Source organism: Aquisalimonas lutea (genome assembly GCF_030409225.1).
Lineage (GTDB): Bacteria > Pseudomonadota > Gammaproteobacteria > Nitrococcales > Aquisalimonadaceae > Aquisalimonas > Aquisalimonas lutea.
Genome location: NZ_JAUFPK010000001.1, coordinates 2,306,399 through 2,357,471, shown reverse-complemented (window position 1 = coordinate 2,357,471; position 51,073 = coordinate 2,306,399). Strand labels below are relative to the sequence as shown.

The following is a 51,073-nucleotide window of genomic DNA, read 5'->3' as shown; positions in this document are numbered from 1 at the left end:
CGGACGGTTGCTCCCCGCCCAGACATCCATCAGACCGTGAAACTCCACCTCCGTCTGCGCCGTCGCCGTCGCGCACATCAGCAGTGCCGCCAGGACCCCGACGGGGCGAATGACCGTGCTCGTAGGTCTCATTCTGTTTCTCCTCCGGATTTCTTCGCGTTATCGCAGCGGCAGCGCCGTTGCGGACCATTGCGTTGCGCAACGATGACGCCGCTTAATCGTATTCGATCATGTATACAATTTGTTTCGCAAGCTCGACCGCCCCGGCGGGCGGACCCTGGAGGCCAGCCCGGGAAGCCGGAGCGAACCGGGATGCGGTCGAGGATGCGTCACGCCCCCGCGGCGGCGACCGCGGGAGGTGCTAACGGACTCTGGTCGAAGCTACTCGTCCAGTCCCTGGAACCACCGGTGGAACTTCTCCCGTTCCTCGTCGGTGACGCCGGTGGCGTTGCCGGGCGGCATGGTCTCGGTCTCGACCACCATGCGGTGCACCGCATCGGCAAGGCGCTCGACGTCCTCCTTGCCCTCGAAGGCGATGCCGCCCTGCCGGATATCCGCGCTGTGGCATGCCAGGCAGCGGTTCTCGACGATGTTCCATACCACGTCGGTACCGACCTCGGCGGCATCGGCGCTGTCTTCGCTCGCCACCGGTTCGCGGGATTCCGGCATGGTCAGGAAGAACGCCGCCAGCAGGAAGGCGGCACCGGCCGGCAGGATCCAGACTTTCCTCTGCGGCAGATGGCGTACGTTGAAGTAGTGGCGCACCAGCACGCCGCCGGCCATGATCAGCGCCAGCACCACCCAGTTCCACTCATGGGCATACGTCGCCGGATAGTGGTTGCTGAGCATGATGAACAGCACCGGCAGGGTCAGGTAGTTATTGTGCCGCGAGCGGGTCAGTCCCGCCTTGCCCTTGGCGCTGTCGGGCTCGCGCCCTTCCTTCACGGCGTCGACGAGATCCCGCTGGTTGGGGATGATGACGAAGAACACGTTGGCGACCATGATGGTGCCGATGGCGGCGCCGACGTGGATGAACGCGCCACGCCCGCCGTAGAGCTGCGTCAGCCCGAACGACAGCAGCACCAGTAGCACCGCGATGACCAGGGAGAGCAGCCCCGGACGCTCGCCCAGGGGGGAGCGGCACAGCACGTCATAGACCAGCCAGGACGCCACCAGCGTGACGATGCCGATGGCCACTGCCGTGGCGACGCTCAGGTCGGCTACGCGCGGATCGATCAGGTACGACTCCGCGCCGAGGTAGTACACCAGCACCAGCAGCACGAACCCGGTAATCCAGGTGAAGTAGGCCTCCCACTTGAACCAGTGCAGCACCTCCGGAAGCTTGCCCGGCGCCACCTGGTACTTCTCCAGGTAGTAGAAGCCGCCGCCGTGAACCGCCCACAGGTGACCGGCGATGCCGTCGCGGTTCTGCGCCGGGCGACGGTCGAGCTGGTTTTCCAGCCAGTTGAAATAGAACGAGGCACCGATCCAGGCGATGCCGGTAATGAAATGACCCCAGCGGAACAGCAGTTCCACCCAATCCTGTATATGACCTAGCATTTTCGTTCTCCTCCACCAGGCAACGCCCGCGGGCCGCCGTCACCCCAACGGCACCCGTGACCGCGCAGCGACCCGGTTCAGCTGCCCCGGTACGTGCTGTAGCTATAGGGGGATACGAGCAATGGCACGTGGTAGTGCTCGTCGGGGCTGGCAATGCCGAAGCGCACGACCACGTCGTCCAGGAATGCCGGCTCCGGCAGGTTGACACCGCGCCCGCGGAAGTAGTCGCCGACGTGGAAGACCAGCTCGTAGCGCCCGGCGGTGAAGGCCTCGCCCTCGAGAACCGGCCCATCGGCGCGGCCGTCCGCGTTGGTGGTCAGCGTGGACAGGTGCTCGGACGACCCGTCGCGCAGACGGTAGACGTCGATGCGCATGCCCGCACCCGGGGAGCCGTGCGCCGTATCGAGTACATGTGTTGTCAGATAGCCCATGATGAGTCACTCCGGCATCGCTGGGGACTGGAATGTGGCAATATAGCGTCGATTGTATGCAACAACAAACGTCCAAGGTCACGACATGCCCAGCGGCGCAGCCCGATGGCTCCCGGGGAATCCCCGGCAGGACGGGTGTGTAGCTCGCTGGCATACCGTACACATTAATGTATACAATATTTGGAAAGCCTACTGCAACTCGGGAGAAGCCATGAGCGCCGCGACCACGACTTTCGCCACGCCACCGCGCACCCTGGACTACGACACCTTCATGAACCGCTTCAGCGGGGTCTACGAGCACTCGCCGTGGATCGCCCAGGCGCTCTGGCAGCGGGGCCTGGATGACCGCCACGACACCGTCGAGGGGCTGGCCGATGCCCTGGCGGAGATCCTTGCCGAGGCCTCGGACGCCGAGAAGCTGAGGCTCCTGCGGGCCCACCCGGAGCTGGCGGGCAAGGCGGCGGTGCGCAACGAGCTCACCGCCGAGTCCACCGGCGAGCAGGCCGGCGCCGGCCTCGACCAGTGCACCCGGGAAGAGTTCGAGCGCTTCCTTACCCTGAACGAGGAGTACAACGCCCGCTTCGGGTTCCCGTTCATCATGGCGGTCAAGGGGTACCACCGAACCGAGATCCTGCAGGCGTTCGAGGAGCGCGTCCGTAACGATCCCGAAACCGAGTTCCGCACGGCGCTGGCTCAGGTCAACCGCATCGCGCGCCTGCGCCTGCACGCGCTGGCGGATCTGTAGAATGGCAGGCCGCCGCGGGCGGCAGGAGGCAGCATGCGCATCCAGGTCATCAATCCCAACACCAGCGCCGCAATGACCCGGGCCATTGCCGACGCCGCCGGCGCCGCGGCATCCGCCGACACCACCGTCACGGCTACGCAGCCGGAGGCGGGCCCGCCCTCCGTGGAGGGCCACTACGACGAGGCGATGGCTGTCCCGGGGGTGCTGGCACGCGTCCGCGAGGGCGAGGAAGCCGGCGTCGACGGCCACGTGGTCGCCTGCTTCGGCGACCCGGGGCTGCTGGCCGCCCGCGAGCTCGCCTGCGGCCCGGTCGTGGGCATCGCCGAGGCCGCGATGCACATGGCGAGCCTGATCGCGTCCCGCTTCGCCGTGGTCACCACGCTGGCGCGGACCCGCGGCATGGCGGCGCGGCTGGTCGACGAGTACGGCATGACCCGCCGGTGCTGCGCCATCCGCGCCACGGACATCCCCGTGCTGGAACTCGAGGAGCCCGGCGCGGAGGCACACCGCGGGATCGCCGCCGAGTGCCGACGGGCGCTGGCGGATGACGGCGCCCAGGCCATCGTCCTGGGCTGCGCCGGAATGGCCGATCTGCCGTCCCGGCTGTCCCGCGAGCTGGGGGTGCCGGTCATCGACGGGGTCAGCGCCGCCGTGAAGCTGGTGGAGAGCCTGGTCTCGCTGGGCCTGGCCACGGGCAAGACCGGCGAGCTCGCCTACCCGGTCGCCAAGACCTACAGCGGCGCGATGCACAAGCACTCGCCCTGACGGCTCCGCGTCGCCTACCCGGCATGCCCCGCCGCCCGTGCCCGGCGGCGGCGCGCCGGCGACATGCCCCAGTACACCGCGACCGCACCCAGCTGCAGCGCCACCAGCAGCCACCAGATGGCAACGTGGCCGTCGGCGGCGCTGAACCCCGCATCCCGGGCGAGCTCCAGCAACCAGCCGTACATCGTCTGCAGGAGAAACGTGCCGAGGAACACGCCCAGGGTATAGGTGGTGCTCAGCCGTCCCAGAATCGCCCCGGGGAAGGTGCGGGCGAACACGGCATAGAGCACCATGCCGGAACCGCCGGTGACCCCGAACAGCAGCCACACCGCCGGGGAGACGCCCTCCCCCTGGAGCAGGATCCACGCCTGCACCACCGGGAACAGGCTCATGGCCACTCCCGCCGTCACAGCCACCTCGATCCGGAACCGCAGCAGCCAGCTCGCCAGCGCGCCCAGGCCCACGCCGCCGGCAATCAGGGCGACACCCACGGTGGAGACGCTCATGGCCGCCTCGGCACGCGTGTACCCGAGGCTGTCGCGCAGGAACGGCATCAGCCACAGCGTCTGCATGGCCAGGAACATCGCCTGGTTGATGAACCCCAGAGGCAGCAGTGACCAGTACCGCGGGTCCAGGGCGCTGGCCACCAGCGCGGCGCGCTCGCCGCCGCGCCCGCCGGCGGGCGTGCGCGGCATCTCCGGCACCAGCAGCCACAGGAGCACCGTCAGCACCACGGCGGTGGCCCCGAGCAGCCCCATGATCGCGCGCCAGTCGAGGAGTTGCAGCAGCAGGTCCAGCGGTGTCCCCACCACCACCACGCCGAAGCTGCCCACGGATGCCAGCAGGCCGTTGAAAAGGGGCACCTGCCGCCCCGGGAAGACCTCAGCGATGGCCTTGTACCCGGCGGTGAGGCTGGCGGCGAGCCCCACGCCGAGCAGTACCCGGCCGGCAATCAGGGCCGCCATGCCCGCCGCCAGGGCGAACACCAGGGCGCCCGTGGCGGCTGCCAGGAGAAGCAGGCTCTGGGTACGGCGGGGGCCGATGCGGTCCAGCAGGTAACCCACCAGCGGCTGCACCAGCGCAAAGGCGAGGAAGAAGCTGGCCGTGACCGTGCCCAGCGCCGCCGATTCCAGCCCGAACACCGCCGCCAGGCGTTGCTCGAAGGCCACGTTGACGCCGCGGAGGATGTACGACAGGAGAAACCCCGCCGCGAACAGGGAGAAGACCAGGTAACGCCGCGGGTGCCCGGCGGCCGGATCACGGTGTGTTGCCTGTGCACACATATTTGGTACAGTTTCCTTATTAGATTGTATACAGTTTATAACAGTCCAGCCGCAGCACCAACGAGCTGGCGTGCCATCCGCAACGAGGAGGAGAAGACATGGCCGACCATGACGACAACCGGGGCGGAGCCGCCGGCGCCGCGGACCCGTCCGCAGCAACCGTTCGCGATCCCGATGTTACGCCGCCCCTGTCCCGGGCGATTCCTCTCGGCATCCAGCACGTGATGGCCATGTTCGCCGGCAACATCACGCCGCCTATCATCATTGCCGGCGTCATCGGCGCGACCACCGGCGAGCAGACCTTTCTCATCCAGGTCGCGCTCCTGGTCGCCGGCCTTGCCACCCTCCTGCAGACGGTGGGCGCCGGCCCCGTCGGCGCAAGACTGCCCATTGTCCAGGGAACGAGCTTCGGCTTTCTACCCGTCGCCCTGCCGCTGGCCGGGTCCGTGGGGCTGCCCGCGGTGCTCGGGGCCTCGTTCATCGCCGGCCTGTTCCAGGTGGGCCTCGGGGCCATCCTGAAGAAGATCCGCCACTGGTTCTCGCCGGTGGTCACCGGCATCGTGGTGCTGCTCATCGGTATCTCTCTCATGCCGGTGGGCATCAACTATGCGGCCGGCGGGGGTGACGGCAGCGCCCCGGACTACGCCTCCCCGGAGAACCTCGGCCTGGCGCTGTTCGTGCTCTGCGTCACCGTGACGGTACACCAGTTCGCCAAGGGTTTCTGGAAGGCGGCATCGGTCCTGGCGGGCCTGGCCAGCGGCTACCTGGTGGCCATCCTCTTCGGCATGGTGAGCTTCGAGCCGGTGGCGGAGGCCGCCTGGTTCGCCTTCCCCCGGCCGTTCGTCTACGGCATGGAGTTCCAGCCCGGCGCCATCATCGGCATGGTGCTGATCATGTTCGTGGTCGGGCTGGAGACCATCGGCAACATCTCGGCGATCACCGAGGGTGCCTGCCAGCGCCCGGCCAGGGAGCGGGAGCTCTCCGGCGGCGTCATGGCGGACGGCGTCGCCACGTCCTTCGCCGCGGTGTTCAATACCCTGCCCAACACCGCCTTCGCGCAGAACGTCGGCCTGGTGACCCTCACCGGCGTGGTCAGCCGTCACGTGGTCACCTTCGGCGCCCTGCTGCTCATTGCCATGGGTCTGCTGCCGAAGCTGGGCGGCCTGGTCTCCGCCATGCCCGCGCCGGTGCTGGGCGGTGCCGGCGTCGTCATGTTCGGCATGATCGCCTCGGCCGGCCTGAAGATCCTCCACCGGTGCGAGCTGGATCAGCGCGACATGCTCATCATCGCCGTGGCCGTGGCCCTGGGCGTGGGCCTACCGCAGACCGAGGAGATCGCCGATACCCTGCCGGGGCAGGTCGGGTTGCTGATGAAGTCCGGCCTGGTACCGGCCGCGGCCGCGGCCCTGTTCCTGGACGGGATCCTGCCGCGCTCCGCCGCCAAGGCGGCCGCCCCGGAAGTCGCGCAGACGAATGACGAGGCCGCGCAGGCCGGCGACCACGAGGCCGGCAAGGCGCCCGGCGACGCCCGTTGACCGCCCTCCCCTGCGGCGGCGGGCGATGCCCGCCGCCCTTGCCCGGGGCCGCCGGCGCCGGGATGCCGAGACCGCAACCCACTGGACCGCGGCGCGCGCACCCGGCGCGGCCGCCTCTGCTTCCGGAGAGCATTCATGGCTGACGATCTGCGCGCCAACGCCCTCGAGTACCACCGGCACCCGCGGCCGGGGAAACTCGAGGTCGCTCCCACGAAACCGCTGGCCACCCAGCGGGACCTGGCCCTGGCCTACTCGCCCGGCGTCGCCGCCGCCTGCCAGGCCGTGGCGGACGACCCCACGGAGGCGGCGCGGCTGACCGCCCGCGGCAACCTGGTCGGCGTGGTCAGCAACGGCACCGCCGTGCTGGGCCTCGGCAGTATCGGCCCGCTCGCCTCCAAGCCGGTCATGGAGGGCAAGGGAGTGCTGTTCAAGAAGTTCTCCGGCATCGACGTCTTCGACGTGGAGGTCGACGAGAGCGACCCGGAGCGCTTCGTCGACATCGTCGCCAGCCTGGAGCCGACCTTCGGCGGCATCAACCTGGAGGACATCAAGTCGCCGGAGTGCTTCCATGTCGAGGACGCGCTCAAGGAACGCATGAACATCCCCGTGTTCCACGACGACCAGCACGGCACCGCCATCATCACCGCCGCCGCCGTGCGCAACGGCCTGCGCCTGGTGGGCAAGGCCCCGGCGGACGTGCGGCTGGTCTGCTCCGGCGCCGGGGCGGCGGCGGTGGCCTGCCTGGAGCTGCTCCTCGGCCTCGGCATTCCCCGGGAGAACATGACCATGCTCGACTCCCGCGGCGTGGTCCACTCCGGCCGCGACAACCTGCACCCGCGCCAGCGCACCTTCGCCCGGGATACGGCGGCCCGCGGCCTGGGCGAGGTCATCGAGGACGCGGACATCTTCCTGGGCCTGTCCGCCCCCGGCGTGCTCTCCCGCGCCATGGTCGCGACCATGGCGCGGGATCCGCTCATCCTCGCCATGTCCAATCCGGTCCCTGAAATCCTCCCCGAGGAGGCCCGGGAGGAACGCCCGGACTGCATCATGGCCACCGGGCGCTCGGACTACCCCAACCAGGTCAACAACGTCCTGTGCTTCCCGTTCATCTTCCGCGGCGCCCTGGACGTGGGCGCGACCACCATCAACGACTCCATGAAGCTCGCCTGCGTCGAGGCCATCGCCGACCTGGCCATGGAGGAGTCCTCGGACATCGTCGCCCACGCCTATGGCGACCAGGACCTGCACTTCGGCCCGGACTACCTGATCCCGAAACCCTTCGATCCGCGCCTCATCGTCCGGGTCGCCCCGGCGGTGGCCCGGGCCGCCATGGACAGCGGCGCGGCCGAGCGGCCCATCGACGACTTCGACGCCTACCGGCGCGAGCTCAACACATTCGTCTTCCGCACCGGGCTGGCCATGAAACCGGTCCTGGAGCAGGCGCGGCGGCAGCCGCGGCGGGTGGTCTACGCCGAGGGCGAGCAGGACCGGGTGCTGCGCGCCGTGCAGGTGGCCGTGGACGACGGCCTCGCGGTGCCGATCCTCGTCGGCCGGCGCCGGGTCGTGGAGATGCGCATCAGGCGGCTGGGACTGCGCCTGCGCCCGGAGGAGGACTACCGGCTCGTCGACCCGGAGGACGATCCGCGGTACCGCGAGTACTGGACGCTGTATCACGCGATCATGGAGCGCCGCGGCGTCACGCCGGACCAGGCCCGTACCGTGGTGCGCACCCGCAACACGGTGATCGCCGCGCTCATGCTGCGCCGGGGCGAGGCCGACGCGATGATCAGCGGCGTGGTCGGTCGCTACCACCATCACCTGTACCACATCGACTGCGTCCTGGGCCGGCGGCCGGACTGCCGGAACCTCGCCGCCATGAATGCGCTGATCCTGGACAAGGGCACGTACTTCCTCTGCGACACGTACGTGAACCACGACCCAGATCCGACGCAGATCGCCGAGATGACCAGCCTGGCGGCAGCAGAGGTGCGGCGGTTCGGCATCACGCCCAAGGTCGCGCTGCTGTCGCATTCCAGCTTCGGCTCGTCGGACGCCGCCCCGGCGGCGAAGATGCGCGAGGCGCTGACGCTCATCCGTCAGCGCGACCCGGAACTGGAGGTGGAAGGCGAGATGCACGGCGACGCGGCGCTGTCCGAGGAGATCCGGGGTCGCATCTTCCCCCGCTCCGAGCTCGGCGGCTCGGCCAACCTCCTGATCCTGCCCACACTCGACGCCGCCAATATCGCCTTCAACCTGCTCAAGGCGGCCAGCGACGGCGTCTCCGTCGGCCCCATCCTGCTGGGAGCCAGCCGCCCGGCACACATTGTCACTCCGTCCGTCACCGTGCGCGGGGTGATCAACATGACCGCCCTGGCCACCGTGGAGGCGGAAATGGAGATGGAGGCCTCCCCCGCGCCGGCCTGACCGCTCCGCCCCGCGGCAGTGCAGCGCGCACCGCCGCGGGGCACGGTTCATCGCCGCTGCCGCCATCCACCGCCCGGCCGCGCCCGTGGCGCCGCACCACCCTCGCGTCGTCTTGCGGTGGTGTGAATTGTGCACAAAAATCGGGGTGTCACGTTTACAACGTGATGGGGTACGCTCGTCCCGACGATGGACAACGCATAAAGACCAACAGGGGGATGCAATGGACAAGTGGTTCGGTTTCACGGCGCGGGGCACGACCTTGCAGCGCGAGATCATGGCCGGGGTGACGACCTTCCTGGCCATGGCCTACATCCTTTTCGTCAACGGCTTCATCCTCTCCGAGACCGGCATGGACTCCGACGCCATCTTCGTCGCCACGGCCCTGGCGTCGGCGCTGGCCTGCCTCATCATGGGCCTGTGGGCCAACTACCCCATCGCCCTGGCACCCGGCATGGGGCTGAACGCGTTCTTCGCCTACACGGTGGTGCTCGGCATGGGCATCGCCTGGGAGACGGCACTGGCCGCGGTGCTGGTCTCGGGCGTGCTGTTCCTGCTGCTCACGGTGAGCGGCATCCGCGAGCGCATCATCAACGGCATCCCGCTGCAGCTGAAGATGGCGGCCGCCTCGGGCATCGGCCTGTTCATCGCCTTCATCGGCCTGCAGAACGCCGAGATCGTGGTGGCCAGCGACGCCACCCTGGTGACGCTGGGCTCCCTGGGCGCCTCGGCGCCGCTGCTGGCCATCGTCGGCGTCATCCTGACGGCGTTCTTCCTGGTGCGCGGATTCCACGGGGCCGTGTTCTACGGCATGGTGATCACCACCGTGCTGGGCATGCTGGTGGGCGTGGTCGCGGTCCCCGAGCAGGTGGTCTCCGGCGTGCCCAGCCTGGCGCCCACCTTCGGCAAGGCCGTGATCCACCTGCCGGACGTACTGACATCGCCGTCGCTGTGGGTGGTCGTGTTCACGTTCCTGTTCGTGGACTTCTTCGATACCGCCGGCACGCTCATGGCCGTCGCCAACCAGGCCGGCCTGCTGCGCGACAACAAGCTGCCGCGGGCGAGCCGCGCCATGGGTGCGGACTCCACGGCGACCATCGTCGGCGCCGTGCTGGGCACGTCCACCACGACGTCCTACATCGAATCGGCAGCGGGGGTCTCCGCCGGCGGGCGTACCGGCTTCACGGCGGTGGTGGTGGCCATTCTCTTCCTGGCCAGCCTGTTCTTCTCGCCGCTGCTGACGATCTTCCTGGATCACCCGGAGCTCACGTCCCCGGCACTGATCATCGTCGGCGTGCTCATGGCCTCGTCGCTGGGACACATCCAGTGGACGGAGCCGGAGTACGCCATCCCGGCGTTCATCACCATCATTGCCATGCCGCTGACCTACAGCATCGCCACGGGCATCGCCCTGGGCTTCGTGCTGTATCCGCTGACCATGGTCTGCCGCGGGCAGTGGCGCGAGGTGAACCCGCTCATGTACGTGCTGCTCGTGGTCTTCATCGCCTACTTCATCTGGGGCGTCTGACCGGCTCCAGGCCGCCGATGGCGTCGGTGACGTCATCGGCGGCCTGGCGCACCAGCGGGCCCAGGTCCGCGAGCACCTCGTCCGCCATCCGGGCCGCCAGGCCGGAGATAGAGATCCCCGCCACCGCCTCGCCGTACTCGTTGAACACCGGCGCCGCCAGGCAGCGCATGCCCGTGGTGCTCTCCTCGTCGTCCACCGCCCAGCCCCGCTCCCGGGTGCGGCGCAAGTCCTCGAACAGGGCCTCGGCGCGGGTCAGCGTCGTCGGCGTGAAGCCGGGCAGGCCCTTGTCCTCGATGATGGCGCGCACGTCCGCCTCCGGGCGCTCCGCCAGCAGGGCCTTGCCGATGCCCGAGGCGTGCATGTGCCCCCGGGTACCCGGGCGAAAGAACGCGCGGATGGGCTTGTGCGTCTCCACCTGGGAGACGAACACGACATCGCCGCCCTCCTGCACCGCCATGTTCGAGGTCTCGCCGCTGGCCTCCATGAGCCGCCGCATCACCGGGCGGCCCGCCTCCAGGTAGTTGGTGCGCCGCAGGAAGGCGCTGCCCACCCGGAACGCCTCCACGCCGATGGACCACGTCTGGGCGTCGTCGTCGAAGGTCACCATGCCGCGCTGCTGCAGGGTCACCAGAAGCCGGTAGGCGGTGGTCGGTGCCATCCCCGCCTCCAGGCCGATCTCCGTGAGCGTGAGCTCGTCCTGCTCCGCCAGCAGCGTCAGCAGCGCCAGGCCGCGGTCCAGGGCCTGCACCGTGCCCGTGGCCTCCTGGGGGCTGGCGCTGCGCGGGCGACCCCGCTTGCGCCGCCGTTCCGCCTCGTTCGCCATGCCGTTCTCCTCGTCATCTTCGCGACACCCTCGCGGTGACGGAATTTTTCATCACGACCGCCTTGCGGACCTGATGAAAAACCCTTCAACCCCCGGCGTGCCGTGCTTTCCCGATTTCCGCGGTTCAACGAAATATTTTTTCGAAAAAATTGGAAATATTTTTCATTCTACTACCATGGACGGCAGTACGTATACGGAGGAGCCGTCATGGAAAACCAGAATCCGGTGTTCATACCGGGCCCCACCAACATCCCGGAGCGCCTGCGCAAGGCCATGAGCGTGCCCACCTGGGACCACCGCTCCCCGGAATTCGGGCGCATGTTCGTCCCCTTGCTGGCGGATCTCAAGCGGGTCTTCGGCACGCGCCACGGCGAAGTCGCCGTGTTCACCGCCAGCGGCACCGGCGGCTGGGAGACGGCCATCACCAATACGCTCTCCCCCGGGGACAAGGTGCTGGCCGGGCGCTACGGCATGTTCTCCCAGCGCTGGATCGATCTGTGCCAGCGCCACGGCATCGAGGTGGAGGTCATCGACTGCGAGTGGGGCGAAGGCGCCCCGGTGGAAGGCTATCGCCGCGCCCTCGCCGCCGACACGGACCACCGCATCAAGGCGGTGCTGGCGGTGCACAACGAGACCGCCACCGGCGTGCGCAGCGACATCCGCGCGGTCCGCGCGGCCATGGACGCCGAGAGCCACCCCGCCATGCTGTTCGTCGACGGCGTGAGCTCCATCGGCTCCATGGACTTCCGCATGGACGACTGGGGCGTGGACGTCGCCGTGTCGGGCTCCCAGAAAGGCTTCATGCTGGCCACGGGGCTGGCCATCGTGGCGGTGAGCCCCCGTGCCGTGGACGCCATGGACGAAGCGCGCCTGCCGCGCTGCTATTTCGACCTGCGCGACATGATCGCGGCGGGCAACAAGGGCTCGTATCCGTACACCCCGGCCATCGGGCTCATCGAGGGCCTGCGGGAGAGCGTCACCATGCTCCTGGAGGAGGGCCTGGAGAACGTCCACGCCCGCCATCACCGCATCGCCGAGGGCGTGAGGCGCGCCGTGGCGGCGTGGGGCCTGGAGCCGTGCGCCCGGCGGCCGGAGCTCCACTCCGATACCGTTACCGCCATCATGGTGCCGCAGGGCTACGACAGCACCGAGCTGGTGAACTACGCCAACGAGACCTACGGCGTGGCCTTCGGCATCGGCCTCGGGCAGGTGGCGGGGCGGCTGTTCCGCATCGGGCACCTGGGCATCATGAGCGACGTCACGGCGCTGTCGGGCATCGCCACCGCCGAGATGGCCATGAAGGACCTGGGCTACCCCATCACCCTCGGCAGCGGGGTTGCGGCGGCGCAAGAGTTCTACCGCCACGAGCGACCCGCAGCGCAGCGCAAGAGCGCGTAGACCAGGAGCCGCAGCGATGTACATTCCCACGTACGACGACGTCCTGACCGCCCACGAGCGCATCCGTCCGTGGATCCACCGCACGCCGGTGCTGACCAGCGAGACCCTCGACCGCATGAGCGGCGCGGAGCTGCTGTTCAAGTGCGAGAACCTGCAGAAGGCGGGCGCGTTCAAGGTGCGCGGCGCCACCAACGCGGTGTTCAGCCTCACCGAGGAACAGGCCCGGCGCGGCGTGGCCACCCACTCCTCGGGCAACCACGCCCTGTCGCTGAGCCGCGCCGCCGGCTGCCGCGGCATCCCGGGCACGGTGATCATGCCGGAGACGGCCAGCAAGGCGAAGATGCGCGCCGTGGAAGGCTACGGCGGCGAGATCATCACCTGCAGGCCGAGCCTGGAGGACCGGGAGCGCACGCTCAACGCGCTGGTCGAGCGCACGGGGGCGAACTTCGTCCACCCGTACAACGACCACCGCGTCATTGCCGGCCAGGCCACCTGCTCCCTTGAACTCCACGAGGACGCCGGCCCGCTGGACGCGGTGGTCGCCCCCATCGGCGGCGGCGGCATGATCAGCGGCACGTCGCTGACGATCTCGTCCATCGCGCCGCACACGCGCATCTACGCGGCGGAGCCGGCCAACGCCGACGACGCCTACCGCTCCTTCCACGCCGGCCGCATCATCGAGGACGACGCCCCGGACACCGTGGCCGACGGCCTGCGCGTGTCCCTGCGGGATCTCACCTGGCACTTCGTGTCCAGCTACGTCACCGGGATTCTCCTGGCCACCGAGGAGGAGATCATCGACGCCATGCGGCTGGTCTGGGAGCGGATGAAGCTGGTCATCGAGCCGTCCAGCGCGGTGGCCGTCGCCGCGATCCTCAAGAACCCGGAGCTGTTCCGCGGCCAGCGGGTGGGGGTCATCGTCACCGGCGGCAACGTGGACCTGTACAAGCTGCCCTGGCTGCAGCAGTAGAAATCCCCAGAGAGGAGTATCACCATGAGCACCAATGTTCCCGCACAGGTGGGCACGCCGGTGGAAGACGTCCTGACCCCGTGCCTGCTGGTGGACCTGGACGCCTACGAGCGCAACCTGGACCGCATGGCCCGCTACATCGACAGCCAGGGCCTGCGCCACCGCGCCCACGCCAAGACCCACAAGTCGCCGAACATCGCCCTGCAGCAGATGGACCGCGGCGCCGTCGGCGTGTGCTGCCAGAAGGTCAGCGAGGCCGAGGCAATGGTCAACGGCGGCGTGCGCGACGTGCTGGTCTCCAACCAGGTGGTCAACCCGCACATGATCGACCGCCTGGCCGCCCTGGCGCACCAGGCGCGCGTGCTGGTCTGCGTTGACGACCTGGGCAATGTCGACCAGATCAACGCCGCCGCCCAGGCCTACGGCGTCACCATCGAGGTCCTGGTGGAGATCGACGTCGGCGCCGGCCGCTGCGGCGTCGAGCCCGGCCAGCCCGCCATCCCCCTGGCGCAGCGCATCACTGAGGCCCCGGCCCTGCGCTTCGCGGGCCTGCAGGCCTACCAGGGCAAGGCCCAGCACGTCCACGACTTCGAGGAGCGCAAGGCGAAGATCGACGCCGCCGTGGCGGGGGTGCGGGAGACCGTGGACCTGCTCCGCCAGGAAGGCCTGGAGTGCGACATCGTCGCCGGCGCCGGCACCGGCACGTACACCTTCGAGGGCGAGAGCGGCGTCTACAACGAGCTCCAGTGCGGCTCCTACATCTTCATGGACGCCGACTACCAGCGCATCCGCATGGCCGACGGCCGGCTCATCGACGACTTCGAGAACAGCCTGTTCATCTACTCCACCGTCATGAGCAAGACCAAGGCGGAGAAGGCCATCTGCGACGCCGGCCTCAAGGCCCAGAGCGTGGACTCCGGGGTGGCCGTGGTCTTCGGCCGCGACGACGTCGAGTACATCGGCGCCTCGGACGAGCACGGCGTGATCAAGGACCCGGACAACCGGCTGCGCCTGGGCGAGAAGCTCAAGCTCATCCCCGGCCACTGCGATCCCACGGTGAACATCTACGACTGGTACGTGGGCGTTCGCAACGGCCGCGTGGAGTGCCTGTGGCCCATTACCGGCCGCGGCATGTGCCTGTAGACGGAGGCCGCTCATGCTGATCATTTCGGAACAGGCAGTGCGCGACAGCGTGGGCCGGGCCGACGCGGCCGCGGCGGTGGAGTCCGTCTTCGCCGCCATGGCCGCGGGCGACGCCCGGAACTTCCCGGTGGTGCGCGAGGCCATCGGCCATGCCGATGCCCTCTACGGCTTCAAGTCCGGCTTCGACCGGGGCGAGCTCACCCTGGGCGTGAAGTCCGGCGGCTACTGGCCCGGCAACGCCGCGCGGGGGCTGACCAACCACCAGTCCACGGTGCTGCTGTTCGACCCGGACACCGGCCAGCCCCGGGCCCTGGTGGGCGGCAACTACCTCACGGCCCTGCGCACGGCCGCGGCTAGCGCCGTGTCCATCCGTCACCTGGCGCGCCCCGATGCCGCCACCCTGGGCATCGTGGGTGCCGGCCACCAGGCGCCGTTCCAGCTGCGGGCAGCCCTGGAGGAACGGCGGTTCCAGCGCGTTGTCGCCTGGAACCGCAGCCCGGAGCGGCTGAACGACCTGGCCGCGGCCGCTGCGGAGGCGGGCGTCGCCTTCGAGACGGTGGACCGGGACACCCTCTGCCGGCAGGCGGACGTGATCATCACCATCACGTCCTGCTTCGAGCCGCTGCTGTCGGCGCGCCAGATCCGTCCCGGCACCCATATCGCGTGCATGGGCACGGACACGGCCGGCAAGCAGGAGATCGATCCCGCCATCCTGGCGGCGGCCGAGGTGTTCACCGACGAGGTCGCCCAGGCGGCGGGCATCGGCGAATGCCAGCACGCGGTGGCGCAGGGCCTGATCGCCGCGGAGGCGATCCGGCCCGTCGGCGACGTCATCCGCAATGCCGACACGTTCGCCCGCGCCGCCGGGACCGTCACCGTGTTCGACGGCACCGGCGTGGGCCTCCAGGACCTGGCGGTCGCCCGGGTCGCCGTGGAACGGGCCGTGGCAGCGGGGTCGGCCGTCGAAGCGAGCCTGTAACGACCTCCCCTTGAGGAAACGCTGAACCATTCGCGCGCGCTTCTGACCGAGCAGTACGCGGGAACGATCATTCAGCGATTCCTAATGCGCACAGGGACGTGCCGTTCTTTTTCGCCCACGGGACGGCCCTCCGGGACCCGCGTGGACAGGCGGCCGCGGCCGCCTTACCGTGGTAGCGAGCAACCGGTTTCCGCGGGCAGGTACCATGGCACGCGCGGTGTTCCGCTTCTACGAGGAGCTGAACGACTTCCTGGCGCCCGAGCGGCGCAAGGTGGCCTTCGAGCACGTGTTCAGCCGGCGCGCCTCGGTCAAGGACATGATCGAGGCCCTGGGCGTCCCGCATCCGGAAGTCGAGCTGATCCTGGTCAACGGTGAGTCCGCCGGCTTCGGCCACATCGTCCGGGACGGCGACCGCATCGCGGTCTACCCCGTGTTCGAGTCCTTCGATATCAGCGAGCACCTGCGGGTGCGCGAGCAGCCCCTGCGCGCGGTGCGCTTCGTCCTGGATACCCACCTCGGCACGCTCGCCCGCTATCTGCGACTGTGCGGCTTCGACACGCTCTATCGCAACGACTACCGCGACGACGAGCTGGCCCGGATCTCGGCCGGCCAGCACCGGACGCTGCTGACCCGCGACCGCCTGCTGCTCAAGCGGCGCATCGTCACCCACGGCTACTGCGTCCGCTGCGACCACCCGCCGCACCAGCTCGCGGAGATCGTTCACCGCTTCCAGCTGCGCGGCACGATCCGTCCGTTCACCCGCTGTGCCCGCTGCAACGGCACGCTGCGCGACGTGGCCAAGGACGCCATCGCCCACCGCCTGGAGCCGTTGACCCACCGCTACTACGAGACCTTCCGCATGTGCAGCGACTGCGGGCGCATCTACTGGCGGGGCAGCCACGTCCGGCGCATCGAGGCGCTGATCGACGACCTGCCGCCGTCCGCGCTGCCCGGCAACCCGGCTTCCTGACTCCGGCATCCGGCCGCACTCGTGACAGACATCCGCAACCCTTTCCCCTGAATCAAAGGATGCGCAGGACTCGTGCCGATTCGTCCCCGCCAAGGGGTTGCTTTCGAAATTGTATACATGGTTTTATTCATTTTCGTACACAATAAATGCAGTGTCCCTGACAAAAGGGACCGGAGGAGAAACCATGAATTCCCGACAGGATACGGTGGCCGGCGCCGCCGATGCGCCCGCGCGCACCGGGACACCATCGCGCGCCGCCAGGGCGCTGGATCACTTCTTCGGCCTCACGGCCAGCGGCACCACCGTGCGCACCGAGGTCATGGCCGGCCTGGCCACGTTCCTCGCCGGCATGTACATCATCGTGGTCAATCCCGGCATTCTCAGCGACGCCGGCATCCCCTTCTCCGCCGGCCTCACGGCCACGGTGCTCATCAGCTTCCTGGGCAGCCTGGCCATGGGCCTGTACGCCCGCAACCCCATCCTGGTGGCCCCCGGGATGGGCATGAACGCGCTGTTCACCTACACCCTGGTGGAAGGCGCCGGCGTGCCGCTGGAGACCGCCCTGGGCTGCGTGTTCTGGTCCGGTGTGATCTTCGTGATCCTGGCGGTGTTCAACGTACGCCAGGTCATCGTCGACGCCATACCGGCGAACATGCGCTACGCCATCACCTGCGGCATCGGCCTGTTCATCACCTTCATCGGGCTCAAGAACGCCGGCTTCATCGTCAGCAACCCGGCGACCCTGGTGAGCATGGCGGATCTCGGCCCCGCCGTGCTCACGTTCCTGGCGGGCCTGGCCCTGACGTCGGCGTTCGTCTCGCGTAAGCTCCCCGGCGCACTGGTCCTCGGCGTCGTGGCCACCACCCTGCTGGCGCTGCCGCTGGGCCGCCTCTGGGGCGGCGACGCGCCGGTGGTCGCCTGGGACGGCCTGGTCGCCGCGCCGGACTTCAGCTTCATGTTCCAGGTGGACGTCATCGGCGCCCTGAGCGTCGCCTACTGGCCGTTCATCTTCGTGATGCTGTTCACCAACTTCTTCGACGCGCTGTCGTGCTTCATGGGGCTGTCCGAGGCCGCGGACCTCAAGGACGAGGACGGCAACCCGCGCAACCTGAAGCAGTCCATGACCGTGGACGCGTTCGCCTCGATCATCGCCGCCCCGCTGGGCACCAGCGCGGCGCAGACGTTCATCGAGTCGGGCGCCGGCGTCGCCCAGGGCGGGCGCACGGGCCTGGTGGCGGTGACGGTGGCGGTGCTGTTCCTGCCGTTCCTGTTCCTGTCGCCGCTGCTGGAGCTGGTACCGGCCATCGCCACGTCCACGGTGCTGGTGCTGGTGGGCCTGTTCATGCTGGCGCCGGTGAGCAAGGTGGAGTGGCAGCGCTACGACGAGGCCATCCCGGCCTTTCTGGCGGTAATCCTGATGCCGCTGACCTACTCCATCACCATGGGCATCGCCTACGGCTTTCTCAGCTACGTGGTGATCAAGGCCCTGATGGGGCGCATCCGGGACGTCAAGCCGGCCATGCTGGTCGTGGCCGGGCTGTGCATCCTGATGCTGGCCACGGTCTGAGCCGGGCTCGCAGGAACCGGAGCTGTATACGACAATGACACGAGATGCCGGCGGCCCCGTGGCCGCCGGCGCGGAACACAACGAGGAAGCCATGACCAGCGACACGCCAACGGCCTTTGCACTGCGGGGCACCATCGTCGACTGCGGGCCGGCCGCCGGCCCCCGGGTCGGCGACGAGGCGCTGCGGGTAACCGAGGACGGCGCCCTGATCATCGACAACGGGCGGATCGTCGCACGCGGCCCCGCCGGCGAGATCCTGCGGGAGGACAGCGCGCACCTGCCGGTACACGACTATCGTGACTGCCTGCTCATTCCCGGGCTCATCGACAGCCACATCCACTATCCGCAGACGGATATCATCGCCAGCTACGGCGAGCACCTGCTGGCGTGGCTGGAGCGCTACACCTTTCCCGCGGAGGCAGCCTTCGCCGACGCGGACCTGGCCCGCGAGACGGCGGATTTCTTCCTGGCCGAGCTGTTCCGCAACGGCACCACCACCGCCATGGTCATGGGCACCAGTCACGCCCGCTCGGCGGACATCATCTTCGAGGCCGCCCGCCGGGAGGGCATGCGGCTGGTCGCCGGCAAGGTCATGATGGACCGCAACTGCCCCGAGGCGATCCAGGATACCGCCGAGTCCGGGTACCGGGAGTCGCGGGAGCTGCTGGAACGCTGGCACGGCGTGGACCGGCTCGCCTACGCCATTACGCCGCGCTTCGCCCCGACCTCCAGCGAGGCGCAGCTGGAGGCGACGGCGCGGCTGGCGCGGGAGTTCCCCGATGCCTACGTGCACACCCACCTGGCCGAGAATCGCAAGGAGGTCGCCTGGGTGGGCGAGCTGTTCCCGGAGGCGCGCAGCTACCTGGATGTCTACGACCGCTATGGCCTGGTGCGCGAGCGCTCCATGTACGCGCACTGCATCTACCTGGACGACACCGATCGCCGCCGCATGGCCGAGGCCGGCGCGGCGGTGGCGTTCTCGCCCACGTCCAACACGTTCCTGGGCAGCGGGCTGCTGGACTACCGCGCCACCCGCGAGGCCGGAATCCGCACGGGCCTGGCCACGGATGTCGGCGGCGGCTGCAGCTTCAGCATGCTGCGCACCGCCAGCGAGGCCTACAAGGTCTCCTGCCTCAACGACACGCCCCTGTCCGCCACCAGCCTGCTCCACCTGGCCACCCGCGGCAGCGCCGAGGCCATGGACATCGGCGATCGCGTGGGCCACCTGGACCCGGGCATGGAGGCGGACGTGGTGGTGCTGGACCCGGCGGCGACACCGCTGACGGCGCGGCGAAGCGCCCGGGCCACCCTGGAGGAGACCCTGTTCGCGCTGTTCTTCCTGGGGGACGACCGCCACGTGGCGGCAACGTTCGTGGGCGGCCGCAACGCCCACCCGGAGCGGGGTCCGGCGCCCTGACCGTATACTTCAAAAGTGGATATTCGTATACTATTTTTTCAGTAATACTGGCAACTTCCGGGCGCCCGCCGAGGCGGGCCGCCGGAACGGGACGCGAGGCAACCATGTCCGAACCAGTCCGTTTTCTCCTGGGCTTCGAGGAACGTGAAGTCCACGATGCCGATCCCAACATGACGGTGCTGCAGTGGCTGCGCACCCGGGCGCACCAGCCCGGCACCAAGGAAGGCTGCGCCGAGGGCGACTGCGGCGCGTGCACCGTGGTGCTCGCCGAGCCCGACGATGACGGCCGGCTCCGGTACCGCGCGGTGAACGCGTGCATCCTCTTCCTGCCGGCGGTGCACGGCAAGCAGCTCATCGCCGTGGAGCACCTGCGCGAGGACGACGGCACCCTGCATCCGGCCCAGCAGGCCATGGTGGATTGCCACGGCTCCCAGTGCGGCTTCTGCACGCCGGGGTTCGTGATGTCGCTGTTCGCCCTGTTCCACAACGAGGACCGGCCCGACCGGCAGCGCATCCAGGACGTCCTGGCGGGCAACCTGTGCCGCTGCACCGGCTACCGGCCCATCATCGACGCCGCGCAGCGCATGTACGAGCTGGGCCGGGGCGACCGTTTCGCGAGCGCCGAGACGGACACGGCCCGGCGCCTGGACGCGCTGCGCGGCGACGGCACGCTTGCCGTCAGCGGCAGCGGCCGGGCGTACTATGCGCCCCGCACGGTGGATGCCCTGGCGGATCTGCTGGCGGATCTGCCGGATGCCACCATCGTGGCCGGCGGAACCGACGTGGGCCTGTGGGTGACCAAGCAGCACCGCAGGCTGGAGACGCTGGTGGCCACCGGCGAGGTGGCGGAGATGAAGACCATCGTCGAAGGGCCGGAGGTCATCGACATCGGCGGCGCGGCCACCCACAGCGACGCCATGGACGTGCTCGGCCGCCATTATCCCGATTTCGGCGAGCTGCTGCGCCGGTTCGCCTCGGTGCAGATCCGCAACTCCGGAACGCTCGGCGGCAACATCGCCAACGCCTCGCCCATCGGCGACTCCATGCCGGTGCTGATCACGCTGGACACGGAGCTGGTCCTGCGCCGGGGCCGGGAGCAGCGCACCCTGCCCATGGACCAGTTCTTCCTGGACTACCGCCGCACGGCGCTGCAGCCCGGGGAGTTCGTGGAGCGCATCCGGGTGCCGGTGGCCAGCGGCGACTGGCAGCTGCGCTGCTACAAGCTGTCGAAGCGGTTCGACCAGGACATCTCCGCGGTGTGCGCGGCGTTCAATCTGCGCCTTGCCGATGGCGTGGTGCAGGACATCCGCATCGGCTTCGGCGGCATGGCCGCGGTACCGGTGCGCGCCCGGCAGACCGAGGAAGTGCTGCGGGGCCAGCCGTGGTCGGATGACACGGTGGCGGCCGCGGAACGGGCGCTGGAGGCGGAGTTCTCGCCGCTCACCGACATGCGCGCCAGCGCCGGCTACCGCATGCTCAGCGCGCGTAACCTGCTGCGCAAGTGCTACCTGGAGACGACGAATTCATCGGCGCCCACGCGGGTGCTGGAACACGAGGAGGCCCTGGTATGAGCGGCCGCGATCTCCCCTCTTTCGACAACGACAGCCGCGCGGTGCACCAGCCGCTGCCCCATGACAGTGCCCACAAGCACGTCACCGGCGAGGCGGTGTACACCGACGACATTCCCGAGCCGCGCAACCTGCTGCACGCCTACGTGCGCCTGAGCGACGTGGCCCACGCGCGCATCACCCGGATGGACGTCTCGGCGAGCCGCCGGGCCCCGGGTGTCGCCGCGGTGATGACCGCCGCCGACCTGCCGGCGTCCAACGATGTCGGGCCGGTGTTCGCCGGGGACCAGGTCTTCGCCGACGACACCATCAACTACTGGGGCCAGGCGCTGTTCGCGGTGGCCGCCGAGAGCCCGGATGCCGCGTGGGAGGCGGCGTCCCTGGCCGAGGTGGACTACCAGGAGCTGGAGCCGGTGCTCACCATCGACCAGGCCCTGGAGACCGAGTCCATGGTGCTCGCCTCGCGCACCCTGGACCGCGGCGACCCCGATGCCGCGCTGACGGCAGCATCTCACCGCCTGGACGGCGAGTTCGCCATCGGCGGCCAGGATCACTTCTACCTGGAAGGCCAGGTGGCCATGGCCGTCCCCCAGGAGGACGGCGACATGCTGGTCTACAGCTCCACCCAGCACCCGTCGGAAGTGCAGCACCTGGTCGCCGGCGTGCTCGGCATCGCCGATCACGGCGTGGTCGTCGAGACCCGGCGCATGGGCGGCGGCTTCGGCGGCAAGGAGACCCAGCCGGCCCACATCGCCGCCGTCGCGGCGGTTCTCGCCCAGCGCACGGGCCGGCCCGTGAAGCTGCGCCTGGACCGCGACGACGACATGGTCATGACCGGCAAGCGGCACGATTTCAAGGTCCGCTACGACGTGGGCTTCGACGACGACGGCCGCATCCAGGGCGTGGACTTCATGCTCGCCTCCCGCTGCGGCATCTCGGCGGATCTCTCCGGGGCGGTGAACGACCGCGCCATGTACCACGCCGACAACGCCTACTACCTGCCCAACGTGCGCATCGTCTCGCACCGGTGCTACACGAACACGGTGTCCAACACGGCGTTCCGCGGCTTCGGCGGCCCCCAGGGCATGATGGCCATCGAGTACGTCATGGACGAGATCGCCCGGCACCTGGGGCTGGACGCCCACGAGGTGCGCCGGCGCAACCTCTACGGCACCGATGACCGCAACGAAACGCCCTACGGGCAGGTGGTGGAGGACAATATCCTCCCCCAGCTCTACGACGAGCTCGACGCCAGCAGCGACTACGCCGCCCGGCGGCGCGCCGTGGACGCCTTCAACCGCGAGGGCGGCACGCTGCGCAAGGGCCTGGCGGTGACGCCGGTGAAGTTCGGCATCTCCTTCACCACCACGCACCTGAACCAGGCCGGCGCGCTGGTGCTCGTCTATACCGACGGCAGCATCCAGCTCAACCACGGCGGCACGGAGATGGGCCAGGGCCTGTACGTGAAGGTCGCGCAGATCGTCGCCGAGGAGTTCGGCGTGGATCTGGAGCGGGTGCGGATCACCGCCACCACCACCGGCAAGGTGCCGAACACCTCGGCCACGGCGGCGTCGTCCGGCAGCGATCTCAACGGCGCCGCCGCGCAGAACGCCGCCCGCACCATCAAGGCACGGCTGACCCGCTTCGTGCACGAGCACTGGAACGTGCCCGAGGACTCCGTGCACTTCCGCGACGGCCAGGTGCTGGCCGACGACCTGACCCTGTGCTCGTTCCCGGAGCTGTGCAAGCAGGCGCACCTGGCCCGCATCCAGCTCTCCGAGGCCGGCTTCTACGCCACGCCCAAGATCCACGTGGACAAGGACACCCTCAAGGGCCGGCCGTTCTACTACTTCGCCTACGGCATCGCCTGCGCCGAGGTGCTGGTGGACTCCCTCACGGGCGAGTATCGCGTGCTGCGCACGGACATCCTGCACGACTGCGGCCGCTCCCTGAACCCGGCCGTGGACATGGGCCAGGTGGAAGGCGGCTTCGTCCAGGGCATGGGCTGGCTCACCACCGAGGAGCTGAGCTGGACGGACAAGGGCCGGCTGACCACCCACGCGCCGTCCACCTACAAGATTCCGGCGGCCAGCGACATGCCGGTGGACTTCCGGGTGCGGCTGCTGGAGTCGGGCTACAACCAGGAGAAGGCCGTGCGCCGGTCCAAGGCCGTGGGCGAGCCGCCGCTGATGCTGGCCATGTGCGTCTACCACGCGCTCAAGGACGCGGTGAACAGCGTTGCGCCGCCGCGTACCCGGGTGCGCCTGGATGCGCCGGCGACCCCGGAGCGGGTGCTGCTCGCCATGGAGGCCGCGCGCCGCCTGCACACGGGCGCGGCCGCCGCGGAGGCCCTGGAAGAGGTGGATGAATGAGACCGTGGCTGGACGCGCTCAACCGGTGCGTGGAGGCGGACACGCCCTGCGTGCTGGTCACCCTGGTGGGGACCGAGGGTTCCTCGCCGCGGGAGACCGGCGCCAAGATGCTGGTCACCCCGGACAGTGCCCACGGCACCCTGGGCGGCGGCACCGTTGAGCTCGTCGCCCAGGAGCGCGGCCGCGAGCTGCTGGCCGCCGGCGAGACGGCGGCCTCGGAGCAGGAATTCACCCTGAGCGACGAGACGGACCAGGCCTGCGGCGGGCGCATGCGGCTCCTCTTCGAGCCGTTCCAGCCGCCGGCGCTGAACATCGCCGTCTTCGGCGCCGGTCACGTGGGCCGCGCCCTGGTGGAGGTGCTCGCGCAGATCCCCTGCCGCATCCACTGGCTCGACAGCCGCCCGGAGCAGTTCCCGGAGGCGCTGCCCGCCCAGGTGCGCCGGCACGTCCCCGACGACCCGGCGTCCATGGTCCGGGAGCTCCCGGCGGGCACGCTGCTGGTGGCCATGACCCACAGCCACGACACCGATCTCGCCATCATCACCGCCGCCCTGCAGCGCGATGATCTGCCCTTCATCGGCACCATCGGCTCCGGCACCAAGCGCGGGCGCTTCATGCACCGGCTGCGCGACGCCGGCCTCGGCCGGGCGGCCGAGGAGCGCCTGGTCTGTCCCGTAGGCCTGGAGGGCATCGGCGGCAAGGCACCCGGGCACATCGCCATCAGCCTGGCGGCCCAGCTGCTGCAGTATGCCGAGGCGGCCGCCGGCGACTGAGCGCTACCGCCCAGTCTCCTGAAATCCTAGCGGGAAGCCTGCGCCAGCATGCGATCCAGGTGGTTGGCGAAGTTCTGCCGGTCGCGCTTGCTCAGCGGCGGTGCACCGCCGGTGTCGACGCCGCTGGCGCGCATGGTGTCCATGAAGTCGCGCATGTTCAGCCGGGCGCGGATATTGCCCGCGGAGTAGAGCTCGCCGCGGGGGCTGAGCGCCTCGGCGCCCTTGTCGATGACTTCCGCCGCCAGGGGAATGTCGCTGGTGACCACCAGGTCGCCGGGCCCGGCCCGGCGCACGATCTCCGCGTCGGCGACGTCGAAGCCGGACGGCACCTGCAGGGAGTCGATCCACCGGGAGGCCGGGGCGCGCACCGGCTGGTTGGCCACCAGGGTCATCGGCGTCCGTGTGCGCTCGGCCGCCTTGAAGAGGATCTCCCGGATCACCACCGGGCAGGCGTCGGCATCCACCCAGATCTTCATGCCCGCCGCCCCGGCACCGTGCGCACCGTCATTGCTGCACGTCCTCGCGGCCCAGCACCGTGGTCATGGTGGCGGTCATGGAGGCCATCAGGCGGCCGCCGGTGGTGTCGCCGATGTAGGCCCGGCCCTCGCACACGGTAATGGTGCGGCCGGGCTTGATCACGGTGCCCTCGAAGGTGAAGCGCTCGCCGCGCCCGGGCAGGAACAGGTTGGTCTTGAACTCGATGGTGAGAATGCCGGCATCCGCCGGCATGAGCGAATAGCCGGCATAGCCGCAGGCGCTGTCCAGGGCCGTAGTGACGATGCCCGCGTGCACGAAGCCGTGCTGCTGGGTGAGCCGCTCGGAAAACGGCATGGACAGCATCACCCGCCCCGGCGCGATCTCGATCAGCTCCACGCCGAGCAGGTGCATGACCTGCTGGCGGGCGAAACTCTCCCGGATGCGGTCCGCGTAACCCGGGTCCTTCGCCTCGAACGTTGTCATCGGCCGGCTCTCTCCCGTATCAGCCCATGGCGACGGCGGGTACGCCGGTCACCCAGATATGCAGGTACGCCGCGAACACGTACGCGACGACGATGCCGATCACCACGGTGGCGACGGTCGAGGCGGTGCTGGCCGGCGCCGCCGCGACCCCGGCGGCGCGGTCCCGCTGGCGGGCGGCACGGAACGCGATCACCGCCCAGGCCAGGAACGCGCCGAAGAACACGATATCGCCCAGGCGGCCGTTGACCAGCAGGTGCGAGAGCGCCCACACCTTCACCGCCAGCAGCATGGGATGCCCCATCCGGGCCCGCAAGTGGTTGCGGGGCATGTAGGCGGCAACCAGCAGCACGAACGCCAGCACCATGAGCAGCGCCACCAGGTGGCGCAGTGCCGCCGGCGGCGTCCACAGCAACACCGGGTCCAGGCGCATTTGCCCGTAGCCCCAGATGGCCAGCGCCAGGCCCAGGATCGAGACCACGGAGTACAGCCCCTTCCAGGCCGGCTCGCCCAGGCGCGCGATCTGCCGTCGGCGCCAGCCATCGGCGAACACCCGCACGGAGTGCGCCCCCAGGAAGACCAGCAGGCCGATGATCATCAGGTACACGGCTCTAGTGTCCTATAACCTAAGTTCGTTGGATTTTGAGCGTCTGCGCGGCAGAGTTCCGTGAATGTACCCGCCCGGCACGAAGGTCGGCAAGCCCGCGGTGGCCCGCGCACGGCTGCACTATACTCGATGCAGGGACACCTGGAACGGGAGGCAGGGATCGGCCGCGGATTCAGGACGGAGGTTGTCATGAGCCAGACGGTGACTGCCGCGTACGATCGCGTCGACAAGGCGACCAACGCGTTCCACGAGCTCGTTGCGGACGGCTATGCCCGCGAGGAGATCTTCCTCGACAACGACACGGCCCAGATCAAGGTCATCGCCCCGGACTCGCTCCAGGGCGCCGTGGAAGAGATCCTCAAGCGGCACGAGCCGGACAGCGTCTGGGCCCGGCCGTTCCCCGAGCAGTAGCCGGCCCGGGCCATGGCCCGGGCCGACGCCCGGGGGCGGACTGCTGTAACCGGCTATTACCCCTCGTCCCGCGGAGGCTGCCAGACTCGGCAGTCCATACCGGAGGAGAACGAGAGGGTTCCGTCATGCCTGCCAAGAAGATTCTCATGCTCTGCGGCGACTTCGCCGAGGACTACGAAACCATGGTGCCCTTCCAGGCGCTCCAGGCCGTCGGCCACCACGTGGACGCGGTGTGCCCGGACAAGAGCGCCGGCGACACCATCGCCACCGCCATTCACGACTTCGAGGGCGACCAGACCTACACGGAGAAGCGCGGCCACAATTTCACCCTCAACGCCACATTCGCGGAGATCGATCCGGCGGCCTATGACGCCCTGCTGATTCCGGGCGGACGGGCACCCGAGTACCTGCGGCTGGACGAGCGCGTGCTGGCGATCGTGCGCAGCTTCGCCGCGGAGCGCAAGCCGGTGGCGGCCATCTGCCACGCGGCGCAGCTGCTGGCGGCCGCGGGCGTGCTCGAGGGCATGCAGTGCTCGGCCTACCCGGCCTGCCGGCCGGACGTGGAGCTCGCCCACGGCCGCTACGCGGAGATCGCCATCGACGCCGCGCACACCGACCAGTGGCTGGTCACCGGGCCGGCGTGGCCCGCGCACCCGGCCTGGATCAGCCAGTTCCTGAAGGTCCTGGGCACACGGATCGAGCTGTAGCGCCGAAACGCCCGGGCACCACTGGCCGACGCCGCGGGCCCGGGCTATTCTCGGGGAGTCAGCCGGGAGGATAGCCCCATGTGTCAGATCTTCGTGTCCGCCGATCCGGAACTCTACAGTCACCGGTCCCGCTCGCTGCGCCTGCACGGCGCCGTCACCTGCATCCGCCTCGAGAACCTGTTCTGGCAGGTCCTCGAGGAGATCGCCGCGCGCGACGAGCTGTCGCTGAGCCAGCTGATCACCCGGCTCTACGACGAGATCATCGAGACGCGGGGCGATGTCGAGAACTTCTCGTCATTCCTGCGGGTGAGCTGTCTCCGCTACCTGGCCCTGCAGGCGGACGGCGGTATTCCCGGTGACGCGAGCATCCCCATCCGCTCGCTGGATGCCGGTGAGGTGCTGTCCCGGGACCGGTTCATGCGGCACGGCCAGCACGGGACAGGCCCCGAGGCGGCGAGCCCGCCGCTGCGCCACCATCAGGCAGGACGCGCGTAGCGTCCGTGACGCCCGCCAGGCCGCGGCACCGTGCCAAGCAGGTCACGGACTTCCGCGGCCGGGTCTGCCATGCTTGCCGGAAGTCGACGGCATTCCGGAGTGAGCGTCCTTGGGCGTACAACCGCAGATTCGAATCCTTATGCCCTGGCTCCTGGTCGCGCTTGTGGTGTTGGGCGGATGTGCCACGGCACCCCCCGAGGCCGGCCGGGGCGATGCGCCGGTCCGGGAGACCGCCGCGGGCCGCGATGCGGTCGGTGAGAACGGCGGCATCGTCCACGCGCTCTATGACCAGCACGAGGAATGGGCCGGTACGCCCTACCGCTACGGCGGCTCCAGCCGTGCCGGGGTGGACTGCTCCGGCTTCGTCCAGACCACGTACGCGTCCCGGCTGGGCCGCGCGCTTCCGCGTACCACCCGCCAACAGGCGCGGGTGGGTACGCGCGTGGGGCGCGAGGCCGTGCAGCCGGGAGACCTGGTCTTCTTCCGGCCCGCGGACAAGCAGCGGCACGTGGGCATCTACGTCGAGAACGGACGGTTCCTCCACGCCTCCACCAGCCGGGGCGTCACCCTCTCGGACCTGGACAACCCCTACTGGCGCAACGCCTACTGGATGGCGCGACGCCCGTAATCACCCCGCTCCGGGCAACCCTATGCCAGCGCCAGGAGAATCTGCAGGCACATGCCCAGGGTGATCAGCGCGCCGATGCCGTAGGCGACCGTTCGCCAGGGCTGCAGCCTGCGGAGGTAGCACACGGTATGGGCCACCCGGGCGATGGCGAAGCCCGTGAACAGCCACGGTGCGGCGGCCGGGCCGGCGTCCACCCACACATAGGCCACGCCCAGCGCCAGGAAAACCGGAATGTTCTCCACGTCGTTGCGCCACGCCCGGGCCGCCCGCTCGACTTCCGGAAGCTCGGCCTGCGCCGGCGCGGTCCCCGCCAGCCGGGCATCCTCCGGCACCACGAACGTGCGCTTGCCGATCCGGTACCGGCCCTGGTACAGGGCCAGCGCGAACATCTTCAGGAACAGAACCACCGCCGTCAGCGCGTACCACTCCGCCGCATTGTCCATCCGCTTCTCCCGCTATGCCGGTCCGACCCCGTTGCATCATGAATGCCCGCCCCCGAGCGGGGGACCGGCGTTGCAGAATGCCACGAACGGCCCGCGGTTGCCGCCCCGGATCGCGCACTCCCCCCGCCCGGCGGCGGGGGGCTGCGGCGTGGCGATGCGGCGGACGCCGGCTACTCGCCGCCGGGCTGCTCGCGGGTGCCCGACGGCGCCAGGCCGTACCCGGTCACCGCATAGAAGGTGAACAGGGCGCCCATGATCAGGTAGCCGATGGTGAAATCGGGGGCGGCGTTCCATGCCATCTCCCCGGCGTGGGTAATGCCGATGAACGAGAACACCGCCGCGATGCCGGCGAACAGCGTCGCCCGCCAGAAATCCCGGTCGATGATGAACACCGTGATGGCGGCCAGGAGAATGCCCGTGAACATCGCACCCTCGGCCAGGGGCACGATGCCGGCGGAAACGCCCTCGAGCACCTCGGCGGCGTCGTTGCCGAAGTTCGTCGACAGGTAGTTGCCGAAGTACGGCAGCATGCCGATGACCACCGCCGGGAAGTACCGCTGCTCGTTGCCGCGGAAGGCCGTCGAGATCATGGACACGCCCACGAACACCAGCAGCGGCGCGACCACCGCCACCGGGACGATCTCCGCCAGGGCGGCGACAAGGCCGAACATGGCGGCGAACAGGTACACCACGCCGTTGAGAATGCTGTAGCCGCGGCCGGCGCCCATCCACTTGGCGCCCACGGAGGCGATGTAGACCGTGGTCGGGAACACGCCGCCGAACAACGCACCCAGCATGGTGCCGACGCCGTCCACCGCCTGGCACTCGCGGACGTCGTAGCGATCGCCCTCGGCGTCCATGGCCTCGACGTTGTTCATGGTCTCGATGGCGTTGTAGATGGTGATGGGCAGAACCACCGTGAGAATGCCGGCCATGGCGCCGAACAGGTAGACGAAGCCGTCGAACCAGTCGAACGTGGGCAGCAGCGGATAGAAGCCGAAATGCTCCAGCCCCTCGGTGATCGAGGCCACCTCCGCCTGGCCCAGAAGGTACGCCAGGCCGGTCCCCAGGACGATGGCGAACAGCGACGCCGGAATGCGGAACGGCATGTGCACCTGCCCGATGATGCCGACGATGATCACGCCCAGGACGATGAGGCCGACCACCGGCATCTCGTAGGTGGTGAACAGCATCTGCCCGGCGATGAAGGTCAGCGCCACCCCCGCCAGGGCACCGAGCATGGCGGCCCGGGGCAGGTTGCGCTGCACCCAGTTGCCGATGACGCTGACGCAGACCTCCACCAGGCCGCTCAGGAAGCAGGCCGCCACGGCGATCCGCCAGGCCATCTGCGGGTCGTCGGTGAACTCCTTGGCGGGCAGCAGCACGCCGAACAGGAACACGAACATCACCGGCGTGCTGATGCCGTAGGACAGCGCCGTGACGTCCGTGCGCCCCTCCCGCCTCGCCACCCGCGCCGCGTACCAGGCGTAATAGAGGTTGCCCACCAGCACCGCCACCGCGGCGCCGGGGATCACCTGGCCGAAGACAATGCTCTCCGGGAAGCCGAAGCCGAGCATGGTGATGGCGATGATCACGAAGTTGGCGATGTTGTTCTGGAACAGGGCGAAGAAGGCGTTGGTATCCTCCTTCTTGAACCACGGGTAGTGAACCGGCACGGACGCCATGGACGCTTCTCCTCTCGCTTGATGGTCGTGCTGCGCGAGCAACGGGGCACCTAGGCATCCCCGCAGCTCCATGCCCTGCACGATTTCGATTATTTGTATACAAAAACAATGAATATCGTTGTTATTTTTGCATACGATAAGAAACCTGCACCGTATGCGCAATCATGGACGGCAGGTAGTACCCCACCGCAAACGGCTCGACGGCAGACAGGGGAGCGGGGATCGTGCGCAGGGACGAGCGGCAAGTGAAAGGCCGGAACGGGCCCGTGCCGGGTGCACGGGCCCGCCGATGAGGTCAGCGCACCATGGCGCGCTGGATGATGGCGTCCGTGTCGATGCCGTCGGGAACCGTGCCGAAGGCGCGCCCGCCGAGGCCGTCCAGGCGGCTGGCCACGAAGGCATCGGCCACCGGCGCCGGGGCATGCCTCCGCAGCAGGCTCGCCTGGAGCGCGTACGCCATCATCTCGACGGTCTGCCGCGCTTCTCCCTCGCGCTCCGGCAGACGGCGCAGCCGGGGCTCGAGGTCACGGGTATAGCGCTCCAGGCGGGCATCCTCCCCGGCCCCCCGGCGGATCTCGGCGATCACGGCGTCCACGGCCTCCGGCTCCCGCTCAATGGCACGCTTGACGTCCAGGCAGATGACGTTGCCGACCCCTTCCCAGATGCCGTTCAGCGGCGCCTCCCGGTAGAGCCGGGCCATGAGGTGGTCCTCGATGAAGCCGTTGCCGCCGTGGCACTCCAGCGCCTCGACCACGAACATGGGCGCCTGCTTGCAGGCCCAGTACTTGGCCATGGGCGTGGCGATGCGCGACAGCAGCCGCTCGCTCTCGTCGCTGTCCTGCAGGTCCAGCGTCCGCGCCAGGCGCATGCTCAGCCACAGGAACGCCTCCGACTCCACCGCCAGGTCCGCGGCCACGTTGGCCATCATGGGCTGATCCACGATGCGCCGGCCGAAGCTGGTGCGGTTGCTGGTATGGTGCAGCGCCTGGCTGAGCGCCTGGCGCATGAGTCCCGAGGAGCCCACGGCGAAGTCCAGCCGCGTGAGATGGGCCATCTCGATGCTGTTGCGGATGCCCCGCCCCTCCTCGCCCACCATGACGGCGTAGAGCTGGTCGAACTCCACTTCCGAGGAGGCGTTGGAGCGGTTGCCGCACTTGTCCTTGAGCCGCTGGATGCGCAGGTTGTTGCGCCGGCCGTCCGGAAGCCAGCCGGGCACCAGGAAGCTGGAGACGCCGTTTTCCGTCTGCGCCAGGGTGAGAAAGATATCGCTCATGGGCACCGAGAAGAACCACTTGTGGCCGGTGATCAGGTACTCGGCACCGGAGCCGGTCCGCCCGCCCATGGGCCGCGCCGTGGTCTGCGTCTGGCGCAGGTCCGAGCCGCCCTGCTTCTCGGTCATGGCCATGCCCACGGTGACGAACGACTTCTCCTGCGGCGGCAGCACCCGGGAATCGTAGCCGGCGCGCATGATCCGCGGCTCCCACTCCGCGGCGATGGCCGGGTCGTGGCGCAGCGCCGCCACGGAGGCGAACGTCATGCCCATGGGACAGCAGATGCCGTTCTCGCCCTGGTTCCAGAGGTAGCTCAACGCCCCGCGGGCAACATGGGCGCCGGGCCGGCTCTCCGTCCATGCCAGCGAGTGGGCCTCGCTGGAGAAGATCAGCTCCATGAGCTCGTGGTAGGCCGGGTGGAACTCCACCTCGTCGATGCGCCGCCCGAAGCGGTCGTGGGTGCGCAGCTCCGGCTCGTTGCGGTTGGCCGCCCGGGCGAGCCGCTGCACCCGCTCGGAGCCCACCAGGGCGCCGGTCGCCTCCAGGCGCGGGGCCGCCCACTCGGCGCCAAAGGCGCGCACGGCCTCGGTGAGCGCCGTGTCGCCGGTATAGGCGTTGTAGTTGACCAGGTCCCCGGGCTGATTGCGGACCTCGTGGGTGGCCGTGTCCGGCACCGGCGGCACGGCCGGGGTGACATCCTCGGGCTGACTACTCATCTCGGGCACCTCGCTGGCTCATGTCGGGAACAATCGCTTCGATGCTGCTGCCCGGCGCCACCGCCGCCAGGCAGAACGCGGTAATCGACTCGACGTAGGACTCGCGCCCGTCGTCGGCCGGCTGCTCGGGGGACAGGGGGCCGATCAGGGCCTCCATGAAGGCGCCGACGATGCAGGAAGCGGCGACATCGGGCTGCGTGCTGCGGAGGCTGCCGTCGGCCATGCCGTCGGCGATGATCCCGGCGAACACGCGGCTGATGCGCCCGCGCCAGGCGAGCCGCTCGGCGTCCACGGCCTCGTCCACGGGCTCGGCGATCATGGCGTAGGCCAGCCGCCGGTCCAGCAGCGCCCGCCGCAGGAAGGTGCGCACGCAGTCGGCCAGGCGCTGCGGCGCCGGGGCGCCGCTGGCCGCCACCGCTTCCAGCACCTCGGTTTCACGCGAGGAGACCCGCGCCACCAGGGCGGCACACAGCTTCGCCTTGGAGGCGTAATAGCGATAGATGGCGCCCACCGACAGCCCGGCGCTGGCCGCCACGGTGAGCATCTGCAGCTCGCGGAAGCCGCCGTCGCTGACCACCTGCCGGGCGGCCTCCAGGATGTGGTCTCCGCGGGTCGAGAAGCGGGTCACGGCGCCTCCATGTGAATCCGAATTCATGTTCACCATTGAAGCACATCAATGTGCCGATGCAATAGCGATCACCAGCACGAAGAACCGGGCAAGCAGCAACGATCCGGGCCACCAGTGGCACCTGACCATCAGGTGGAGACGGCCGTCGACGACGGTCATCATTCCCGGTCCATCCCGCTCACGCTCCGTCGTACGCCTGCTGCAGCCTGTCGAGGTCGATCTTCTTCATCTGCAACATGGCCGTCATTACCCGTGCGGCCTTGTCGGGATCGGGATCCGTCAGGAGCTTCGGCAGCAGCTCGGGAAAGACCTGCCAGGAAACACCGAAGCGGTCCTTGAGCCAGCCGCATTGCTGGGCCGATTCGTCGCCGCCGGAGGACAGGTGCTCCCAGTAGTGATCCACTTCCTCCTGGCTGTCGCACCGAACCTGGAACGAGATTGCCTCGTTGAAGCGAAACAGGGGCCCGCCGTTGAGAGCAGTGAACCTGTGGCCCTCGAGCTCGAACTCCACCATCATCACCGTCCCCGGCGCCTGGCCGTGCACCTCCTGCCCCGCCTCGCCATAGCGGGAAACATCCCGGATAGCGGCGTTCGCGAAGATACCGACGTAGAATTGCGCGGCCTCTTCGGCCTGGTTGTCGAACCACAGGCAAGGACTGATCTTGCGGACACTCGTCACGACACACCTCCCATGCAAGCCCGAACATGGCGAGAACGGGCACGTCCATGATCCTCTCGAACCTGCCCGGAACGGACGCATTACCTTACTGCCGTACCTCGTCGCGATGGGCAGGGGCTTGTCGACGTTGTGGAAACGTCCTCACTGGATAGTCGCCCGGAGGGATGCGCACTCGACAGGCCGGTTCCGCGGGCTTGCAGGTCGGCGTCGTTGCCGCACGGAGTAGCCATCGTCGTGACCGTGGCCGTAATTGATCGCAGCCCAGGGCAATTTTGTGCAATACCACCGCAGCACAGGTGGCCAGACTCGGGCCGCTCTGCTTGCCTTTCCAGGAGGATGACGATGAGCCTTGCCGTGATCCTGCCGATGTCGGCCTTCGCCCTGGCAGCCTCCATTTCACCGGGCCCGGTGAACCTGGTGTGCCTGAGCAGCGGCACGCGCTACCCCCTCACTCGGGGCCTGGTCTTCGTGACCGGGGCCACGCTGGGCTTCGTTGCCCTGTTTATCGCCGTGGGCCTGGGGCTCCATTCCATGCTGACGCTGGTGCCCGGGCTGGAAGCCGCGCTGCGCTGGGCCGGGGTGGCCTTCCTGCTCTATCTGAGCCTGCGCCTGTTCCGCGACGACGGACACCTGCCGGAGGGTGAGAACCGGCGGGCACCGGGCTTCATGACCGGAGCACTGATGCAGTGGCTCAATCCCAAGGCCTGGCTGGCCTCGGCATCGGGCATCGGCGCCTACACCGGTGGCGATATCGGCCTGGTGTGGCTGTTCGCCTCCCTCTATCTGCCCATCTGCTGGCTATCTCTGGGCAGCTGGGTTTATGCCGGGGCCTTCCTGCGGCGCCATGTGCAGCGGCCCGATGTACTGGTTGCCATCAACCGGGGGCTGGCGGTGCTGCTCGCCGCCAGCTGCGTCTATCTACTGCTTGGGTAGCGGGCGCCGGTACTGGTTCGGCGTGGCGGCCACCAGCCGCTTGAAGGTGCGCTGGAAGTGAGGCTGGTCGCTGAAGCCGGCAGTCAGCGCTGCCTCGGCGATGGACTTGCCCCGCTTGAGCTCCCGCTGACCCAGCTGAATGCGGCGATTGATCAGGTAGGCATGAGGTGTAAGGCCGAAGTGATGCTTGAAGGCACGGATGAGATGGCCGGGGCTGTAGCCGGAGCGCTGGCACAGGGCGTCCAGCGAAACCTCTTCGGCTGCGTGCTCGTCCAGGTAGGCGGCCAGCTCGCGGAGGGTGGCCGGGGGCAAAGGTCGCGACCTGGCCGGCTGGCCCGACCGGCCCGACAGGTGCCACATCAGCGCCGAGAGGTATTCGACCACCTGGCTCTGCTTGTCCAGCAGGTCGCGGTGCGGATCCAGCAAGGCGTCCGTCATGCGGTAATAGCCGGCGTACCACTCGGGCTCGGCGATCACCGCCGTGGGAATGTCCTGCCAGCGCGGCGCTTCGATCAGCCCCGCCGAATGGCGCAGCCGGGTCAGCCAGTCGGCATCCACATAGAGCATGCGGTAGGCCCAGGGCTTGTTATCGACGGGGTTGCAGGCGTGAACCCATTCCGGGTTCATCAGCACCAGGTTGCCAGCGTGGATGCGGTAGCGCGACTCCTGGTAGTGGAAGGTGCTCTCCCCGGCTGTCACGGCACCCAGCGACCACTGGACGTGGCTGTGGGGTGCGTAGCACACCTTGCGGCCGTCCTCGACCAGGCGCAGCTCCAGATGGGGCAGATGAGGGTCGCGCCAGAAGCGGGGTAGGCTGGTGTCGTTCATGGGCAGCTTCTCCGATCAAATACATTGACGCTATGCTACGGCAAAATGGGCAGCCCGGACGCCCGGCGGGCGTCCGGCTGAGCTCCCCGGGCGGCTCAGGCGCCAATCCTTGCCTTTACGGCTTGCGCCGTAAACTCCATGAGGGCCCGGACTCTCGCGACGCGTCGCAAATCGGGATGCGTCAGCAACCACAGCTCCCTTGCCAGCTCGGCGACGGGTTCGGTGAGCCGCACCAGCAGAGGGTCTGCATCACCCAGGTAGCTGAGCAGTACGGCGACACCCGCGCCTGTCCGCGCTGCCGCAAGCAGACCCATCAGCGTAAGGCGTTTCACTCCGGTGGTGCGAAGACATCGAGCACCAGCCGGACCGGCTGACTGCCAGGACCCGACTGGCCGAGGAATGGCCCGGCATGGCAGCTGGATTGCGGTCAAGGTGACCGCCGGATTCGCGCAAGCTGTGGGCGATGCACGGTTTGGCGGCACCACGACGTGGTTCAATCCGTACCTGCGGTGTCTCCGGAGACACCGGCAACGGGCAGACAGCATCATCCCCCTGTGCCTGGCCGCGTGACCAGGGATGGCGGATCCGATGTAATCAACGGAAAGGAGTCGTGCAATGAGCAAAAAGCTCTGGATCGGACTGGCAGCCGGTGCGGTGATTGCCATTCCCGCCGCCTATGCGGGCGGGACCCTCTATGTCGGTCACGAGATCGAGCAGAGAGTCAGCGAATACCGGGAGGCGCTCGTGGCCAATCCGGATATCCAGGTCTCCACCCTTCGCTACGAATCGACGGCGTTCGGCGAAGGACTGGTGCACTATGACATCGCCATCCACCCGGCAGCGATCTCTGAGCAGTACGCCACGATCAGCCGCGAGCGGTCCGGCGAGGTAGACCCGCTCGAGCTCCAGGGCTCCATGCCCGTCGAGGAGGGACCGCTGATCGACGGCCGCCCGTTGATCGCGAGAACCGAGCATACCTGGGCGCTGCCCGAGCAGATCGCCGGCTCGCTGTCCAGCTGGGACGGCAGTGACGCCGTTGAAGTCATCGCGACCGTCGGATTGACGGGCACGACCACCATTGACGCGCGTATCGCCGGTTACCAGGGGATGGTCGAGCATGCGTCCAAGGCGTCGCCGGCGCGAGCCGATTTCCAGGGGGCGGAGCTCACGATGACGTTGGGCCGCGGGCTGGACTCGGCCACCTACAATGGGCGCATGCCGCGCTTCCTCTTCGAAGGCGACGAAGGGGCAGCCCTGGTGGAGAATGTCACCTTCGACGCCGCCTTCGAGCAGCACGAGTCCGGGCTATGGCTCGGCCGTGCGGACTTCTCCGCAGGCACAACGAGCCTGGAGACGCCCGACGGCGCGGGTCGGATCGATGCCATGACGTTCGAGACCACTTCGGGCCTCGACGACGGCGACGTAACCGCGACCAGCAAGGCGCAGTTCGACGCGATGCGGATCCACGAGGTGGACTACGGCTCGTTGTCCATGGATATGTCCATGCAGGGGGTTAGCCCGACTACCTGGAAGACGTTCTCGGAAGCGAGCCAACAGGCCCGGGACAACCCCCAGGCGATGCAGAAGGCATTCATGACCATGCTCGCCGAAGGCCCCAGGGTAGCCATCAACGAGGTCGTCTTGCGCAAGGGCGATACCGACGTGTTCACGCTGAGCGCGGACGTGGCCATCCCGGAGGTCTCCGGCGCGGGTAGCGGCTCCATTCAGCAAATCATCAACACCGTCGAAGGCAACCTGTCCGCCGAGCTCACGAGCGCAGGGGCCCTGGCCCTAGCGCGTGCCAACGCCCAGGCGCAGGCCATACAAGGCGGTCGGCAGCTGTCGCAGGAAGCGCTCGACCGACAGGCCGAGCAATTGCACTCGCAGTGGCTGCAGTCCGCGCAGTATATCCCGCTCGTCCACGAGCGCGACGGCGGACTCTACGTGGATGCATCAGTGCGCGACGGCATGATCCGTGACGGGGACCAGCAGGCGTTCCCCATCGGGCAGTTGTTCTAATGTCCTGTAACCCGAGTTCGTTGGATTAGAGCGTCCAGGCGGCTGAGGCGGCGTTATCGGCCCTCGCTGTAGGGGGAGCTGCGCATTCGGACCAATAGCCTTGCCTTAGCCGTCCAGTGGCTGGGCAAAAGCCAACGGGCTCGGGTTAGCAGGACACTGGCTGTGGCGGGCAACGGCCGCTCAGGGTCGGTCAGCGTCCTTGGGCGGCAAGAGCAGCGAGGTTGGAGCACGACTGCGAGCTGGCGCGGTCGGCTGTGACGACAAGTCCATTGGGCGACGAGCGCCTCTTACTGTCAGTCATCGCTACGGTGAACCGGCGCGCCGGCTCGGCCGGACGTGTCAGCCAGGCCATGATCGGTCACGAAAAGGGCCTCGAGCATCGAGCAATCCGGCGTGTCGGCACCGCTACACTGGCCGACCAGATCGGCCAGGGCGTGCTCCACACGGCGCAGGTCAGCGATCTTGTCCCGTACGGCGGCCAGGTGCTCCCGGCCGAGCGCCTGTACCTCCGCGCACGTGTAGGTCCCGCCGTCGATCATTCGCAACAGGGCACGGACCTCATCCAGCGAGAAACCCAGATCACGCATCCGCCGGATGAACAGCAGGCGGCGGCGGTGGCCGTCGTCGTAGACGCGGTAGTTGTTTGACTCCCGGGCCGCCGGGGGCAGGACACCAATACGCTCGTAGTAGCGAATGGTCTCCACCTGGCAGCCCGACTCGCCCGCGAGCTGGCCGATGCGCATCTTCATGAGCACTTCCCTTGTTGACCCTGTAGCGAATACAGGGTCTAGCCTCCTGTCCGTCCAGTCAATCAGCAGGCAGGAATCCATGGACAGGCGCACCATTGCGAGCGCAACCGCTACGCAGCAACGAGCTCCGTCGGGCCGCACGCACGTTGCGGTCGTTGGCAGCGGTAGCGGCGCATTCGCCGCAGCCATCCGTGCTGCCGAGGAAGGCGCACGGGTCACCATGATCGAGGGGGACACCATCGGCGGCACGTGCGTGAACGTCGGCTGCGTCCCCTCGAAGATCACGCTGCGGGCGGCGGAGCTCCACCACCGCCGGGCCCACCATGCGTTCGACGGCATTGCCCGCGACGCCGGTCCGATGGATCGCGACGCCCTGCTGGCCCAGCTCCGCGGCCGGGTCGAGGAGCTACGCCGGTCCAAGTACGAGAGCATTCTGGATGATGAGCCGGCCATCGACTTTCTCGCTGGCTGGGCCCGCTTCGAGGGCGCAGGCACGCTGGCCGTGGAAGAGCCCTCGGGCGCGATGCAGCGCCTGCAACCGGACCGCATCCTGATCGCCACGGGCGCTTCGCCGGCCGTGCCCCCCATCGACGGTCTCGCCGCAACGCCCTACTGGACGTCCACCGAGGCGCTGTTCACCGACGAGATCCCTGAGCACCTGCTGGTTCTCGGCGGCTCGTTCGTGGCGCTGGAGACCGCCCAGGCCTACCGGCGGCTCGGCAGCGAGGTCACCATCCTTGCCCGGAGCACGCTGCTCAGCCGCGGCGACCCGGAGGTGGGCGCCGCGCTGCAGGCGGCGCTGGAGGATGAGGGGATTCGCGTGCTCACGCATACCACCCCGCACCGGGTCGACCATGACGGTGCGGGGTTCCGGGTCTCTCTCGACGGGGACACCCTCGCGGGCGAACGGCTGCTGATCGCCGCCGGCCGGCAACCGAACACGCAGACCCTGCATCTGGACGCAGCCGGAATCGAGACCACGGGAGACGGAGCGATCCCGGTGGACCGCCACCTGCGCACCTCCGCCCCGGGCGTTTTCGCCGTGGGCGACTGCACGACGATGCCGCAGCTGGTCTACGTAGCGGCAGCAGCCGGAACGCGGGCCGCCATCAACATGACCGGCGGCGATGCGGAGCTGGATCTGTCGGTGGTGCCCGCGGTGGCGTTCACCGATCCCCAGGTGGCGACCGTCGGGCTGACGGAACGCGAGGCCGGGCGCCACGGCATCACGCCGGATGCCCGACGCATCGACCTGGAAAACGTGCCCCGCGCCTTGGTCAACTTTGATACCCGCGGGTTCATCAAGCTGGTCGCGGACACCGATACGGGGCGCCTCATCGGTGCGCAGGTGGTCACCCACAACGGCGGCGAGATCATCCAGTCGGCGGCGCTGGCCATCCGCAACCGCATGACCGTGGAAAGCCTGGCCGGCGAGCTGTTCCCGTACCTGACCATGAGTGAGGGGATCAAGCTCTGCGCCCAGGCATTCTCGAAGGACTTGGCCAGGCTGTCTTGCTGTGCCGGTTAAACCACGCTACGCAGGAGGATGTCCCCATGTTGAGGACTTTGTGCGACGCAGTCGTACGGTTTGGTGACAGGGTTGGCTTCGGGACCGTCCTGCTCGCCGGCGCCGGGTGCGCGCTTTGTTTCCCGGCCCTGGCAGGAATCGGCTCGGCGGTAGGCCTGAGTGTTCTAGGTCAGTGGGAAGGGATGCTGGTGGCTGTTGTGATCCCGACAGTCGCAGTCCTGCTCATCGTGATCAACCTCGTCGGCTACATGAGGCATCGCCGGTGGCGCAGGACGGCACTCGGCCTGATCGGGCCGGTTCTCATCCTCCTCGGTGCGCTAGCCATGCGCGAGCTCTACTTCTATACCGGCCTTGCGATTCTGTTGGGCGTCTCCGTCTGGGATCTGATTTCAAGCCGAAACAAGCGGTGCGAAGGGTAGGACGTCGTCGCAGCCGGCACACCCGGCCAATCGTTCTGTAGCGTTATGCCGTCCCCCCGACACCTTCATCATCAATGGCCGCACACGGTCATTACCGAGCGACCGCCGACATGCTTGCGCTCACTGCGCAGGTGAACCTCTGGAGAGCACCTATACTTCATGCAGGTTTCGCACGCCGGCGAGCCGCCGCAGGAGCTTCCTGCAGAGGATCCCCACCATGACGACCCGAACGGCCTTGGTCCGCACGATCATGCCGGTCGCCCCCCACCGGTACGTTCACTGCGGCAGCTCGCCGCTCTTTCCGGCACCGCATGGGCGCCGCTTGATGCGCCTTATCGCTCGTTGGCAACGGAAAACAACACCATGAAAAAGCTCTCAAGAGCCGCAATCGAGGCACTCAAGGCCGAATTCGAGGGCCAGCTGCTCCTGCCCGGCGATCCGGGTTACGAGGAAGGGCGCCAGGTCTGGAACGCCATGATCGACCGCAAGCCGGCACTGATCGCCCGCTGCATGTCCGCTGACGACGTGGTCCGGTCCATGTGCTTTGCCCAGAAGCACGATCTGCTCATCTCAACCCGCGGCGGCGGCCATAATATCGCCGGCAGCGCCGTGTGCGACGACGGCCTGATGATCGACCTGTCGTTGATGCGGGGCGTTCATGTCGATCCGGAGACCCGCCGGGCCACGGTGGAGCCCGGCTGCACGCTGGCCGTCTTCGACGCCGCCGCGCAGGTCCACGGCCTCGCCACTCCGCTCGGCGTCAACTCGACCACCGGTGTCGCCGGACTGACGCTCGGGGGCGGTTTCGGCTGGCTGAGCCGCAAGCACGGCATGACCATCGACAATCTGCTCGCGGCAGAGGTCGTCACCACGGACGGCCGGCGCGTGCATGCCAGCGACACGGACAATGCCGACCTCTTCTGGGGCCTGCGGGGAGGTGGCGGCAACTTCGGTATCGTCACGAGCTTCACGTTCCAGCTCCATCCGCTCGGGCCGGACGTGCTGAGCGGTCTGATCGTGTTCCCCTTCGACCAGGCGAAGTCGGTCATCACGCAATTCGCCCGCTTCACCGAGACGATGCCGGACGAGCTCAGCGTCTGGCTGTTCACCCGCAAGGCGCCGCCTCTACCGTTTCTCCCCGAGGCGGCACATGGCAAGGAGATCGTCGCCCTGGCGCTTTGCTATGCGGGAGACCCCGCCGAAGGCGAGAAGCTGATCGAGCCGCTGCGAGGGTTCGGTACGGCCCATGGCGAGCATGTCGGCATACAGCCATACACCGCCTGGCAGCAGGCCTTCGACGGGCTGCTCACGCCGGGCGCACGCAACTACTGGAAATCGCACAACTTCTCCCGGCTCAGCGAGGCGGCCATCGACACGGTGGTCGACTACGCCGCCGCATTGCCGTCGGCGCAGTGCGAGATCTTCATCGGCACCATCGGCGGCCAGGCCGCCCGGCTCGCCCCCGAGGCGACAGCCTACTCGAGCCGCGACGCCAACTACGTCATCAATGTGCACGCCCGCTGGGACTCGGCCGAGGAGGACGAACGCTGCATCGCCTGGGCACGCGATTTCTTCGCCGAATCGCGACCGTTCGCCAGCGGCGGCGCCTACATCAACTTCCTCACCCAGGACGAGGCGGATCGCATCGAGTTCGCCTACGGCCCGACGTATGGCCGGCTGGTGGAGCTCAAGCAGAAGTATGACCCGACCAATCTCCTGCGGATGAACCAGAACATCCGACCGGGGCCGACAAGTGGGCCGCCGCCCGACGCGGGCGTTTCCCCGACTGCCATGGAGACGTAACCGGATCCATCAGGATCGTGCGCCGTCGCGGGCGGGTCCCGCACGGCGCACCGACCATTTCCGAGTCATCCTTTCGTGACCCAGCAAGGCTGATCGGAACCGATAGCGGCAATGCCCGTGAGCGAGCATGCCCCCGAACCCGCGCCAGGTGTGAGGATCCATTCATGACGATCAAGATCGGCGTAATTCAGATCCCCCCGGTGCTGCTCCAGCGAGAAGCAACCATCGAGCAGATGCTCGCATCCATCGACGAGGCCGCCGGTGCCGGCGCCGAGCTGCTGGTGTTCCCGGAAGCCTACATCCCGGGCTATCCAACCTGGATCTGGCGTCTCAGGCCCGGAGGCGACATGGCGCTGTCCAGTGAAATCCACGCCAGGCTGCGCGCAAATGCCGTCGACCTGCACGGGGACGCCCTGATCCCGCTCCAGGACGCCGCCGCCCGCCATGGAGTGACCGTCGTGACAGGGATCCACGAGATCGACAGCTGCTACAGCGGAACCACGCTATTCAACACGGTCGTGACCATCGGTCCTGACGGCCGGATCCTCAACCGGCATCGCAAGCTGATGCCGACCAATCCCGAGCGCATGGTCTGGGGTATGGGCGACGGCAGCGGCCTGGTCGTCGTTGCGACGCCCGCTGGCCGGTTGGGCAGCCTCATCTGCTGGGAGTGCTACATGCCTCTGGCGCGCTATGCGCTTTACGCCCAGGGGATGGAGGTCTTCATCAATCCAACCTGGGACTCCAGCGACACCGGCCTCGCTACACAGCGCCACATCGCCAAGGAAGGTGGCTGCTGGGTGATCAGCACCGCCACCGCCATGCAGGGGAGCGATATCCCCGGGGACTTCCCGGAACGCGACGAGCTCTACGCCGCGGACGAGTGGATCAACGTCGGCAATGCTGTCGTCATCAGCCCCTCGGGGGAGATCACGGCTGGCCCACTCAACCGCGACAAGGGCATTCTCTACGCCGAAATCGATGTCGAGCAGGCACGGCGAGCGCGACGCTCCCTGGACGTCTGCGGACACTACGCACGGCCGGACCTCTTCTCGTTGTCGGTCAACCGCATACCTCAGTCGCCGGTCACATTCTCGGATGCCTGAATGCGGAGGGATGGGATCAACGGGCGTCGTATCAGGAAGCAGGCCCGTCCCGCGTTGCCATCGGAAGTTGAGCGACGGGGCGTGACGCACGACCAGCCGCCCCCGGAGAAACCGGGGCGATTTACCACGTGACAGGCAATTTTGTGATCCCCCTAAAGACCCATCCAGCAACTCCAGTCTCGCGTCGGTCATCCACACGCAAACCCGGCAAGCGCTGGTAGAGACGCGGCACACCCACATCGCCGACAGCAGACTTTGCAGCCCAACGCCCTGCGCACATGTGCGCACCGCTACCGAATCCCAGGTGCGGCACCGCCTCCCGTGCAACATTGAACACATCAGGGTCCTTGAACTTCTGCTCATCCCGATTAGCAGATGCCACAACAACTCCTACCGGTGCGCCTGCAGGCAGGCGAACTCCGTCAATCTCAGTCGATTCAACGGTTTCTCGCGGAAACATCCCAATGGGCGATTGCCAGCGCACCGCCTCATCAAAGACGGACGGCCACAGGCCGCCATCACCCAGAACCCGCGCCTTGGTCTCGTCGTGTCGGTCCAATAACCAAACAATATTCGTTATCGCGTGCTGCGGCTCGTTCATGCCCCCGGATATGGTTAGCTTCACATTGCTTCGAATCTGATCTTCTGACAGACCAGCAGAAATCATGAGCGATATCATCGAATCATCGGGGTGACGTTTTAAGTATGGGATGCGTTCGTCAAGGACCGCCTCGACCTCGGCCTGCGCGACGTCACATCGCCGCCATATCTCCTCATCATCCAGGACATTTCCTATGCCAGCTATAAAAGCGTGTGACCAAGCGCGCAAATCACCTACATCGACGCCGCCAAGCCCCAATACGTCGATCAGGTTTTTTGAAGCGTACGGGGCGGCAAAGTCTCGATCGAGATCGGCCTCATCAGGTCCTACACTAATCAGCTGCTCCAAGTAGCTCTCAGCATTCCGTTCAAAGATGTCCGCCCAAACCTCCTTCATTCGTTTCGGGCGAAGCGTCGGGTTTACCGCTTGGCGCTCGACAGCGTGCTCTGGATCGTCCTTACGCAGCATCGGCTGCCCCCCCAACGCCCGCACCATCGTGCCGCCACTCACATTGGACGTAAAAACCTCTGGATGTTGTTCTACGGTCAAACAACCAGAATACGAGGTGACCAAATACCGCTTAAATGCCGGCGCCCATGCTATCGGGCTTTCAGAACGCAGACGCTCGTAACTCGGATAGGGGTCAGAGCTCATTACTGCAGGATCGAGCCAGTCAGCGACAGGTGCATTCTCGCTCCCCTGATTTGACCCTTCGAAGCACTCGGACGAAAGATTCCTTATGGAGTCTTCATCACTTACGGGCCTTTTTGAATAAGTAGCCATTCCTCTCTCCTCTAAAGAATTCCTAAATCCCTTCGCGAGCTGACGTCGTTACGTTCCCGAATCATTTTCCGTCTGTCTCTTCTTTTTTTCATTAAACGAGAATTCCTTGAGAGGAAAGTTCGGATCAGCCGCCTTCCCTGGTGTCAGCGACAGGCCCATCGTCATGATGCGGCGCGCTGCCATATGGTGTGCCGGAAAGTTGATAGACTCGACGCTCGTCAAAATGTCATTTTTAAAACCGAAAACCGAGAATCTGCGTTCCTCAATTTCGCCTCGGACAATGAATTTCGAAGCAAATTGAACGTGGCCAACGATTTGAATCTTCAACCGCCCCTGATACGACCAGAACCAAGGTATTTCCTCGTATCTTTTTTCAGCCTTCCGGGCGGCTATATTGGCTGCCACGCACTTGGCTTGGTCAGTCGCGTTCTGAACAGACTCGATACGGATGGGATCACCAGAGAGTGGATTAGGAAAGCGACTACAGTCGCCTACAGCCCAGATATTTGGCTCGCTTGCCTCAAGATACTCATTAACGATGATCCCATCATCTACCGCGACCCCGGAATCGGCGGCAACCTCGGTATTCGGTACAACACCGATTCCGACCAAGACAAGATCAGCCGGGTATTCCTTTCCGTCAGTCGAGGAAACGGAGGAAACGCCTCCATTTTCTCCATGAATACAGGCCACGCCCTCACGGAAACGCAGCTTTACTCCGGCATGTTCGTGAGCCGTGACGATATATTCGGAAACAATCGCGCTCGTCGCACGGGCCATAGGACGGTCCCCCATCTCAAGCACGGTAACGTCCAGACCGCGTTGCCGGGCGACGGCGGCAAACTCCAGGCCGATAAAGCCCGCGCCTATAACAACCGCTCGCCGGGCATCTGCCAGCGCCGACCTAAGCGAAAGCGCGTCATCCAGGTCTCTCAGGTAATAGACCCCTTGAAGCTCGGCACCATCGACATCCAGTCGCCGATTGCGCGCTCCGGTCGCAAACACCAGATCCGTATAGCTGAAAACGCCACCGTCGGCCGTCCTAATCTGTCTACTCGAAGTGCTGACCTCCGTCACATGAGTCGAAAACTTCGAATTGATTCCCCGCTCCGAATAAAACGTCTGTCCACGCAACGGCAATGGCGGCTCATGGGACTCGCCGCTTAGAAACTCCTTGGAAAGCGGTGGACGTTGATAGGGAATATGCGGCTCCGCAGAGAGAACTGTTATCTTGCCTTCCCCAGAGATTGTACGGAGTGCATCCGCGACCTGGATACCACCGTGACCTGCGCCGATGATCACCGTATGGCTCATGGATGTTGCTCCCGCGGCACCAAGTGGAGTGGCACGCGATTAAAGCTGAGTTTCAGGTACGTCGACTTCGATCCTTTCGAGATCCTCACCGACTACGATCTGACAGCCTAATCGGCTTCGGCGCTCATCGAATTCCGCAGCCGTTGCCTCCAGCATTTCCTTCTCATCTTCACTCTTTTCCGGAAGAGAACGAAGGTACTCCTCGCGCACGTAAACGTGGCAAGTGGCGCACATAGCTTGCCCGCCACATTCGCCCACGATTCCAGGAATCCCGTTGCGAATTGCTGCCTGCATAATCGGCAGAGGGCGCTCGAGCTGCACTGCCTGGCTGCTGCCGTCGGTTTGATGAAATACGATTTCGTACATTGGCGTCGATCTCCTACTCACTGCATGCACTTCGAGGCGTTTCCCTGTGGCTCAGATGCCGAGGTACGCACTCTGGACGTTCTCGTCATTGAGCAGGGCCTGACCGTGGCCCTCCATGACCACGTGCCCGGTCTCGAGCACATAGCCGTAATCCGCCGCACCTAGCGCCAGGGAGGCGTTCTGCTCGACCAGGAAGACGGTGATGCCGTCCTCGCGCAGTTGGTTGATAGTGGCGAAAATCTCCTCGACGAGCAGCGGGGCCAGGCCCATGCTGGGCTCATCGAGCAGCAGCAACCGCGGCTTTGCCATCAGCGCCCGACCGATCACCAGCATCTGTTGCTGCCCCCCGGAGAGCGTCCCGGCCGGCAGCTTTCGCTTCTCCTTGAGGATCGGGAACATCGTGTAGACGCTCTCCAGATCCGCGCCCAGGGGTTCCCGGCGCGAGCGGGTGTAGGCGCCCAGCATCAGGTTGTCCTCCACCGAGAGCGGACCGAACACCTGTCGCCCTTCCGGGACCTGTGCAATTCCGGCCTGCACCCGCCGGACGGGCGGCCGCTGGGTGATGTCCTCGCCGCAGTACCGGATCGACCCACTGCGCGGGCTTTCCAGCCCGGAGATAGTCCGCAGCAAGGTGCTCTTGCCTGCGCCGTTCGCCCCCACCAGGGCCACCAGGTGCCCTTCCGGCACCCGCAGGCTGATATTGTCGAGCGCCTGCACCGGGCCGTAGAAGGTGCTGATTCCGGCGATCTCCAGCACCGGATCAGCCGCAACCACCTCGTTCGCCCGCTCGCTGTCCCGGGACGTCTCTGTGCCAATCACCACTGCGCTCGCACTCATCGTCGTCATGACCCTGTTCGTTACGCTTCAGGCGGCCGCACCCAGATAGGCAGCGATGACCTCGGGGTGATTACGGATCTCCTGCGCCGTACCTTCGGCGAGCTTCTGCCCGTAGTTGAGAGCCACGATATGGGCGGAGATGTTCATGACCAGTTTCATGTCGTGCTCGACCAGAATCACCGTGACGCCTTCCTGACAAAGGCCGCGGATCAGATGCTCAATGGCGGCGGTTTCGTTCGCGTTGAGCCCGGCGGCGGGCTCGTCGAGCAGCAGCAGCTTCGGGTTTGCCGCCAAGGCGCGGGCTATTTCCAGGCGCTTCAGCGCCCCGTACGGCATTGCCGTCGTATCGCGGTCGACGTAGTCGCCAAGGCCGACATAGTCCATGAGCTCCGCCGCGCGCGCCCGACACCGGCGATCCGCCCGGGTGAGATGAGGCAGCCGCAGCAGCGACGAGAAAAGGCTCCCGGGTAGCCCCAGGTGCCCCCCGAGCATGACGTTCTCTCGGGCGGTCATGTTCAGGCACAGCTGCAAGTTCTGGAAGGTCCGGCTCATACCCAGAGCCGAGCGCTGGTGTACCGCCTTGCCGGACAGATCCTGCCCGTCGAGGAGCACACGCCCGGAGGTCGGTTGATAGACACCGGTGATGAGGTTGAACAGTGTCGTCTTGCCCGCACCGTTGGGTCCGATCACCGAGTGCACCTCCCCTTCCCGGACATCGAACGAGAGATCCTCGATGGCCCGCAGCCCCCCAAACTGTTTGGTCAGGGACTCGATTCGCAGCATGCTCATCCCGTTACCCTCCGGATCAGTCCGTGCAGCGTGGGCACCAGCCCCCGGGGCATGAAGATCATCACCAACATCAGGACCAGGCCGTACACCAGCCACTCGTACTCGGAGAGCACCACTAGGTACTGCGGCAGCAGCGTCATCAATACCGCCCCGACCACCGAGCCCACCAGCGACGCCATGCCGCCGAGCACGACCATGACCACCAGTTCGATGGAGTGCATGAACCCGGCGGTACTCGGGGCGATGAACCCGGAGTAGAAGGCGTACAGCCCGCCCATCAGCGCGGCCACGCCGGCGGAGAGCACGAAGACCACGGTCTTGTAGTGGTTGACGTCGATCCCGGAGTTGTCCGCCGCGATTTCAGAACCGTGCAGCGCCCGCAGGGCACGCCCCACAGGAGAGTCGATGATGTTCAGCGCCAGCCAGTACATGACCACCACCAACGCGGCCAGGAGCCAGTACCAGACGATCTCGTCGTAGACCGCGTACCCATACACCTCCAGAGGGGCGACACTCGTGCCGTCCGGCCCCCCGGTCAGCCACGACTCCTGGGTGATGATCAGGTAGATGATCATGCCCAGCCCCAAGGTGGCCATGGCCAAGTAGTAGCCCTTCAGGCGCAGGATGGGCCGCGCGATGACTGCGGCGATGGCAACCACCAGCACGACGCCTGCGCCGAGCGCCAGCAGGGACGGCCACTCGTAGCGCGTGGTCAAAATCGCGGTAGCATAGCCCCCGAGACCGAAAAACGCCGCGTGCCCGAGGCTCACTTGGCCGGCATAGCCCACCAGCAGGTTCAGCGCGATGACGACAGCGGCGTTGATCATCACCAGGATGGCCATATCGAACTGGTACACCCCGTCGATGAACAACGGGGTTGCAAGCACAACCAGCAACAATGCGGCCAGTCCCCCGTAGCGGGGCGAGAACACCACGTCCTTCCAGCTCGTTCTCTCCCCACCCGCGACAATTGCCGTCGCGGCGGCCGTACTTGTGGATGTCTCCATGGTATTAGCGCTCATCAACGGCCACTCCCGGGCAATCTAGACACGCTCCACGCCCCGCCGGCCAAACAGGCCGCTGGGCATGAAGAACAGGATCAACAGGATCAGCACGAACGCCACGGCATCCTTGTAGTCCGAGGAGATGTAGCCCGCCATCATCGCCTCGGTGATGCCGAGAATCAGGGCCCCGGCCACAGCACCAACAAAGCTGCCCAAGCCGCCGAGCACGGCGGCGACAAAGCCCTTGAGACCGAACATGATGCCCATCTCGTAATGGGCGAACGTGATAGGCGCCACGATCACCCCCGCCACGGCGCCCAGCGCACCCGCCAGCCCGAAGCTCAGCAGCAGCACCATGCTGGTATCAATCCCCATGAGCGTCGCTGCATCCCGGTTGTACGAGGTCGCCAGCACCGCCTTGCCGAGCCTCGTACGGGTGAAGAACAACCCGAGCGCGGCCACGATGGCCACCGTCACGCCGATAACCCAGAAGCTTTGCGGGACCATGACAACCCCCAGGAACCGGATCGGCTCATCCCCCGTGAACGTCGGCAGGGAGAAGTAGCCTGTCCCCCACACGACCTGAGCCACCCCGCGCAGAAACAGCGCCGCACCGACGGTGATGATGATCAGCTGGATGGGCTCGGCGTTCGTGGCCGGCTGGATCCCGCCCTTGTACAGGAGCACGCCCGCGAGCCCGCCAACCACAACCGCGAGAAACAGCGCCAGCCCCATGGGCACCCCAGAGGCCATGATGAACACGGCCGACATGCCGCCCACCATCACGAAATCCCCTTGGGCGAAGTTGATGATGCCGCTGGCGTTGTAGACCAGGCAGAAGCCTAGCGCCACCAGCGCGAACGTGGATCCGATGGTGATCCCGGTGACCAGATACTGGAGAAACTCACCCATGCTCTGCGTTCCCCTGATAACGGTGACAGGCTGCCCCTCCCCATCCAGGGATCGAAGCCGCCGACTTCATTGCTCAATCAGCGCCCACGTTCCGTCCTGAATCTCCACCATGCGGAGCTGGTGTCGATCACCGGGATGCAGCCGATTCGTAATGAGTGCTACTCGACTAGCTGAAACGATTGCTCTCTGACTTGAAGAATTTTCAGGGAATCGAAGGAGATACCGTTATGATCTTCGGGTGACATATTAAATGTACCATTCGTAGCCACCAGACCGCTTATTCTCTCAATTGCATCTCTGAGAGAATCACTTTGTGTTCCCGCTTCTTGAACGGCTTCTTCTAGCAACATAGTGGCATCCCATGCGTTACCACCGAACGCGGATGCCGACTCATCCCAGCGTTCACGATAAAGTCTCTCGAACTCCGTCAAGACGTCTTTCTGCGGATCATCGTCTGCCAGTTGATCGGCTACTAGAATCGCCGCAGATGCAACGTATACCTCCTCCGCAGCATCACCCGCGAGGCGAATGAATTCCTCACTCGCCGCTCCATGCGATTGGTAGATGGGAAGGTTTAGTCCAATCTGATCAGCATTTCGCGCGACAATGGCAGGCCCTCTTCCAGCCCCAAAGATCATTAGGGCATCCACATCATCCTGACTACGAATCCGGGTCAGCTGTGCCGTCACATCTGAATCGTCATCAGCAAATGTTTCTTCAATGACGATATCCATGCCCAACTCTTCGGCTTTGAGTCGCATTTCATCACGCCCGGATTGACCAAAACCGCTTGTTGCCGACATAAGGGCAATGCGCTCCGCTCCATTAGCCTGCATATGCCGGAGAACACGTTCCGCCACCATCCGGTCAGTGTGGGGCACCTTGAAGGTCCATTTTCTTACCGGCTCGATGATGCCGACACCACTCCCAAGGGCAATGAAGGGCACCTGGAAACGTTCGACCTGGGGCAGTATGGCCATCGACGTTCCTGTCGTGCTGCCACCGATAATGACATCCACCTGATCCCTCGATAGCAGACGGTTCGCGTATGTCCGCGCATCGGATGCAGAACCACCACTATCATAGTGCGTCAATTCCACTGGACGGCCTTCGATACCTCCTTCCTCATTCCAGCGCTCGACAGCCATCTGCAACGTCTTTAACGCAGGATCGCCAAGAAATGATGCGGGTCCAGTCACCGCCAGCACCGCACCAATCCGAATGGGCTCCCCACTTTCCTCGGCCGCTTGGATCGAGGTAGATGCAGCCAGCAAACTGACAATAAAAGGAAAGACTTTTAGTCCGTTATATTTTTTCATGACGCCCTCCTCCTAAATTCAAAATTTTAATTATTATCAATAAATTAGAATTTTATCTAAACCCGGATCCTCTCACCCGGACAACAGTCACTAGCCCGGGACGCGAGCTGTTGACCGTTTGAGCAGCATGGCGTACACCAGCAACATCCGTCTACTTCATGGAGTTAATTTCCAGCATGCACATGATTCATGACACGAAGCTAGACCTGAACCTCCTCCTCGCCTTCGATGCGTTGATCCGTGAGCGTAGCGTGACTCGTGCTGCTGCTCAGCTCGGGCTGACACAAA

At 66.9% G+C, this 51,073-nt stretch carries 48 protein-coding genes (1 of these 48 only partly in view); 26 read left to right on the top strand and 22 right to left on the bottom strand.

All coding sequences use genetic code 11. The annotated features are described in order from the left end of the window. Positions 1-381: 381 nt before the first annotated feature. Positions 382-1,560: a urate hydroxylase PuuD gene (locus QWY84_RS11065; protein WP_290202650.1), complete on the bottom strand. Its 1,179-nt coding sequence runs from the start codon at positions 1,558-1,560 to the stop codon at positions 382-384. 77 nt (positions 1,561-1,637) lie between these two features. Further along, positions 1,638-1,991, bottom strand: coding sequence for a hydroxyisourate hydrolase (gene uraH / locus QWY84_RS11060; RefSeq protein WP_290202649.1), 354 nt, complete (start codon positions 1,989-1,991; stop codon positions 1,638-1,640). A gap of 211 nt (positions 1,992-2,202) precedes the next feature. Between uraH and uraD the strand changes: the two genes are divergently transcribed. Then, the gene (gene uraD / locus QWY84_RS11055; RefSeq protein WP_290202648.1) at positions 2,203-2,736 is read left to right on the top strand and encodes a 2-oxo-4-hydroxy-4-carboxy-5-ureidoimidazoline decarboxylase; all 534 of its coding nucleotides are present in this window, start codon (positions 2,203-2,205) and stop codon (positions 2,734-2,736) included. Between the two features lie 33 nt (positions 2,737-2,769). Then, a complete protein-coding gene (locus tag QWY84_RS11050) occupies positions 2,770-3,501 on the top strand; it encodes an aspartate/glutamate racemase family protein (RefSeq protein WP_290202647.1) in 732 nt (243 codons plus the stop codon). A 14-nt stretch (positions 3,502-3,515) separates the two neighbouring features. On the opposite strand, the gene QWY84_RS11045 is transcribed toward QWY84_RS11050, so the two are convergent. Beyond that, positions 3,516-4,784 carry an MFS transporter gene (locus tag QWY84_RS11045; protein ID WP_290202646.1) on the bottom strand — a complete coding sequence of 423 codons (1,269 nt, stop codon included), beginning with the start codon at positions 4,782-4,784 and terminating at the stop codon, positions 3,516-3,518. 98 nt (positions 4,785-4,882) lie between these two features. Between QWY84_RS11045 and QWY84_RS11040 the strand changes: the two genes are divergently transcribed. From QWY84_RS11040 to QWY84_RS11030, 3 genes are all read left to right on the top strand, one after another. Next, positions 4,883-6,319 carry a uracil-xanthine permease family protein gene (locus tag QWY84_RS11040; protein ID WP_290202645.1) on the top strand — a complete coding sequence of 479 codons (1,437 nt, stop codon included), beginning with the start codon at positions 4,883-4,885 and terminating at the stop codon, positions 6,317-6,319. Between the two features lie 135 nt (positions 6,320-6,454). Then, the gene (locus QWY84_RS11035; RefSeq protein WP_290202644.1) at positions 6,455-8,743 is read left to right on the top strand and encodes an NADP-dependent malic enzyme; all 2,289 of its coding nucleotides are present in this window, start codon (positions 6,455-6,457) and stop codon (positions 8,741-8,743) included. A gap of 220 nt (positions 8,744-8,963) precedes the next feature. Then, positions 8,964-10,268 carry an NCS2 family permease gene (locus QWY84_RS11030; RefSeq protein ID WP_290202643.1) on the top strand — a complete coding sequence of 435 codons (1,305 nt, stop codon included), beginning with the start codon at positions 8,964-8,966 and terminating at the stop codon, positions 10,266-10,268. Here QWY84_RS11030 and bhcR read toward each other — a convergent pair. Next, entirely contained in the window at positions 10,252-11,091 is an 840-nt protein-coding gene (gene bhcR, locus QWY84_RS11025) for an HTH-type transcriptional regulator BhcR (RefSeq protein WP_290202642.1), read from the bottom strand. The genes QWY84_RS11030 and bhcR overlap by 17 nt on opposite strands. A 207-nt stretch (positions 11,092-11,298) precedes the next feature. On the opposite strand from bhcR, the gene bhcA reads away from it, so the two are divergent. The 10 genes from bhcA to xdhC all read left to right on the top strand — a co-directional run bounded on the left by bhcA (position 11,299) and on the right by xdhC (position 24,248). Then, positions 11,299-12,489: an L-aspartate--glyoxylate aminotransferase BhcA gene (bhcA, locus tag QWY84_RS11020; RefSeq protein ID WP_290202640.1), complete on the top strand. Its 1,191-nt coding sequence runs from the start codon at positions 11,299-11,301 to the stop codon at positions 12,487-12,489. Between the two features lie 16 nt (positions 12,490-12,505). Next, positions 12,506-13,459 (top strand): beta-hydroxyaspartate dehydratase BhcB, encoded by a 954-nt coding sequence (gene bhcB / locus QWY84_RS11015; protein WP_290202639.1) that lies wholly within the window; start codon positions 12,506-12,508, stop codon positions 13,457-13,459. A 24-nt stretch (positions 13,460-13,483) separates the two neighbouring features. Continuing rightward, positions 13,484-14,602, top strand: a complete 1,119-nt coding sequence (locus QWY84_RS11010; protein WP_290202637.1) for a DSD1 family PLP-dependent enzyme — start codon at positions 13,484-13,486, stop codon at positions 14,600-14,602. Between the two features lie 13 nt (positions 14,603-14,615). Further along, positions 14,616-15,581: an iminosuccinate reductase BhcD gene (gene bhcD, locus QWY84_RS11005; protein WP_290202635.1), complete on the top strand. Its 966-nt coding sequence runs from the start codon at positions 14,616-14,618 to the stop codon at positions 15,579-15,581. 205 nt (positions 15,582-15,786) lie between these two features. Continuing rightward, positions 15,787-16,551 carry a Mut7-C RNAse domain-containing protein gene (locus QWY84_RS11000; RefSeq protein ID WP_290202634.1) on the top strand — a complete coding sequence of 255 codons (765 nt, stop codon included), beginning with the start codon at positions 15,787-15,789 and terminating at the stop codon, positions 16,549-16,551. Between the two features lie 184 nt (positions 16,552-16,735). Next, positions 16,736-18,118 carry an NCS2 family permease gene (locus QWY84_RS10995; protein ID WP_290202633.1) on the top strand — a complete coding sequence of 461 codons (1,383 nt, stop codon included), beginning with the start codon at positions 16,736-16,738 and terminating at the stop codon, positions 18,116-18,118. A 34-nt stretch (positions 18,119-18,152) separates the two neighbouring features. Further along, positions 18,153-19,535 carry a guanine deaminase gene (gene guaD, locus QWY84_RS10990; protein WP_290202632.1) on the top strand — a complete coding sequence of 461 codons (1,383 nt, stop codon included), beginning with the start codon at positions 18,153-18,155 and terminating at the stop codon, positions 19,533-19,535. Between the two features lie 104 nt (positions 19,536-19,639). Further along, on the top strand, positions 19,640-21,106 hold the full coding sequence (gene xdhA, locus QWY84_RS10985) for a xanthine dehydrogenase small subunit (protein WP_290202631.1): 1,467 nt from the start codon (positions 19,640-19,642) through the stop codon (positions 21,104-21,106). After that, positions 21,103-23,475 (top strand): xanthine dehydrogenase molybdopterin binding subunit, encoded by a 2,373-nt coding sequence (xdhB, locus tag QWY84_RS10980; RefSeq protein ID WP_290202630.1) that lies wholly within the window; start codon positions 21,103-21,105, stop codon positions 23,473-23,475. Before xdhA ends, xdhB begins: the two co-directional genes overlap by 4 nt. Beyond that, the gene (gene xdhC, locus QWY84_RS10975; protein WP_290202629.1) at positions 23,472-24,248 is read left to right on the top strand and encodes a xanthine dehydrogenase accessory protein XdhC; all 777 of its coding nucleotides are present in this window, start codon (positions 23,472-23,474) and stop codon (positions 24,246-24,248) included. Before xdhB ends, xdhC begins: the two co-directional genes overlap by 4 nt. Before the next feature lie 26 nt (positions 24,249-24,274). On the opposite strand, the gene QWY84_RS10970 is transcribed toward xdhC, so the two are convergent. The 3 genes from QWY84_RS10970 to QWY84_RS10960 are packed head-to-tail and all read right to left on the bottom strand — an operon-like array spanning position 24,275 to position 25,803. After that, positions 24,275-24,724, bottom strand: a complete 450-nt coding sequence (locus tag QWY84_RS10970; RefSeq protein WP_290202628.1) for a YaiI/YqxD family protein — start codon at positions 24,722-24,724, stop codon at positions 24,275-24,277. Between the two features lie 28 nt (positions 24,725-24,752). Continuing rightward, a complete protein-coding gene (locus QWY84_RS10965) occupies positions 24,753-25,208 on the bottom strand; it encodes a PaaI family thioesterase (protein ID WP_290202627.1) in 456 nt (151 codons plus the stop codon). A gap of 19 nt (positions 25,209-25,227) precedes the next feature. Beyond that, a complete protein-coding gene (locus QWY84_RS10960) occupies positions 25,228-25,803 on the bottom strand; it encodes an NnrU family protein (RefSeq protein WP_290202713.1) in 576 nt (191 codons plus the stop codon). A gap of 198 nt (positions 25,804-26,001) precedes the next feature. Between QWY84_RS10960 and QWY84_RS10955 the strand changes: the two genes are divergently transcribed. The 4 genes from QWY84_RS10955 to QWY84_RS10940 all read left to right on the top strand — a co-directional run bounded on the left by QWY84_RS10955 (position 26,002) and on the right by QWY84_RS10940 (position 28,053). Then, positions 26,002-26,223 carry a hypothetical protein gene (locus QWY84_RS10955; protein WP_290202626.1) on the top strand — a complete coding sequence of 74 codons (222 nt, stop codon included), beginning with the start codon at positions 26,002-26,004 and terminating at the stop codon, positions 26,221-26,223. Between the two features lie 125 nt (positions 26,224-26,348). Continuing rightward, complete coding sequence (locus QWY84_RS10950; RefSeq protein WP_290202625.1) at positions 26,349-26,930, top strand: DJ-1/PfpI family protein; 582 nt, start codon at positions 26,349-26,351, stop codon at positions 26,928-26,930. 78 nt (positions 26,931-27,008) lie between these two features. Beyond that, positions 27,009-27,425, top strand: coding sequence for a ribbon-helix-helix domain-containing protein (locus tag QWY84_RS10945; RefSeq protein ID WP_290202624.1), 417 nt, complete (start codon positions 27,009-27,011; stop codon positions 27,423-27,425). A gap of 109 nt (positions 27,426-27,534) precedes the next feature. Beyond that, positions 27,535-28,053, top strand: a complete 519-nt coding sequence (locus QWY84_RS10940; protein ID WP_290202623.1) for a C40 family peptidase — start codon at positions 27,535-27,537, stop codon at positions 28,051-28,053. A gap of 20 nt (positions 28,054-28,073) precedes the next feature. Here the strand turns inward: QWY84_RS10940 and QWY84_RS10935 are convergent, their stop codons facing one another. The 5 genes from QWY84_RS10935 to QWY84_RS10915 form a co-directional block, all read right to left on the bottom strand. Continuing rightward, positions 28,074-28,496 carry an MAPEG family protein gene (locus QWY84_RS10935; RefSeq protein WP_290202622.1) on the bottom strand — a complete coding sequence of 141 codons (423 nt, stop codon included), beginning with the start codon at positions 28,494-28,496 and terminating at the stop codon, positions 28,074-28,076. Between the two features lie 170 nt (positions 28,497-28,666). Continuing rightward, complete coding sequence (locus tag QWY84_RS10930) at positions 28,667-30,181, bottom strand: SulP family inorganic anion transporter (protein ID WP_290202621.1); 1,515 nt, start codon at positions 30,179-30,181, stop codon at positions 28,667-28,669. Positions 30,182-30,476: 295 nt separating this feature from the next. Continuing rightward, on the bottom strand, positions 30,477-32,168 hold the full coding sequence (locus tag QWY84_RS10925) for an acyl-CoA dehydrogenase family protein (protein ID WP_290202620.1): 1,692 nt from the start codon (positions 32,166-32,168) through the stop codon (positions 30,477-30,479). Next, complete coding sequence (locus tag QWY84_RS10920; RefSeq protein ID WP_290202619.1) at positions 32,161-32,796, bottom strand: TetR/AcrR family transcriptional regulator; 636 nt, start codon at positions 32,794-32,796, stop codon at positions 32,161-32,163. The genes QWY84_RS10925 and QWY84_RS10920 overlap by 8 nt, the downstream gene beginning before the upstream one ends. A 178-nt stretch (positions 32,797-32,974) precedes the next feature. Then, the gene (locus tag QWY84_RS10915) at positions 32,975-33,475 is read right to left on the bottom strand and encodes a VOC family protein (RefSeq protein ID WP_290202618.1); all 501 of its coding nucleotides are present in this window, start codon (positions 33,473-33,475) and stop codon (positions 32,975-32,977) included. Positions 33,476-33,817: 342 nt separating this feature from the next. On the opposite strand from QWY84_RS10915, the gene QWY84_RS10910 reads away from it, so the two are divergent. Then, entirely contained in the window at positions 33,818-34,408 is a 591-nt protein-coding gene (locus QWY84_RS10910; protein WP_290202617.1) for a LysE family translocator, read from the top strand. Here the strand turns inward: QWY84_RS10910 and QWY84_RS10905 are convergent. Further along, entirely contained in the window at positions 34,394-35,236 is an 843-nt protein-coding gene (locus tag QWY84_RS10905; protein WP_290202616.1) for an AraC family transcriptional regulator, read from the bottom strand. The genes QWY84_RS10910 and QWY84_RS10905 overlap by 15 nt on opposite strands. Before the next feature lie 615 nt (positions 35,237-35,851). On the opposite strand from QWY84_RS10905, the gene QWY84_RS10900 reads away from it, so the two are divergent. Further along, on the top strand, positions 35,852-37,255 hold the full coding sequence (locus QWY84_RS10900; RefSeq protein ID WP_290202615.1) for a DUF945 family protein: 1,404 nt from the start codon (positions 35,852-35,854) through the stop codon (positions 37,253-37,255). Positions 37,256-37,548: 293 nt separating this feature from the next. Here QWY84_RS10900 and QWY84_RS10895 read toward each other — a convergent pair whose 3' ends face one another. Continuing rightward, entirely contained in the window at positions 37,549-38,004 is a 456-nt protein-coding gene (locus tag QWY84_RS10895) for a MerR family transcriptional regulator (RefSeq protein ID WP_290202614.1), read from the bottom strand. Here QWY84_RS10895 and merA point away from each other — a divergent pair. The 4 genes from merA to QWY84_RS10875 all read left to right on the top strand — a co-directional run bounded on the left by merA (position 37,949) and on the right by QWY84_RS10875 (position 42,860). Then, positions 37,949-39,532, top strand: coding sequence for a mercury(II) reductase (gene merA, locus QWY84_RS10890; protein ID WP_353959878.1), 1,584 nt, complete (start codon positions 37,949-37,951; stop codon positions 39,530-39,532). The genes QWY84_RS10895 and merA overlap by 56 nt on opposite strands. A 26-nt stretch (positions 39,533-39,558) precedes the next feature. After that, positions 39,559-39,951 carry a MerC family mercury resistance protein gene (locus tag QWY84_RS10885; RefSeq protein ID WP_290202612.1) on the top strand — a complete coding sequence of 131 codons (393 nt, stop codon included), beginning with the start codon at positions 39,559-39,561 and terminating at the stop codon, positions 39,949-39,951. Positions 39,952-40,314: 363 nt separating this feature from the next. After that, positions 40,315-41,754, top strand: coding sequence for an FAD-binding oxidoreductase (locus QWY84_RS10880; protein WP_290202611.1), 1,440 nt, complete (start codon positions 40,315-40,317; stop codon positions 41,752-41,754). Between the two features lie 164 nt (positions 41,755-41,918). Further along, a complete protein-coding gene (locus QWY84_RS10875; RefSeq protein ID WP_290202610.1) occupies positions 41,919-42,860 on the top strand; it encodes a carbon-nitrogen hydrolase family protein in 942 nt (313 codons plus the stop codon). A gap of 121 nt (positions 42,861-42,981) precedes the next feature. On the opposite strand, the gene QWY84_RS10870 is transcribed toward QWY84_RS10875, so the two are convergent. From QWY84_RS10870 to QWY84_RS10835, 8 genes are all read right to left on the bottom strand, one after another. Then, positions 42,982-44,244 carry a cytochrome P450 gene (locus QWY84_RS10870; protein WP_290202609.1) on the bottom strand — a complete coding sequence of 421 codons (1,263 nt, stop codon included), beginning with the start codon at positions 44,242-44,244 and terminating at the stop codon, positions 42,982-42,984. Positions 44,245-44,292: 48 nt separating this feature from the next. Then, positions 44,293-45,558 carry an NAD(P)/FAD-dependent oxidoreductase gene (locus QWY84_RS10865; RefSeq protein ID WP_290202608.1) on the bottom strand — a complete coding sequence of 422 codons (1,266 nt, stop codon included), beginning with the start codon at positions 45,556-45,558 and terminating at the stop codon, positions 44,293-44,295. Positions 45,559-45,597: 39 nt separating this feature from the next. Next, positions 45,598-45,924 carry a 2Fe-2S iron-sulfur cluster-binding protein gene (locus QWY84_RS10860; RefSeq protein WP_290202607.1) on the bottom strand — a complete coding sequence of 109 codons (327 nt, stop codon included), beginning with the start codon at positions 45,922-45,924 and terminating at the stop codon, positions 45,598-45,600. A 51-nt stretch (positions 45,925-45,975) separates the two neighbouring features. After that, positions 45,976-46,770: an ABC transporter ATP-binding protein gene (locus QWY84_RS10855; protein WP_290202606.1), complete on the bottom strand. Its 795-nt coding sequence runs from the start codon at positions 46,768-46,770 to the stop codon at positions 45,976-45,978. A gap of 18 nt (positions 46,771-46,788) precedes the next feature. After that, entirely contained in the window at positions 46,789-47,550 is a 762-nt protein-coding gene (locus QWY84_RS10850; RefSeq protein ID WP_290202605.1) for an ABC transporter ATP-binding protein, read from the bottom strand. Then, complete coding sequence (locus tag QWY84_RS10845; protein WP_290202604.1) at positions 47,547-48,572, bottom strand: branched-chain amino acid ABC transporter permease; 1,026 nt, start codon at positions 48,570-48,572, stop codon at positions 47,547-47,549. The genes QWY84_RS10850 and QWY84_RS10845 overlap by 4 nt, the downstream gene beginning before the upstream one ends. A gap of 21 nt (positions 48,573-48,593) precedes the next feature. Beyond that, positions 48,594-49,466, bottom strand: coding sequence for a branched-chain amino acid ABC transporter permease (locus QWY84_RS10840; RefSeq protein ID WP_290202603.1), 873 nt, complete (start codon positions 49,464-49,466; stop codon positions 48,594-48,596). A 158-nt stretch (positions 49,467-49,624) separates the two neighbouring features. Beyond that, positions 49,625-50,785 carry an ABC transporter substrate-binding protein gene (locus QWY84_RS10835; protein WP_290202602.1) on the bottom strand — a complete coding sequence of 387 codons (1,161 nt, stop codon included), beginning with the start codon at positions 50,783-50,785 and terminating at the stop codon, positions 49,625-49,627. 176 nt (positions 50,786-50,961) lie between these two features. Here QWY84_RS10835 and QWY84_RS10830 point away from each other — a divergent pair, with 176 nt between their 5' ends. Beyond that, a protein-coding gene (locus QWY84_RS10830) for a LysR family transcriptional regulator (protein WP_290202601.1) crosses the window boundary here: on the top strand, positions 50,962-51,073 show its 5' portion. It continues 857 nt past the right edge of the window; only the first 112 of its 969 coding nucleotides appear in the window; its start codon is at positions 50,962-50,964; its stop codon lies off the right edge, out of view.

Bases quoted from the DNA above. Each gene is read 5' to 3' on its own strand.
- QWY84_RS10835 (WP_290202602.1), bottom strand. From the start codon at position 50,785: ATGAAAAAATATAACGGACTAAAAGTCTTTCCTTTTATTGTCAGTTTG.
- QWY84_RS11045 (WP_290202646.1), bottom strand. From the start codon at position 4,784: ATGTGTGCACAGGCAACACACCGTGATCCGGCCGCCGGGCACCCGCGG.
- QWY84_RS11030 (WP_290202643.1), top strand. From the start codon at position 8,964: ATGGACAAGTGGTTCGGTTTCACGGCGCGGGGCACGACCTTGCAGCGC.
- QWY84_RS10855 (WP_290202606.1), bottom strand. From the start codon at position 46,770: ATGACGACGATGAGTGCGAGCGCAGTGGTGATTGGCACAGAGACGTCC.
- QWY84_RS10930 (WP_290202621.1), bottom strand. From the start codon at position 30,181: ATGGCGTCCGTGCCGGTTCACTACCCGTGGTTCAAGAAGGAGGATACC.
- QWY84_RS10895 (WP_290202614.1), bottom strand. From the start codon at position 38,004: ATGAAGATGCGCATCGGCCAGCTCGCGGGCGAGTCGGGCTGCCAGGTG.
- QWY84_RS10845 (WP_290202604.1), bottom strand. From the start codon at position 48,572: ATGAGCGCTAATACCATGGAGACATCCACAAGTACGGCCGCCGCGACG.
- QWY84_RS10850 (WP_290202605.1), bottom strand. From the start codon at position 47,550: ATGAGCATGCTGCGAATCGAGTCCCTGACCAAACAGTTTGGGGGGCTG.
- QWY84_RS10995 (WP_290202633.1), top strand. From the start codon at position 16,736: ATGAATTCCCGACAGGATACGGTGGCCGGCGCCGCCGATGCGCCCGCG.
- QWY84_RS11010 (WP_290202637.1), top strand. From the start codon at position 13,484: ATGAGCACCAATGTTCCCGCACAGGTGGGCACGCCGGTGGAAGACGTC.
- xdhC (WP_290202629.1), top strand. From the start codon at position 23,472: ATGAGACCGTGGCTGGACGCGCTCAACCGGTGCGTGGAGGCGGACACG.
- uraD (WP_290202648.1), top strand. From the start codon at position 2,203: ATGAGCGCCGCGACCACGACTTTCGCCACGCCACCGCGCACCCTGGAC.
- QWY84_RS11035 (WP_290202644.1), top strand. From the start codon at position 6,455: ATGGCTGACGATCTGCGCGCCAACGCCCTCGAGTACCACCGGCACCCG.
- QWY84_RS11040 (WP_290202645.1), top strand. From the start codon at position 4,883: ATGGCCGACCATGACGACAACCGGGGCGGAGCCGCCGGCGCCGCGGAC.
- QWY84_RS10875 (WP_290202610.1), top strand. From the start codon at position 41,919: ATGACGATCAAGATCGGCGTAATTCAGATCCCCCCGGTGCTGCTCCAG.
- QWY84_RS11065 (WP_290202650.1), bottom strand. From the start codon at position 1,560: ATGCTAGGTCATATACAGGATTGGGTGGAACTGCTGTTCCGCTGGGGT.
- QWY84_RS10840 (WP_290202603.1), bottom strand. From the start codon at position 49,466: ATGGGTGAGTTTCTCCAGTATCTGGTCACCGGGATCACCATCGGATCC.
- QWY84_RS10970 (WP_290202628.1), bottom strand. From the start codon at position 24,724: ATGAAGATCTGGGTGGATGCCGACGCCTGCCCGGTGGTGATCCGGGAG.
- QWY84_RS10900 (WP_290202615.1), top strand. From the start codon at position 35,852: ATGAGCAAAAAGCTCTGGATCGGACTGGCAGCCGGTGCGGTGATTGCC.
- bhcD (WP_290202635.1), top strand. From the start codon at position 14,616: ATGCTGATCATTTCGGAACAGGCAGTGCGCGACAGCGTGGGCCGGGCC.
- merA (WP_353959878.1), top strand. From the start codon at position 37,949: ATGGTCTCCACCTGGCAGCCCGACTCGCCCGCGAGCTGGCCGATGCGC.
- QWY84_RS10870 (WP_290202609.1), bottom strand. From the start codon at position 44,244: ATGGCTACTTATTCAAAAAGGCCCGTAAGTGATGAAGACTCCATAAGG.
- QWY84_RS10935 (WP_290202622.1), bottom strand. From the start codon at position 28,496: ATGGACAATGCGGCGGAGTGGTACGCGCTGACGGCGGTGGTTCTGTTC.
- uraH (WP_290202649.1), bottom strand. From the start codon at position 1,991: ATGGGCTATCTGACAACACATGTACTCGATACGGCGCACGGCTCCCCG.
- QWY84_RS10925 (WP_290202620.1), bottom strand. From the start codon at position 32,168: ATGAGTAGTCAGCCCGAGGATGTCACCCCGGCCGTGCCGCCGGTGCCG.
- QWY84_RS10885 (WP_290202612.1), top strand. From the start codon at position 39,559: ATGTTGAGGACTTTGTGCGACGCAGTCGTACGGTTTGGTGACAGGGTT.
- QWY84_RS11050 (WP_290202647.1), top strand. From the start codon at position 2,770: ATGCGCATCCAGGTCATCAATCCCAACACCAGCGCCGCAATGACCCGG.
- QWY84_RS10865 (WP_290202608.1), bottom strand. From the start codon at position 45,558: ATGAGCCATACGGTGATCATCGGCGCAGGTCACGGTGGTATCCAGGTC.
- QWY84_RS10905 (WP_290202616.1), bottom strand. From the start codon at position 35,236: ATGAACGACACCAGCCTACCCCGCTTCTGGCGCGACCCTCATCTGCCC.
- guaD (WP_290202632.1), top strand. From the start codon at position 18,153: ATGACACGAGATGCCGGCGGCCCCGTGGCCGCCGGCGCGGAACACAAC.
- QWY84_RS11000 (WP_290202634.1), top strand. From the start codon at position 15,787: ATGGCACGCGCGGTGTTCCGCTTCTACGAGGAGCTGAACGACTTCCTG.
- QWY84_RS10910 (WP_290202617.1), top strand. From the start codon at position 33,818: ATGAGCCTTGCCGTGATCCTGCCGATGTCGGCCTTCGCCCTGGCAGCC.
- QWY84_RS10960 (WP_290202713.1), bottom strand. From the start codon at position 25,803: ATGATCATCGGCCTGCTGGTCTTCCTGGGGGCGCACTCCGTGCGGGTG.
- bhcR (WP_290202642.1), bottom strand. From the start codon at position 11,091: ATGGCGAACGAGGCGGAACGGCGGCGCAAGCGGGGTCGCCCGCGCAGC.
- QWY84_RS10950 (WP_290202625.1), top strand. From the start codon at position 26,349: ATGCCTGCCAAGAAGATTCTCATGCTCTGCGGCGACTTCGCCGAGGAC.
- QWY84_RS10880 (WP_290202611.1), top strand. From the start codon at position 40,315: ATGAAAAAGCTCTCAAGAGCCGCAATCGAGGCACTCAAGGCCGAATTC.
- bhcA (WP_290202640.1), top strand. From the start codon at position 11,299: ATGGAAAACCAGAATCCGGTGTTCATACCGGGCCCCACCAACATCCCG.
- QWY84_RS10955 (WP_290202626.1), top strand. From the start codon at position 26,002: ATGAGCCAGACGGTGACTGCCGCGTACGATCGCGTCGACAAGGCGACC.
- QWY84_RS10965 (WP_290202627.1), bottom strand. From the start codon at position 25,208: ATGACAACGTTCGAGGCGAAGGACCCGGGTTACGCGGACCGCATCCGG.
- QWY84_RS10860 (WP_290202607.1), bottom strand. From the start codon at position 45,924: ATGTACGAAATCGTATTTCATCAAACCGACGGCAGCAGCCAGGCAGTG.
- QWY84_RS10945 (WP_290202624.1), top strand. From the start codon at position 27,009: ATGTGTCAGATCTTCGTGTCCGCCGATCCGGAACTCTACAGTCACCGG.
- xdhB (WP_290202630.1), top strand. From the start codon at position 21,103: ATGAGCGGCCGCGATCTCCCCTCTTTCGACAACGACAGCCGCGCGGTG.
- bhcB (WP_290202639.1), top strand. From the start codon at position 12,506: ATGTACATTCCCACGTACGACGACGTCCTGACCGCCCACGAGCGCATC.
- xdhA (WP_290202631.1), top strand. From the start codon at position 19,640: ATGTCCGAACCAGTCCGTTTTCTCCTGGGCTTCGAGGAACGTGAAGTC.